Here is a 53,058-nt window from a genome sequence, read left to right on the forward strand (position 1 = left end):
TGGTTCAGGCCCGCGAGGCCGGGGTGCTCGACGAGCGCCAGCGCATGGCCGCCGAGATCCACGACACCCTCGCCCAGGGGCTGACGGGCATCATCACCCAGCTCCAGGCGGCCCGGCAGGGCGACGACTGGCGCCGGCACGTCGATCTCGCGGTACGGCTGGCCCGCGAGAGCCTGGCCGAGGCCCGGCGTTCCGTGCACGCGGTCGGACCCGGCCAGCTCGAGGCGGCCCCGCTGCCCGAGGCGCTCCAGGACCTCGTCGACCGGTGGCGCGAGCTCAACGAGGTGCGGGCCGAGTTCACCGTCACTGGTACGGTCCGTCCCATGCATCCCGAGGTCGAGGAGACGCTGCTGCGCACCGCCCAGGAGGCGCTGGCCAACGCGGCCAAGCACGCGCACGCCTCCCGGGTCGGCCTGACGTTGTCGTACATGGAGGACACGGTCACCTTGGACGTCCGCGACGACGGCATCGGCTTCGACCCCAAGCTCACGGCCTTCGGCCTGACCGCGATGCGCAAGCGGGTGAGCAGGCTGGCCGGCACGCTGGAGATCGAGTCCGAGACCGGCGCCGGCACCGCGATCTCGGCGAGCCTCCCGGCGGTGGCCCGTGGCTGAGACCCCGATCCGGCTGATGATCGCCGACGACCACCCGATCGTGCGCGACGGCCTGCGCGGCATGTTCGCCGGCGACCCGGGCTTCGAGGTGCTCGCCGAGGCCGGCGACGGCGCCCAGGCGGTCGAGCTGGCCCGGGCGCTGAACCCCGACGTGATCCTCATGGACCTGCGCATGCCCAGGATGGACGGCGTCGCCGCCATCAAGGAGCTGGCCAGGCTGAAGATCGCCGCCCGCGTGCTCGTCCTGACCACCTACGACACCGATCGGGACGTCATCCCCGCCATCGAGGCCGGGGCCACCGGCTACCTGCTCAAGGACACCGGCCGCGACGAGCTCGTCCATGCGGTCCGTACGGCGGCGCGGGGTGAGGCCGTGCTGTCCCCGTCGGTCGCCACCCGGCTCCTCGGCCAGGTGCGCACCCCGGCCGACCCGCTGAGCGCGCGTGAGCTGGAGATCCTCAAGCTCATCGCCGAGGGCGCCACCAACCGCGAGGCCGCGGCCCGCCTGTTCATCAGCGAGGCCACGGTCAAGACCCATGTGCTGCACATCTATGCCAAGCTCGGCGTCAACGACCGCGCCGCCGCCGTCGCCACGGCCTTCCGCCGCGGCCTACTCACCCTGGACACCTGAGCGCTCCAGGCGTTTCAGTACCGCCTCCAGGTCCCCGTATCCCCTGGCCAGCGCCCCGGCGTTGGCGATCACCGTGGTTCCGCAGGCCATTCTGGCGGCCAGGTACAGGGCGCAGGTCTCGCGGGCCCCGGCGCCGGTCACGCGGGCGGGCCGCCACCGGGTGGGGCCGCGGACGATGATGCAGCGCCGGTCCACGCAGATGCGCGCCCCCATGTTCCGTAGGCCCGTCACGTGGGGATTGCGGCCGGCCCCTTCGAGCACGGACCGCCCGGGCGCCTGCGCGGCCAGAAGGGTGAGCAACGGCAACAGATCCGCGGGGAACTCCGGGTAAGGCCCTGGCCGTACCCGGGCCGGGCGGGTCGGCGGCCCGCTGACCACCACCGAGGAACCGGTCTCCGTGAGCCCGACCCCGAAGGCGCGCAGCGCCTCCAGGCAGCCGGCCATCCGCCCGGCCACCTCCCGCTCCAGCTCCACCCAGCCGCCGGCGGCCGCGGCGGCGATGGCCAGCGTCCCGGCGTACATGCGATCGGACGGCACGTCGATCGGTCCCCGCGCGCCGGTCATCGGCCCTTCGACGACCAGGTCGTGGCCGTCCCGCCGGGCCCGGGCCCCGAGCTGGTTCAGAACGGTCAGCACGTCGTCCACCTCCGGCTCGGGCCCCGCCCGCCGGATGGTGGTGCGGCCCTCCAGCGTGGCGGCGAGCACGGCGGCCAGCGCGCTGACGGCGAACTCACCCGCGCCGACCTCCCCCGGCCGGGCCGGCCCGCCCGACAACGCCCACCCGGAGGCGGCGGGCCGCAGCATGAGCCCGAACCCGGCCAGCGCGGCGGCGTACGGCGTCAGGTCGAGACGGGGGCCGATCGTGCGCGGCCTGCCGTCCATGTCCTGGGCGAGGAGGCCGAGGGCGTAAACCGCGCCGCGCGGCCCGGAGGACAGCCGCCCCGGCAGGTGGCGCGGCCCGGGCAGCCGCTCACCGACGAGCAGGCCGTCGTCCGTGTCCCGCAGCCGCACGCCCAGGTAGCGCAGCACCTCGGCCAGGCCCCGCACGTCGGCCAGGCCCGGCAGCCCGCGCAGTTCGACCATGCCCGGCGCCAGCGCGGCGGCGAGCATGGCGGGCATCGCGGTGTTCCCGGACCCGGGCACGATGGCGCAGCCTCGGATCGGCTTGGCGGGACGGACTTCCAGGACTTCCAGCATCATGCCGAGGTGGTGATGACGGCGGTGGTGAACCGGTCGGCCACCTCGTCGATCTCGTCGTCCAGCGACCGGACGGTGAGCCCGAACCCGGCGCCCATGTAGCTGTCGGAAACGCCGACGGAGATGGCCACGGACCGCGACAGCAGCGCGTCGGTGAACGGCAGCGCGCCGACCCGGTAGTCCTGCGTCCGCGCGGGCCGCTGGAACGGGCAGGGCGCGACCTCGCCTGCCTGGATCGCGGTCAGCGCGGGCATGTGGCCGTAGTAGTGCCGCCCCGACTGCGCCATCGTGCCCGTGTCCAGCGCCTTGGCGACCGCCTGCGCGTGGGCGGGCTGGTCGAAGACGTAGACGAGGAGCGTGCCGCACTCCCCCGCGGGGTCGTGCAGCGTACGGCGGCGCACGCCGAACCCGGACAGGTCGGGGATGGCCATCAGGAGGCGGTGCTTGCGGTGCCGGCAGGCGGCCAGGACCTGGTCGAGCTTCTCCAACTGGGCGCAGGCCACGGCCCCGGCCAGCTCGGACATGCGCAGGTTGAGCCCGAACAGGACGTCGCCCTTGCCCCAATCGGTCCGGCCGGGGTACCAGCCCTGGTTCTGGAAGGAGTAGGCACGCCGGTAGAGGTGCTCGTCGGGCAGCAGGACGAAGCCGCCGTCGCCGCTGGTGATCACGGTGAACTGGCCGAGGGAGAACGCGCCGGCGTGGCCGTACGTGCCCACGTGGCGACCGCGGAAGGTGGCGCCGCAGGACTGCGCGACGTCCTCGACGAGCAGCAGGCGGTGCCGGTCGGCGAGCTTGCGCAGCGCTTCGAGGTCGCACGGCGCGCCGAGCATGTGCACGGCCATGATCGCGCGGGTGCGCGGCGTGATCCGCGCCTCGACGTCGGCCGGATCGAGGGTGAACGACTCGTCGACCTCGGCCAGGACCGGGACGGCGCCGGCGTGGACGATCGCCGCGATCGGCGCGATGAAGGTGTAGCCGGGCGCGATCACCTCGTCGCCGGGACCGACGCCCAGCGCGGCCAGCGCGGTGAGCAGCGCCGAGGTGCCGCTGTTGACGGCGACGCAGTACGGCGCGCCGAAGACGGATTCGCTGGCCAGCTCGAAGCGCCGCACGAACGAGGTGTACTGCGGCACGTCATGGGCGTGGCGGTTGAGCGCCCACGTACGCATGACGACATCGATGTTCTTGCGCTCTTCTGCGCCGAAGAAGGAGAACCCGGGACCTGCCATGACCGAAACCTCCCGTCGAGGGAAACGAGGACGTCGCGGAAAAGCCTTTCTGAGCGAAATTCAGCGCGCTGAGGAATCGCGCTCACAACGCGCTGAGCAGGGATCCGATAATTGAAAGAGCATCTATTGGGATACTGCCGTAGCGCCCCCTCACCCTACGGTGGCGCCCCCGGATGTCAATAGCCGAGTCAAGCAACCCTATTGGCGGGGGCGCCATTGTAGGGAGCCCGGAATTACAGGTCGGCGGCTTCGGCGCGCAGCTTCTCGCCCTTGGCGTACGCCTGCTGCTTCAGCTCCGCCTGGAAGGCCGCCATGCGCTCGCGCAGCGCGGGGTCGGCGGCGCCGAGGATGCGTACGGCCAGCAGTCCCGCGTTGCGGGCGCCGCCGATCGCCACCGTGGCCACCGGCACCCCGGCCGGCATCTGGACGATGGACAGCAGCGAGTCCATCCCGTCGAGGTATTTCAGGGGCACCGGGACGCCGATCACCGGCAGCGGCGTCACCGAGGCCAGCATGCCGGGCAGATGGGCCGCGCCGCCGGCGCCGGCGATGATGACCCGGATGCCGCGGGAGTCGGCCTGCCTGCCGTACTCGATCATCTCGGTCGGCATGCGGTGCGCGGAGACGACGTCGGCCTCGAAGGGCACCCCGAACTCCGCCACGGCCTCGGCGGCGAGCTTCATGACCGGCCAGTCGGAATCACTGCCCATCACGATGCCGATTTTCATGCTGCCTCCTCCGTCGGCATCATGAAAATCAAGATGCTGCGTGCAATGGTTCGCTCGCTCACGTGTACTCCCCGGTCGTGAGGTAGACGGCGGCGTGGCGGGCGCGGGCGCGGACCTCGTCCAGGTCCTTGCCCAGGGCGGTCACGTGGCCGATCTTGCGGCCGGGGCGGACTTCCTTGCCGTAGAAGTGCACCTTGACGCCGGGGTCGTGTGCCATGACGTGTTCGTAGCGCTTGAACAGGTCGGGGTCGTCGCCGCCGAGGAGGTTGACCATGACCACATAGGGGGCGGTCATCGTGGGGGCCCCGAGCGGCAGGTCCAGGACGGCGCGCAGATGCTGCTCGAACTGGGAGGTGCCGGCGCCCTCGATCGTCCAGTGGCCGCTGTTGTGGGGACGCATGGCCAGCTCGTTGACGATCAGGCCGCGATCCGTCTCGAACATCTCGACCGCCAGGAGACCGGTCACGCCCAGCTCGTGCGCGATCTTCAGGGCGATGCGCTGCGCCTGGGCGGCGTCCTCCGGGTCGAGCAGCGGCGCCGGGGCCAGCACCTCGACGCAGATGCCGTCCTGCTGAACGGTCTCCACGACGGGATAGCTGACGCCCTGCCCGTGCGGCGAGCGGGCCACCAGCACGGCCAGTTCCCGCTCGAACGGCACGAACGCCTCGGCCATCAGCGCGACCCCGCCGGCGAACGCCTCCTCGACCTGGGCGGCGTCGCGGCAGACCCAGACGCCGCGGCCGTCGTAGCCGCCCCGCACCGCCTTCAGCACCACCGGCCAGCCGTGCTCGGCCGCGAACCGCTCGACGTCGCCGGGGCCGGACACCCGCGCCCACGGCGGGCAGGGGGCGCCGATCTCGGTGAGACGCTGCCGCATGACCGCTTTGTCCTGGGCGTGCACGAGCGCGTCCGGCCCGGGATGTACGGCGTGGCCGTCGGCGATCAGTTCCCGGATGTGCTCGGTCGGCACGTGCTCATGATCGAAGGTGATCACATCGCAGCCCCGCGCGAACTCCCGCAGGTCGGCCAGCTTCCGGTAGTCGCCGAACCGCGTGTCGACGATCACCCGGGCGGCGCTCTCCTCGGCCGTGTTGGCCAGCACCCGCAGCTCGATGCCGAGCGCGATCGCCGGCGGCTGCGTCATTCTGGCCAGCTGACCGGCGCCGACCATGCCGACGACGGGGCCGATGGGAGGGTAAGAGCTGCTCACGGGCCCAGATCATACCGGTGCCCGCACATCGGCCAGGTCGCGGCGCAGGGCGAGCGTGCGCACCTGGTTGTCCTGCCGTACAGGCGTAGGTGGTGCGGGGTGGAGCTGGGCGGCCGTTCCGGGTAGCCGTGCAGGCACGGCCGCCCAGCGTCTTCTCCGCCCAGGTGGTGAGGGCGGCCACGGTTGCGGTGGCGTCGTCGATGCGCTGGGCGGTGGATGGAGGGGTGGACGGCGGGCCGCCGGGAGTCGCCCGGGTCGTGGCCGTCGCGCCGCAGCCGGCCGTCGTCGCCGACAGCACGGCTAGCAGGATGAGCACTCGACGCGACAAGGGCGGGCCCCCGAGGTCGTGGCCGTCTGGGGTCGCGGGGACGCCGCTCCGGCGGGGCGCCGCCTGCGATCTGTCTCGCAGACTAGTGCCCCGGAAAATGCCATGCCCGTGATAGACCGATTTTTCTAGACCCGTATTTTGTGCACGGTTGATGGCCGAGGTTGCGGGTAGGGGTTCAACTCCGGACCCTGACCGGTACCCTGGGTAAGGTCGTTGTCGGATTTGAGCAGTGGATCGGGAAGGGCCGAGGACGAGACGTGGAGTTTGTGAAGCGCCTCTACCAGCGGTTCGCCACCCTGGTTCACGAGCTGGCCAAGTTCGGCACCATCGGCGCTCTGGCTTTCGTCGTCGACTTCCTCGCCCTCAACCTGCTCCGGCAGGGCCTGGGCCCCCTCACCTCGCTGGTGGGGGCCACGATCATCTCCACGACCTTCGCCTACGCGGGCAACCGCTGGTGGACCTTCCGGCATCGCGAGCAGAGCGGCCTCGGCCGGGAGTACTTCCTGTTCTTCCTGTTCAACGGCATCGCCCTGTTGATCAGGCTGCTGGTCACCGGCTTCACCACCTACACCCTGGGCCTGCACGACCTGCTCAGCTTCAACATCGCCAACATCGTCGGCGTCGGCCTCGGCACCCTGTTCCGCTTCTGGTCCTACAAGCGCTGGGTGTTCCTGGAGGCGACCGAGCCCATTCCCGCCGAGCTGCCCGAGGTCGAGACCCGCCAGCGCTGAACCGGCTCAGGCGGGTCCGGTCACCACCCGGCTGCGGCGCTTCTCCTCGGCCGGGCGCAGGAACAACGAGAACACCGCGGGGCGGCGCCGTACCAGCTCCAGCCGGCCGCCGTCGGCGGCGGCCAGCGCGCGGGCGAGCGTGAGGCCGAGACCCGTGCCGCCGCCCCCGCTCACGTTGCGCTCGAACACCCGTCCGGCCAGGTCGTCGGCGATGCCGGGGCCCTCGTCGGCCACCTCGATGACCACGTAGTTGTCGCTGCGGCTGGTCGCGACCGTGACCGTGCCGCCGCCGTGGCGCAGGGAGTTCTCCAGCAGGGAGGCGACGACCTGGCCGAGGCCGCCGGTGGTGCCCAGCGCCTGCAGGCCGCGTTCGCCCTTGAGCAGCAGGTCGCGCCCGCTGCCGCGGAAGACCGGCGCCCACTCGGTGACCTGCTGGCCGAGCACGTCGTCCACGGTGATGGGCTCGGCCTGGGAGTGCCGCTGTCGGCGGGCGGCGGCCAGCAGTTCGTCGATGACCGCGGTGAGCCGCTCGGCCTGCACGATCGCCGCCTCGCCCTCCTCACGCACGACTTCCGGATGCTCGGCGGCGGCCACGATCTCCTCCAGGCGCATCGTCAGCCCGGTCAGGGGCGTGCGCAGCTGGTGGGAGGCATCCGTGGCGAACTCCCGCTCGCGGGTGAGCAGGTCGGAGATCCGGGTGGCGCTGCGGTCGAGGACCTCCGCCACCCGGTCGAGCTCGGGTATGCCGTAGCGGTGCTTGCTCGGCCGGGCGTCCCCGGAGCCCAGCCGTTCGGCGATCTTGGCCAGATCCTGCAGGGGGAGCGTCAACCGGCGGGACTGGACGATGGCCAGCCCCACGGCGACGGCCAGAGCCGCGACGGCCAGGGCGACGATGAGCAGCAGGCGTGCGCGCACGTCCTGCTCCACCTGGTCTCTGTCGCGGCTCACCCGGACGTAGATGCCGCTCTCTGATTGGGCGTCCTCCGTCATCTGGTGACCGGACGGCGGCGGTGTGCCGACGATGGTCGCCTTCGGAGGATTGCCCCGCTCATAGATTTGTATGTATCTGCTGGGATACTTCTGTTCCAGCTGCTGGGGGTCGAGTGGCGTGTCCTGGATGCGGGCGTATTCGACCTCACCCACCAGCCGCGTCGCCTCCGCCCTGAGCTCCTGAGCGGCTTCGTCGACGATCAGCCGGCTGACCACGATGCCCAGGGGTACCCCGAGCAGCAGGACCGCGATGACCGCGACGACCAGGGTGGAGGAGAGCAGGCGGCGGCGCATCGCCTACTCGCGTTCGAAGCGGAAGCCGACTCCCCGGACGGTGGTGATGTAGCGGGGCTTGGCGGCGTCGTCACCCAGCTTCCGGCGCAACCAGGAGATGTGCATGTCGAGCGTCTTGGTGGAGCCCCACCAGTTGGTGTCCCAGACCTCGCGCATGATCTGTTCCCTCGTGACCACCTTCCCGGCGTCACGCACCAGCACGCGCAGCAGGTCGAACTCCTTGGTGGTCAGGTGCAGTTCCTTGTCGCCCATCCAGGCGCGGCGGGAGTCGGCGTCGATGCGGACGCCCTGCACGACCGGGGTCTCGGAGGTGCCGCGGCGCAGCAGGGCACGGACCCGGGCCAGCAGCTCGGCCAGGCGGAACGGCTTGGTGACGTAGTCGTCGGCGCCGGCGTCGAGCCCGACGACGGTGTCGACCTCGTCGACGCGTGCGGTGAGGATGAGCACCGGGGTGCCGTGGCCCTCGGCCCGGATCCGGCGCGCAACCTCCAAGCCATCCATCTCGGGCAGGCCCAAGTCGAGAACAATCAGATCGATACCGCCCGACAGGGCCCTCTCCAGGGCCTGCGGGCCGTCGGGACTGACCTCGACCTGATAGCCCTCGCGGCGCAGTGCACGCGCGAGTGGCTCGGAGATCGAGGTGTCATCCTCGGCGAGAAGTACGCAGGTCATGAAGCGATCGTAGGACCTTAGGCGATCGTTTCCCGGGCACAGCGCGCGGTTTGACTCGTCGTTGACCTATCCATTGACCTGGACAAACACTGATATACGTTGCTTAATCCCGATTTACCCACCCGGCCAAACGGCCCCATCTCTCGCCCCCGGCCGCCAAGCCCAGCCGCTCCGGCGTGTCGCGGGCCCCGGACCGGACAACAAAACGCCCACCGGGGGTTCCGGCGGGCGTTTCATGGAGGTTGCCTAGTGGTCGGCCGAGGGTGGTTCGGCGTAACGGGCGAGGTACAACTGCTCACCCAGCGACTGGATCAGGGCGAGCTCGGTCTCCAGGTAGTCGATGTGGTGCTCCTCGTCGGCGAGGATGTCCTCGAAGAGGCGTGCGGAGGTCGTGTCGCCCTTCTCCCGCATGAGCTGGATCCCCGGCCGCAACCGCTTCACCACCGAAAGCTCGACATCGAGGTCGGCCTTGAGCTGCTCCTCCACCGTCTGCCCGATGTGCAGCGTCCCGAGCCGCTGGTAGTTGGGCAGGCCCTCCAGAAAGAGGATCCGGTCGGTGAGGCGCTCCGCGTGCCGCATCTCGTCGATCGACTCGGCGCGCGTGTGCTCGGCGAGCTTGGTGTAGCCCCAGTTCTCCTGCATCTTGGCGTGCAGAAAGTACTGGTTGATGGCGGTGAGCTCGGCGGTGAGCTGCTCGTTGAGCAACTCGATGATCTGCTTGTCGCCCTGCATGGACGGGCCCCTTGTGCTAAGCGGTCGTCAGTTCTTCAGACCGCTTCAGGATGGCACAGATCTTACGCACGCAAGAGGCACAGTCGCCACCGGCGCCGGTGGTGTCGCGGATCTGGCGGACGCTCCTGGCACCCTCGGCAATGCAGTCGTGCACCTCATTCTCGGTCACGGCACGACAAACACATACGTACATCGAGGGGAAGCCTCTCACAGATCACTAAGGTTAGGCACACCTAAAGTACCTCACTTTACTAAGGGTTGCCTACGTTAGGTATGCCACACCTTCCCTGGAAGGTACCCCTCAGTGACCTCGGGTGATCCACTCCTGCAGATGCGGAGCCTCGGCGCCGATCGTCGTGGACTCGCCGTGCCCGGTGTGCACGACCGTCTCCGCGGGAAGCGTCAGCAACCTGTCCCTGATCGACTCGATGATCGTGCCGAAGTCCGAGTGCGACCGGCCCGTCGCGCCGGGCCCGCCCTTGAACAGCGTGTCGCCGCCGAACAACGCCCCCAGCTCCGGCGCGTACAGGCAGACCGCGCCGGGCGCGTGCCCCGGGGTGTGGATCACCTGCAGCACAATGCCGCCGACCTCGATCTTCTCGCCGTCGCTCAACGGCTCGTACGGCACGGCCGGGCCGTACACCTGATCCCACAGAACCTGGTCGGCGGGATGCAGCCGGATCGGCGCGCCCAGGTCGGCGGCGGCGTTGATGTGGTCGTTGTGGGCATGCGTGCACACGATCGCCTTGAGCCGGCGCCCGCCCACCCGCTTCCTGATGGCCTCGGCCGAGTGCGCCGCGTCGATGACGATCACCTCGCGGGCGTCGCCGACCAGCCAGACGTTGTTGTCGACCTCCCAGGTGCCCCCGTCGAGGGAGAACGTGCCGGAGGTGATGACCTTGTCGATCACAGGACCACCACCGAGCGCAGCACCTCGCCGCGGTGCATCCTGGCGAAGGCCGCCTCCACCTGATCCAGCGCGATCTCCTCGGAGACGAACTTGTCCAGCGGCAGCCGGTTCTGCAGGAACAGGTCGATGAGCATCGGGAAGTCGCGGGAGGGCAGGCAGTCGCCGTACCAGGACGACTTCAGCGCGCCGCCGCGGCCGAAGACGTCGAGCAGCGGCAGCTCCAGCGTCATCTCCGGCGTCGGCACGCCGACCAGCACGACGGTGCCGGCCAGGTCGCGGGCGTAGAACGCCTGCTTGTAGGTCTCGGGGCGGCCGACGGCCTCGACCACGACGTCGGCGCCGTGGCCGCCGGTCAGCTCGCGGATGGCCTCGACGGGGTCGTGGGAGCGGGAGTTCACGGTGTGGGTGGCGCCGAAGCCGCGCGCCCACTCCAGCTTGCGGTCGTCCACGTCCACGGCGATGATGCGGGCCGCACCGGCCAGCGAGGAGCCCAGGATGGCCGCGTCGCCGACGCCGCCGCAGCCGATCACGGCCACGGAGTCGCCCCGGGTGACGCCGCCGGTGTTGATCGCGGCGCCGATGCCCGCCATCACGCCGCAGCCCAGCAGGCCCGCGACCGCGGCGGGCGCCTCGGCCGAGACCTTGGTGCACTGCCCGGCCGCCACCAGCGTCTTCTCCAGGAACGCGCCGATGCCGAGCGCCGGGGACAGCTCGGTGCCGTCGGCCAGCGTCATCTTCTGCTTGGCGTTGTGGGTGGCGAAGCAGTACCACGGCCGCCCGCGCAGGCAGGCCCGGCACTGGCCGCACACCGCGCGCCAGTTGAGGATCACGAAGTCGCCCGGCTCGACGGCCGTGACGCCCTCGCCGACGACCTCGACGGTCCCGGCCGCCTCGTGGCCGAGCAGGAACGGGAAGTCGTCGTTGATGCCGCCCTCCCGGTAGTGGAGGTCGGTGTGGCAGACGCCGCACGCCTGCACGTTCACGACCACCTCGCCGGGACCCGGGTCCGGCACGATCACGGTCTCGACGGAAACTTCCTGGCCCTTGCCCCTGGCGACGACGCCACTGACTTCGTACGGCATGCCGTCATCTTGCTTTCATCCGGAAGATCTTCGCAAGACGTACGGCTGCACCACGCCGAGGCCCCGTGCCGGGCGGCGGCGGATCCTGACCACCTCGACCGCGTTCTGCCCGGCCAGCTCGGCGGCCAGGCCCGCGTCCACGACGATGGTCCCGGGCCGGGCGATGGCGGTCAGGCGGGCGGCGAGATTGACGGTGGTGCCGAAGACGTCGCCCATCATCGGCAGCACGGGCCCGTAGGCCATGCCGATGCGGAGCTCCTCCGCCGCCACCAGCTCCAGCGCGACCTCGGCGGCGACGAGCGGCGTGGGCGCGGTGAACAGGACCTCGTCGCCGAGCGTCTTGACCAGCCGGGCGCCGCGCGCGGCCACCACGTCGGCCGCCCGCGCCTCGAAGCCCTCGACCAGGTCGGCCAGCTCCCGCTCGTCGAGGTCGCGGGCGCGGCGGGTGAAGGCGACCAGGTCGGCGAAGCCCACCGTGATGTTGACCCGGCTCATCACGGTCTCGTCGTGCACGTCGGCCAGCGCCAGCATCCGGGTGCCCGCGGCGGCGAGCTGGGCCCGCCACACGTGCACGAGCACGTGCTCGAAATCGGGTAGCAGGTGCTGCGCGGTCTCCAGGACGCGGGCCAGCTCGCGGTCGCTCGCCTCGGCGTCCTTGGGCAGCATCGCGCCCACCATGATCTCGGCCTGCCACTGCGCGAGCCTGGCGGTGGTACGGCCCAGCGCGCGGGTCATGCGCAGCACGGTCTGCTCGTCGAGCAGGCCGCTGTCGAGCATCGTGCGCACCCGGCCGAGGGCGGAGACGTCGGCGTCGCTGAAGGCCACCGCGTCGTCGGGCAGCGTGGCGAAGCCGAGCGCGCGCCAGATCCGCTCGGCCAGTTCCCGGGAGACGCCGGCCTTGGCCGCCACCTCCGCCCGCGTGTAACGGGCGGGCGTGCCGACCAGCAGCCGCTCGATCTCCTCCGCGGTGGGCCTTCCTGGGCTGTCCACGCCGGGCGGGCCTACTTGCCGTCGACGTCGCCGTCGGAGACGTCCTCGACGGCGCGGAACAGGTCGGCGCGGACGTCCTGGATCTGCGGGATGTCGCGCAGCGCGAGCTGCCCCTGCTCGCTGGCGGACTCGACGGTGAGCGTGCCGCAGCCCAGGATGCGCTCGGCGAACGACTGGTCGGAGCTGACCGAGTTCACCTTGGTCAGCGGGATCTCGTCCGTCGACTTGTTCAGCACGCCGGTGCTGATCGTGAAGCGGTGGGTGGTCAGGACGTAACCGGTGTTCTTCCACTGCAGATAGGGGACGAACGACCAGATCGTCAGCAGCACCACCGCGATGACGGCGATCGCGATCCTGCCGTAGGCGGCGTACTGCCAGTCACCAGGGACGAACCATATGGCGACCCCGGAGGCGACGACGATGAGCACCAATGCGGCGAAGGGCCCGATCAGCCGCTTCCAGTGCGGGTGAAAGGCCCGGATGCGGCGCTCGCCCTGCGTCAAATGGTGGTCTGGGAGGGTCATGCGGAAATCGTGCCACTCTATGGTGCCGGTCGCACGTGAACGACATCACCTGCGCTCAAGGTTTGTGGCCTGCCCTCGGCCTCGACTTGAAGGTGGCCGTTCTGGTCCACGCCGACGGCGCGGCCCTCCAGCACGCGCTCGCCGGGCAGTTCGATGCGGATGGCGCTGCCGATCGTGGCGCAGGACGCCTGGTAGGCGGCGCGCAGCCCGGCCGCGTCGGCGTCGCCGCCCTCCTCGCTCCATTCGCGGTAGTGGGTTTCGAGCTCGCGCAGGATGGCCCGCAGCAGCGGGTCGCGGTCGGTGCAGGCGGCCTCCTCGATCGCCAGCGAGGTGGCGGTCTCGACGGGCAGTTCGGCCGGCTGGAGCGAGACGTTGAGCCCCATGCCGATGACCACCGCGTCGTCCACCCGCTCGGCCAGGATCCCGGCCAGCTTGCGCTCGCCGACGAGCAGGTCGTTGGGCCACTTCAGGCGCACGTCCACCTCGGCCAGGCGGCGCACCGCCGCGGCGGCGGCCACCCCGAACAGCAGCGGCAGCCAGCCCTGGCGCACCAGCGGCACCGCCGGGCGCAGCAGCACCGAGAACGTCAGCCCGGAGCGCGGTGGCGCGTTCCACACCCGGCCCAGCCTTCCACGCCCGGCGTGCTGGGCCTCGGCCACGAGCACCGCGCCCTGCTCGGCGCCGCCCCGTGCCTCCTGGGCCAGGTCGGCGTTGGTGGAGCCGGTGCCGTCGACGACCGTGATGCCGGTCCACAGGCTGCCGGGCCGTACCAGAGCGCGGTTGAGCGCGCCCTGGGACAGAGGGGGACGTTCGAGGTCGGAGTAACGCGAGTCTGCCACGTGCACCATCTTCCTACGGCCTGGTCGTCGCGTCGGCAGTGAGGGGAGAATGGGGGGATGAGCAAGTTCCTTGACCCGCGCAATTGGGCTTCGTGGCGGCCGTTCGGCATCGGGCTGCGCAAGCCGAACAACTATCTGGAGTTGTGGAAGGCGTTCAAGTCGGTCAAGGGCAATCGGCGGTACGCGTGGCGCATTCTCAACCAGGGCACGTGCGACGGGTGCGCGCTGGGCACCCAGGGGATGCGCGACTGGACGATGGACGAGATCCACCTGTGCAACATCCGGCTGCGGCTGCTGCCGCTCAACACGATGCCGGCGCTGACGTACAAGGCGCTCAAGGACGTCTCCGGCCTGACCGGGAAGAAGAGCGCGGAGCTGCGTGAGCTGGGCCGCCTGCCGTACCCGATGATCAGGCGGGCGGGCGAGCCCGGTTTCACCCGCATCTCGTGGGACGAGGCGCTGGCCGTGGCGGCCGGGCACCTGCGCGCGGCGCGGTTCGGCGTCTACCTGACCAGCCGGGGCGTGCCCAACGAGAACTACTACGCCGCGCAGAAGGCGGTGCGCGCGATGGGCAGCAACAACGTGGACAACGCCGCGCGCATCTGCCACTCGCCCTCGACGGTGGCGCTGAAGCAGACGATCGGGGCGGCGGCCACGACCTGCTCCTACACCGACTGGATCGGCTCCGACCTGATCGTGTTCATCGGCTCGAACCCGTCGAACAACCAGCCGGTGGCGATGAAGTACCTCTACCACGCCAAGAAGGCCGGGACCCGGATCGCGATGGTCAACGCCTATCGCGAGCCGGGCATGGACAAGTACTGGGTGCCGTCGAACGCCGAGTCCGCGGTGTTCGGCACGAAGATCACCGACGAGTTCTTCGGCGTGAACGTGGGCGGTGACATCGGCTTCCTCAACGGCGTGCTCAAGCACCTCATCGAGAAGGGCTGGGTGGACGAGGACTTCGTGCGCTCCCGGACGAAGGGTTTCGACGAGGTACGGCGGGCGGTCGCGGAACAGTCGTGGGAGGCGCTGGAGGCGTTGTCGGGCGCCACGCGGCAGGAGATGCTGCGGCTGGCGGAGCTGCTCGGGCGGGCGCGCTCGGCGGTGCTGGTGTGGTCGATGGGCATCACGCAGCACAGCTACGGCGAGGACAACGTGCGGGCGATCGTCAACCTGGCGCTGGCCCGCGGGTTCGTGGGGCGCGACAACTGCGGGCTGATGCCGATCCGCGGGCACAGCGGGGTGCAGGGCGGGGCGGAGATGGGCGCGTATGCGACCGGGCTGCCCGGCGGTCTGCCGGTCACCCCCGCCAATGCCACGAAATTTACGGAGCTGTGGGGGTTCGAGGTGCCCGGCTCCCCCGGCCTGACCGCGACCGAGATGATCGACGCGGCGCACGCCGGCGAGCTGGACGTGCTGGTCTCCTCCGGCGGCAACTTCCTGGAGGTGCTGCCGGACCCCGCCTACTGCCGCGAGGCGCTGGCGCGGCTGAAGCTGCGGGTGCACATCGACATCGTGCTGTCCTCGCAGATGCTGGTGCCGAGCGCGGGTGACGTCCTGCTGCTGCCCGCGCAGACCCGCTACGAGATGGTGGGCGGGGTCACCGAGACCTCCACCGAGCGCCGGATCATCTTCTCGCCCGAGGTGGAGGGGCCGCGGATCGGCGAGGCGTGGCCGGAGTGGAAGATCTTCACGGAGCTGGCGTCACGGGTTCGGCCGGACATTTCCGGAAAAATCGGCTTTACGGGTACTCCGCAGATCCGTGCGGAGATCGAGCAGGCCGTCCCCTTCTATGAGGGCATCTCCGGCCTGAAGGCTTTCGGGGACAACGTCCAGTACGGCGGGCGGCACCTGTTCTCCGGCGGCAGGTTCCAGACCGAGGACGGCCTGGCCGCCTTCTCCCCGGTCTCGCTGCCCTCGCTGGAGCGCCCCGACGGGGCGTTCATGGTGGCCACGCGGCGGGGCAAGCAGTTCAACAGCATGGTTCACGAGCGGCGCGACGGCTTCAACGGCGCCATGCGCGAGGCGGTGCTCATGAGCGCCTACGACGCCGACCGGCTCGGCCTGCCCGACGGCGCCCCGGTGGAGCTCACCTCGCTCGGCGAGCGCCCGCGCACCTACCAGGGCAAGGTGCTGCGCGCGCCGCTCATGCCCGGCAACCTGCAGATCCACTGGCCGGAGGGCAACGTGCTGCTGGACGAGTCCCGCCGCTCGCCCGACGCCAAGATCCCCGACTACAACGCCCTCGTCACCGTGAAGCAGCTGTGACCGACCGCCCCGGCCCCACGACCCGCGCCCGGATTCGGGAAATTTCCGGATCTGTGGCCCGGGAGCGCCGCGACGACCTGGCCACCGAGGAACCCCTGGAGATCCGCCTGCGCTCCGGCCACGAGCGCAGAACGGCGGCCATCACCATGCGCACCCCCGGCCACGACTTCGAGCTGGCCGCCGGGTTCCTGCACGCCGAGGGCATCGCCGCGCCGGTGGACATCGCCGGAATCGGCTACTGCACCGACGAGGACGTGCTGCCCGAGGCCCGCTACAACGTGGTGACCGTACACCTGAAGGGCCCGATCCCCGACCTGCCCGCGCTGGACCGCCACTTCGTCACCTCCAGCGCGTGCGGCATCTGCGGCTCGGCCAGCCTGGACGCGCTGCGTCACCGCTGCTCCCCCGTCACCCCGCCCGAGCTCGGGCTCACCCAGGAGATCCTGTACGGCCTGCCGGACCGGCTGCGCGCCGCCCAGGGCGTCTTCGGCAAGACCGGCGGCCTGCACGCGGCCGGGCTGTTCACGGCCGGCGGCGAGCTGGTCGCGGTACGCGAGGACGTGGGCCGCCACAACGCCCTGGACAAGCTGGTCGGCTGGGCCGGGCTCCGCGGCGACCTGCCGCTGGCCGACCGGGTCCTCATGGTCAGCGGGCGGGCCAGCTACGAGATCATGCAGAAGGCGCTGGCGGCGGGCATCCCGGTGGTGTGCGCGGTCTCGGCGCCGTCGTCGCTGGCCGTGGACCTGGCCAGGGAGTTCGGCATGACGCTCGTGGGGTTCCTGCGCGGCGAGCGCTGCAACGTCTACGCGGGCCCGGAGCGCATCAAGCTCACCTGACGCCTCCTCGACCACGGTCGCCGGACTTTCCGCGCCCCAAATATGGAATAGAGCATTCCGTTCTGGTAGAGTTCTACTCAGAACGGAACGATCTGCTCCCCGGAGAGGAATCCGCACATGTCCGAGATCCGCCCCTACCGCATCGACGTCCCCCAGGCCGACCTGGACGACCTGAAGGACCGCCTGGCCCGGACCCGCTTCACCGAGGAGCTCCCCGACGCCGGCGAGGAGTACGGCGTGAGCGCCGGCCGGGTGCGCCGCATGGTCGAGCACATGCGTGACGCGTTCGACTGGCGCGCCCTGGAGGCCAGGCTCAACGCCTACCCGCAGTTCACCACCGAGATCGACGGCCAGAACGTGCACTTCTTCCACATCCGCTCCGCCAAGGAGAACGCGCTGCCGCTGATCCTGACCCACGGCTGGCCGGGCACCGCCCTGGAGTACGTCGAGGTGATCGAGCCGCTGTCGCGTGACTTCCACCTCGTCATCCCGTCCGTGCCCGGCTTCGGCTTCTCGGGCCCGACAAAGGAGCGCGGCTGGAACGCCGCCCGCGTCGCCGCCGCCTGGGCCGAGCTGATGAAGCGCCTGGGCTACGACCGCTACGGAGCGCTGGGCAACGACGGCAGCTCGATCGTCACGCCGTACATCGGCAGGCTCGACCCCGAGCACGCGGCGGCCCTGCACGTCACCCAGATCTTCTCCTTCCCCTCCGGCGACCCGGCCGAGTTCGAGGGGCTGAGCGAGGAGGACCTGGGGAGGGTCCGATTCCTGCAGTCGTTCTGGGAGACCATGGGCGCGTTCAACACGATGCAGTCCCAGGCGCCGCAGACCCTCGCCCACGGCCTGGCCGACTCCCCCGCGGGCCTGCTGGGCTGGATGGGGCAGCTCATGGGCGAGGAACTCGGCATCGACTGGGCGGTGAGCAACATCGCCGTCCACTGGCTGTACGGCACGGCCGCCTCCTCGGCCCGCTTCTACTACGAGAACGCCAAGCTGGAGGCGCCGGCCGAGCCGACGACCGTGCCGATCGGGCTGGCGAACTTCGCCAACGACTTCCAGTCGATCCGGCGCTTCGCCGAGCGGGATCACCGCAACATCACCCAGTGGACGTTCTACGACGTCGGCGGGCACTACGCCGCGCACGAGGTGCCCGAGGTGTTCGCCGAGGATGTACGGAATTTCTTCGCCGCGTACAACGCGGAATGAACCTTTCCGCATAGGGCCGTAGCGTCGTCGCTACGGCCCTTTCCCTTTGGGCCGTTTCCCACAAAAGATCTTGAACCCAGATGTGGAATGAAGTATTCCGTTCTGCTAGTGTTGGAACAGAACAAGCCGTTCCGATTCAGGAGGCAAACAATGACCGTCCTCGACACCCGACCGGTGGACACCGTAGCCGCCGCCCCCGAGCAGCCCGCGGTCTACAAGTGGCGCTGGGCGGCCCTGGGCGTGATCATGTCCGGCTCCGTCATGGAGCTGCTCGACGCCACCGTCACCCACATCGCCGGACCCACGATGCGCGCCGGCTTCGGCGCCGGCAACGCCTTCATCCAGTGGCTGGGCGCCGCCTACATCCTGGCCATGACCGCGGGCCTGCTGACCGGCGGACGGCTGGGCGACATCGTCGGCCGCAAGCGGATGTTCCTCATCGGGATGGCCGGTTTCACGGTCGGCTCGCTGCTCTGCGCCGTCTCCGTCAGCCCGGAGATGATCATCATGGCCCGGGTCGTCCAGGGGCTGTTCGGCGCGGCGATGATCCCCCAGGGCATGGGCCTGATGAAGGAGATGTTCCCGCCCAAGGAACTGGCCGGCGCCTTCGGGCTCATGGGCCCGGTCATGGGCCTGTCGGCCATCGGCGGCCCGATCCTGGCCGGCTGGCTGGTCAGCGCCGACCTGTTCGGCACCGGCTGGCGGATGATCTTCCTGATCAACCTGCCGATCGGCCTGGTCGCGATCGTCGCGGCGCTGAAGTTCCTGCCCAACACCCCGCCGATCGGCGGCGTCAAGCTCGACCTGCCCGGCGCCGCCCTCGCCTCCGCCGCCATCGTCCTGATGGTCTTCCCGCTGGTCCAGGGCCAGGAGCACGGCTGGCCGGCCTGGTCGTTCGCGCTGATGGCCGCCTCGGTCGCCACCCTCGTCGCCTTCGTCGCCTACGAGAAGCGCCGCGCCGCCCGCGGTGACGACCCGCTGGTCGCCCCCTCGCTGTTCCGCAAGCCCGCGTTCCTGTCCGGCATGGCCGTCGGCACCGTCTACTTCGCCGCCTTCGGCGGGGTCTTCATGGTCATCGGCCTCTACACCCAGCTCATGCTCCACTACGACCCGCTGAAGGCCGCGCTGACCGGCGTCCCCTCCTCCATCGGCATGATCGCGGGCATGGGCGTCGCCCAGGCCACCCAGCGCTACGGCCGCAAGGTCCTGCTGACCGGCGCCGTCATCATGGCGATCGCGGTGGTCGCCCTGCTGATCGTGGCCGAGCCGGGCGTCACCCCCTGGCAGCTCGCCCCCGCCCTGGTCTTCGTCGGCCTCGGCAGCGGCATGATCATGGGCCCGTACTTCAACATCGTGCTGGCCGCGGTGGACCCCCAGGAGACCGGCTCCGCCTCCGGCACCCTGACCGCTCTGCAGCAGGTGGGCAACGCGCTCGGCCTCGCCGTACTCGGGACGGTGTTCTTCGGCACCGGCAGCGCGGAGATCACCTTCGCGGTGGCGGCCGGGATGATCGTGGTGACCTTCCTGGTCGGCCTCATGCTCCCCAGGCAGGCGCGGCAGGACGCCGAGTACGCGCACTGACCCCGAAACCTCAGCGGAAAGGGCCCGGCACCCGCCGGGCCCTTTCCGCTTTGCAACTTTGGTTGGTGATCCCAGCGCCCTGGGACGGATGTGCGGCCCACGGCCGATCTCTAGCGTCGGACGCATGACCACCACGGCGCCGACGTTAAGGCGCATCCACGAGATCGACGCCGTTCGGGGCTTCGCGCTCGGCGGCATCCTGGTCGCCAACATCGGCTTCTACGCCGAGCCCGGTCTCTCGGCGGCCATCACCAGCATGGAGTTCGGCCGTGACCCGGTGAACCTGACCATCCAGACGCTGGTACTCACCAAGTTCTACGTCATCTTCTCGTTCATGTTCGGCTACTCCTTCACGATGCAGATGCGCTCGTGGGGCGAGAAGGTCAAGCCGCGGATGCTCCGCCGCTGCCTGGGGTTGTTCCTGCTCGGCGTGACCCAGGGCTTCCTTCTCTGGATCGGCGACATCCTCACCCTCTACGCCGCGCTCGGCCTGCTCCTGCTGGCCATGCGCAACATCAGGCCCAGAACCGCGGTGAAGATCGGCTGCTGGATCATCGGCGTCATGACGGTCCTCTGGCTCGTCCTGGCCTGGCTGACCACGCTCGACCCCACCGCCGGCGCGACGGCGGCGCCCGACCTCGCGGTCATCGCGCGGGCCGAGGAGCAGGTCACCGGCAGCCCGCTGAGCTTCCTGCAGTTCCAGGCTGCGACCTACCCGATGCTGGCGGCGTTCGTCTGGTTCGGCCAGGGCCCGATGGCGATGGCGCTGTTCCTGTTCGGCATGGCCGCGGGCAAGTCCCGCCTGCTGGAGGACCGCGAGCGCTGGGCGCACCTCGTGCCGCGCATCCTGGTCGTCGGGTACGGCGTGGGCCTGCCGGGAGCCGTCTTCTTCACCTGGGCCACCGGGCACGACGGCGCGCTGCAACTGGTCGGCACGGCGGTCAACAACATCCTGTCGCTGGCGCTGGCGGCCGCCTACGTCGTCACCCTGCTGGAGGTGGTCAAACGCCTGCCCGCGATCGGCCGGTCGCTGGCCTGGGCCGGCAAGGCCGCCGCGTCCAACTACATCGGGCAGTCGATCCTCATGTGCCTGGTCTTCACCGGGTACGGCCTGGGCCTCGGCGGCAAGCTGGCGCCCATCGCCGTGGTCGGCGTGGCCGCGGCCATCTACACGGTGCTCCTGCTGCTGAGCGCCTGGTGGATGCGCAACCACGCCCACGGCCCCATCGAATGGGGACTGCGCAGGTTCACCCAGTATTCTGCAAACCCGCAGCCACTCCGTTGACCGACAGCAGCAGCAACGTCGACAGCCGCTCGGCCTCCCGCTCCGACACCCCGCCCTTGCGCAGCGCGGCCAGCGCCCGCAACTGCAGGTGCGACAGGGCGTCCACGTAGGGGTCGCGCAGCTGTACGGCCCGCGAGAGCACCTTGCGGTTCTCCAGTAGCCGGGTGTGCCCGGTCACCTGCAGCACCAGCGAGCGGGTCAGGTCGTACTCGGCCAGCACCTGCCCGGCGAAGTCGTCCCGGCCGCCGAGCGCGAGATAGCGCTCGGCGATCGAGCGGTCGGTCTTGGCCAGCGACATCTCCGCGTTGTCGAGCATGGCGTTGAACAACGGCCACTCCTCGTAGGCCGCGCGCAGCTCGTCGATCGAGGCGACGGAGGCCAGGCCGGTGCCCAGGCCGTACCAGCCGGGCAGGTTCACCCGGGTCTGCGCCCAGGCGAAGACCCACGGGATGGCCCGCAGGTCGTCCAGCGACTTGGGGGCGCCGAGCCCGCGCCTGGCCGGGCGGGAGCCGAGCCGCAGGGAGCCGATCTCCTCCAGCGGGGAGACCAGGCCGAACCACTCGGGGAAGCCCGGCGCCTCGGTCAGCGCGCGGTAGGCCCGCTCGGAGGCGGAGGCCACCTGCTCGGCCAGCGCGCGGAACCGCTCGGCGGCCAGGGCGGTCCGGGTTCCGTTCGTGGGCGAGGAGGCCAGCAGCACGGCGTTGGCCACCTGCTCCATGTGCCTGCGGGCGATCGCCACGTGGCCGTACCTGGCGAAGATCACCTCGCCTTGCTCGGTCACCTTGAACCGCCCGGCCACCGACCCCGGAGCCTGGGCGAGCACCGCCCGGTTGGCTGGGCCGCCGCCGCGGCCGAGCGCGCCGCCGCGACCGTGGAACAGGCGCAGCTTCACGTCGTTCTCGCGGGCCCAGGCCGTGAGGCGTTCCTGCGTCTTGTAGAGCTTCAGCGTCGCCGCCGCCGGCCCGAGCTCCTTGGCCGAGTCGGAGTAGCCGAGCATGATCTCCATGCGCCGCCCGGTGCCGGCCAGCCGCACGCGCACCTGGGGGATCTCCAGCATGCCGGTCAGCACGCCGGGGGCGTTGTCGAGGTCTTCGCCGGACTCGAACAACGGCACCACGTCGAGCACCGGCGCCCGCCTGCCCAGCGCCGCCTCGGCCAGCTCGTACACCGCCGCCACGTCGTCGGCCGAGCGGGTGAACGACACGACGTACCTGGAGCAGGCGGTCACGCCGTACCGCTCCTGGATCCAGCCGATCACCCGGATCGTGGACAGCACCTCCTCGGTGCGCGCCGACAGCTCGCCACCGGCCCTGATCTCCTCCAGCGCCGCCGCGTGCACCTGCGAGTGCTGGCGCACCTCCAGCTCGGCCAGGTGGAAGCCGAACGTCTCCACCTGCCAGATGAGATGCTGCAGCTCGCCGTACGCCTGCCGGGCCGCGTGCCGGGCCAGCGACTGCTGGGCCAGCCTGAGGTCGGCCAGCAGTTCCTTCGGCGTGCGGTAGGCGAGGTCGAGGTCGCGCTGGTTGGTGGCGGCGATGCGGGCGGCCACGTACAGCAGCCACTGCCGGTGCGGCTCCTGCGGCGAGCGGGTGGCCAGCTCCGAGACCAGGTCGGGATGGGCGTCCTCGGCGGCGGAGAGCGCCGCGCGCAGCTCCCGCGACGGCGGGGCGAACTGCGCGTTGGCGGTGAGCGTGCGGGCGATGCGCGTGGTGGCCGTCTCCAGCGCGGTCAGCACGTGCTCGGCCTGGATGAGCACCGCCTCGCGGGTGACCTTGGCGGTCACGTTGGGGTTGCCGTCACGGTCGCCGCCGATCCAGCTTCCGTAGCGGATGAACGGCCGCGCCAGCGGCGCCCTGGTGCCGGCGCCCTCGCCGAGCGCGGTATCCAGCGAGCGGTAGACCTGCGGCACCACCCGGAACAACGTCTCGTCGAAGGCGGCCATCGCGGTGCGCACCTCGTCGAGGGGGTCAAGCTTGGTGTTGCGCAGCTGCGCCGTACGCCAGAGGAGGTCGATCTCCTCCAGCAGCCGCCGCAGGCTCTCCTCGCGCTCGGAGGCGCCGCGCCCGGGCGCCTTGTACTCGGCCAGCCGGGAGCTGACGCGCTGGATCGCGGTGACGACCGCCCGCCTGCGCGCCTCGGTCGGGTGCGCGGTCAGCACCGGGTGCAGCTCGAGGCCCTCGACGAGCTCCCGCACGCGCTCGGCGCCGAGCTCGTGTACGGCATGCGCCAGGGACTCCTTGAGCACCTCGCCCTCGGTGTCGCGCTCCCGGAGCGTCCTGATGCGGTAGTGCTCCTCGGCGAGGTTGGCCAGGTGGAAGTAACAGGTGAAGGCGCGGGCGATCTGCACCGCCCGGTCGATCTCCCACTCGGCGACCATCGCGGCGATCTCGTCGGCCGAGACCTCTCCCCTGCGCGCGGCGATCACGGCCTTGCGCAGCCGCTCGACGTCGGCAAGAAGATCCTTGCCGCCCTGCTCGGCGACCACGTCACCGAGCAGTCTGCCGAGCAGTTTCACGTCTCGGCGGAGCTCGTCCGGCATCTCGACGACAGCGGCGCTGCGGCGTTCAACTGCCTGGTCAGTCATGCTCCGAAGGGTACAGAGTGCCGGTGAACAGCTGGCGACCGGTCTCACTTATTGGACTAGACCACTGTTCACGTGGGCTTTGACACCGCGTCCAGCACCTCGGGCATGCGCGCGTGGCCCACGCGGGCGGCCAGCCGGGTGCCGAAGTACTCCACCGCCACGCCGTACGGCAGCGCCAGGACGCTCACCCACGGCAGGCCGAGCAGCACCGGCAGCACCAGCGGCAGGCCCAGCCCGACGATGCCGATCATCGCGCCGAACGAGGCGGCGAACGCCTGCCCGCCCTGGCCGGGGGCGGCGCCGGTGAAGGCGTTGAGGCGGTCGGGCACCGTGTACGGCAGGAGCACGCTGGTCATGGCGCCCACGCCTACGCCGATGCCGTACACGCCCCAGGAGGTCAGGGCGGCGGGCAGGATCGCCGACGGCACGCCGGTGAACAGGGCCACGGCCGTGACCATGAGCAGCAGCAGGGGCAGCGCGACCAGGGCGCCGGCCAGGTGGCGGCCGGTCAGGTCGATGCGCAGGCCGCGTTCGTCGCCGAAGGCCACCGCGTTCATCCACAGGGAGCGGCCGTCGATGCCGAAGGCGTTGCACGACTGCAGCGCCAGCATCATCGCGCCCAGGCAGGCCGGGCCGAGCACGGTGGGCAGGCTGCCCTGAAGGTTCTGGCCGGTCGTGGAGAAGGCGATCGCCCCGGTGACCACGATCGAGGCGAACCAGCCCACGCGGAAGCGCGGGTCGCGCCTGATGTACTTCAGCTCCTTGGTGACCACGGCCGCCAGCGGGCCGTCGGGCAGGAAGCGGTCGACGAGGCCGCTGGAGCGGCGGACCGAAGCCGCCTGGGTGGAGGCGTCGGTGGTCACCAGCGCCCGGCCGAGCGCCTTGATCCACAGCCAGCCGATCGCCACGACGATCACCGCCAGCACCAGGACCTCGGCGAGGGCGACCGGGCCGCCGTCGGCGATGGCGTGGGCGGCCAGGCCGGGCGGGGTCCATCGCAGCACCTCGGCCGAGCCGCGGATGAGCGCCAGCGGGTCGCCGAGCCCCTGGTTGGCGATGAGGTTGGGCAGCTGGAACAGCAGGATCGCGAAGATCGCCGCGACGGCCAGCGCGTCACGGCCCCGTCGCGAGCGCAGCGCGCCGGACAGCGCGGTGGTGACCAGGCGGGAGGTGACCAGGCACAGGGCGAACTGCAGGCAGACGGCGACGACGCCGATGAGCACGCCGCCGATCCCGCTCGCCACGCCGACCAGGGCGCCCGTGGTGACCACGAGGGTGGCGGCGGGCCACACGCCGGTGGCCGAGGCGGCGAACATGCCGACGGCGAGCTGGTGGGTGCGCAGCGGGAAGAGCGAGAGCCTGGCCGGGTCGAGCGTGTCGTCCAGGCCGAAGGCGAGCAGCGGGACGACGGCCCAGCCGATCCAGTACGCGGCGAAGGCGAGCACGGCCAGGTCGAGGGCGAGGTCCGGGGCGGCCAGCCGGAGCAGGCTCATGAGCAGGAAGCCCAGGCCGGCCACGGAGACGGCGGCGATGAGGGTGAAGACGAAGCCGAACTTGCGGGCCAGGTCGCCGCGCAGGTTGCCGGCGACCAGGCGCAGCTTGAGCCGCGCGAACAGGAGGGCGGTGCTCACCGCTCGCCTCCCGGCTGGGCGGTGCTGCCGGAGGCGCCGGAGCCGCCGGCTCCGCCGGCGCCGGCGGAGCCGTTGGCGCCGTTGGCGCCCAGCCAGCTCAGGCCGGCCTCGCCCGTGTGCCTGGGGCCGCCGACGAGGTCGAGGAAAGCCTGGTTGAGGCTGCGTTCCCCGCGTACCTCGGCCAGCGGGCCCTGGGCCACGATGTGCCCGGCGCTCATCACCGACACCCAGTCGCACAGCCGTTCGACCAGGTCCATCACGTGGCTGGAGAAGATGACGGTGGAGCCGGAGGCGGTGAAGCGGCGCAGCACGTCGGTCAGGGTGTCGGCGCTGACCGGGTCGACGCCCTCGAACGGCTCGTCCAGGAAGAGCACGGACGGGTTGTGCAGCAGCGCGGCGGCCAGGCCGATCTTCTTGCGCATGCCGGTGGAGTAGTCGACGACGAGCTTGTCGGCGGCCTGGCCCAGGTCCATGACCGCGAGCAGTTCCCCGGCGCGCTGCTCGACCTCGGCCGCGGGGATGCCGCGCAGGCGGCCGTTGTAGAGGAGCAGTTCACGCCCGGACAGCCGCTCGAACAGGCGCAGCCCTTCGGGCAGCACGCCCACCCTGGCCTTGACCTGGACCGGGTCGCGCCACACGTCGAGTCCGTCGATCGCGGCCCGGCCGCCGTCCGGCCGGAGCAGACCGGTGATCATGCTGAGGGTCGTGGTCTTGCCGGCGCCGTTCGGGCCGACCAGCCCGGCGAAACTCCCGGACGGGACGACGAGGTCGACGCCCGCGACCGCGATCTGCTGGCCGTACCTCTTGAAGAGCCCCTGCGTGCGAACCGCCTCCGTCATGGAACCAGCGTAGAAGGAGCGACTAACCTGCTGCGCATGAGTGCTGCTGAGGAATTGCCGGAACTGCCGGATATTCACACCACCGCCGGTAAGATCGCCGACCTTGAACGGCGGCTCGACGAGGCGGTGCACGCGGGGTCCGCGGCGGCGGTGGAGAAGCAGCACGCGAAGGGCAAGATGACCGCGCGCGAGCGGGTTCTGGCGCTTCTGGACGAGGACTCGTTCGTGGAGTTCGACGAGTTCGCGCGGCACCGCTCGACGATGTTCGGGCTGGAGGGCCGCCGGCCGTACTCCGACGGTGTGATCACGGGTTATGGCACGGTCGATGGCCGGCAGGTGTGCGTCTTCTCACAGGATGTGACGGTCTTCGGCGGCTCGCTGGGCGAGGTGTACGGCGAGAAGATCGTGAAAATTCTGGACATGGCGCTGAAGACCGGCTGCCCGATCATCGGCATCAACGAGGGCGGCGGCGCGCGGATCCAGGAGGGCGTGGTCGCGCTCGGCCTCTACGCCGAGATCTTCAAGCGCAACGTGCACGCCTCGGGCGTCATCCCGCAGATCTCCCTGATCATGGGCGCGGCGGCCGGCGGGCACGTGTACTCCCCGGCGCTGACGGACTTCATCGTCATGGTCGACCAGACCTCGCAGATGTTCATCACCGGCCCGGACGTCATCAAGACGGTCACCGGCGAGGAGGTCAGCTTCGAGGAGCTGGGCGGCGCCCACACGCACAACACGAAGTCCGGCGTGGCCCACTACCAGGCATCCGACGAGGACGACGCGCTCGAGTACGTCAAGGCGCTGCTGTCCTACCTGCCGTCCAACAACCTGGACGAGGCCCCGGTCTACGAGGCCGCCGCCGACCTGGACCCGGATCCGGAGCTCGACACGCTCATCCCCGACTCGGCCAACCAGCCCTACGACATGCACCGGGTCATCGAGCACGTGCTGGACGACGGGGAGTTCCTGGAGGTCCACGCCCAGTTCGCGCCGAACATCGTGGTCGGTTACGGCCGGGTGGACGGGCACCCGGTGGGCGTGGTGGCCAACCAGCCCATGCATTTCGCAGGTTGCTTGGATATTAATGCGTCCGAGAAGGCCGCTCGATTTATCCGAACATGCGATGCATTTAATATCCCGATCCTCACTTTTGTTGACGTCCCCGGATTCCTCCCCGGGACCGACCAGGAATGGAACGGCATCATCCGGCGCGGCGCCAAGCTCCTGTACGCCTACGCCGAGGCCACCGTCCCGCTCGTCACCGTCATCACCCGCAAGGCGTACGGCGGCGCCTACGACGTCATGGGCTCCAAGCACCTCGGCGCCGACATCAACCTCGCCTGGCCCACCGCGCAGATCGCGGTCATGGGCGCCCAGGGCGCGGTGAACATCCTCTACCGGCGCGAACTCGCCTCCGCCGCCGACCCCGACGCCGAGCGTGCCCGGCTCGTCATGGAATACGAGGACACGCTGGCCAATCCGTATATCGCCGCTGAACGGGGTTATGTCGATGCCGTAATTCGGCCCTCGGACACCCGTCCGCAAGTGGTCAAGGCGCTGCGGGCGCTTCGTAACAAGAGGGCCTCGCTGCCGCCGAAGAAGCATGGGAACATCCCGCTGTGAGGGAGCATCTGAGAGTCGTCCGCGGCGACGCCACACCCGAGGAGCTCGCGGCCCTGGTAGCGGTCCTGGCCGCCCGGCAGGCCGCCCCCGCCCCTGAGCCGCGCCGTCAGCGCGAATCCTGGCGTAACCCGGCCAGAGGCATGCGTACCCGGCTCGCGCCGGGGAAGTCGGCTTGGCGGATGAGCGCTCTACCCTAGAAGGATCCTTGGAAACGGGTGTCAACTTCCCCGGGAGTTGGGACTATCTAGAAAAGTAGGCGTATATAGTCAGCCGATCAACTAAGGCCGCGGCCTGGAGGACGACATGCCCATCCCAGACCTCACGCCGCATCCTGTGGCAGCGAAGTACGCCGTCCTGGTGGATGTCGGTTATCTGTATGCCGCCGCAGGTGAAGTGCTGCTTGGCGCGAAGGAGCGCAAGGAATATCGGGTGGCCGCGGATGAGCTCATCCAGAGTCTGCAGAAACATGCAGAAGCACGTATTTCTGGAGAACTCCTGCGGATCTATTGGTATGACGCCGCCCGTGACCGCGTGCCCACCGTCGATCAGCGGGTGATCGCACAGTTGCCCTGGGTGAAGGTACGACTGGGCAACCTGAACGCCCGTGGCCAGCAAAAAGGCGTGGACGCCCAGATCAGGAGCGACCTCGAGGCGCTGGCCCGGCATCACGCGGTGACCGACACGATCCTGCTGGCGGGCGATGAAGACATGGTGCCGGCCGTCGAGGCCGCGCAAGCCTACGGCGTACGGATCCATTTGTGGGGCGTCGAACCACCCTATGGAACAAACCAGGCCGAGCGTCTCGTGTGGGAGTCCGACACTGTTGAAGTCATTTCTGCGGATTTCCTGAGACCTTTCTTCAGCCGTGCCCCCCAGCCCGTCCCCGTCACGCCCCCGGCCACCGCGCCCTCGCCGGCCCAGGTCTTCGCCGGCCGCCCGGCCGCCCCGAAGCCGCAGGTCAAGCCCGGCCAGGTGGCCAAGCTCGGCCCCTCCAGGCCCCGCGTGGAGGACGTCGGCGAGCACGTGGCGCAGAAGTGGATCCTCACCCGCGGGCGCGACAACATCCGCGACCTGCTGCCGGGGCCGATCCTGCCGACGGTCATCGACACCGAGTTGCTCATCGAGGCGGAGAAGGAGCTCGGGCACTCGCTGCGGCCCTACCCGGAGGCCCGGGTGTGGCTGCGCGACGGGTTCTGGGCCCGGGTCTACCGGGAGTTCGACCTAGGGGTCGGCGTCTCCAGCAAGTAGCGCCTCGGCGACAGCCGTACGCGCGTAGAGGACATAGCGCCCGGTGCGGTGGGCGCTGCAGAGCCCGGCCCGGCGCAGCGCGGTGAGGTGCTGGCTCGCGCCGGGCTCCGACAGGCCGGTGCGGCCGGCCAGCTCACGGGTCGAGGCGGGCTGGTCGAGCGAGGCCAGCAGGCGGGCGCGGGTGCGGCCGAGCACGGCCGCCAGCGCCCGCGGCGGGTCGATCTCGCGGTGCTCCCACAGCGTGGCGATGCCGCGCGGCGGGTAGCGCAGCGTCGGCTGGTACGGCGGCGCGGTGATGGAGAAGATCCGCGGCCAGGCGAACACCGAGGGCACCAGCAGCAGGCCGCGGCCGTCGAGCGCGCGGGTGCCCTGGCAGAAGCGGTGGTCCAGCAGCAGGCGCTCGCCCTTCCAGCTCACGTTGCCGTCGAGGTCGGCCAGCATGCCCCGGACGCCGCCCCTGGCCAGCGCCTTGGCGCGATAAAGGAGGTCGCCCTCGCACAGGTTGCGGATGCGCGGCCAGTAGGGCTCGATCGCGGCCGACCAGTAGGCCCTGATCTCCTCGGCCAGCCGGGCCAGGCCGCGTGCGGGGTCGTCGTACAACGCCTGGATGCCGGGCGTGCGGCGGCCGTGGGTCCAGGTGTCGAGCTGGTCGCGCACGTCGGGCTCGCACGCCAGCAGACCGGCCAGTTCCAGGTCCAGGTCGGGCAGCGCGGTCGCGGGCGGCGGGCTGAGGAAGCAGACCAGCGAGATCGTGGGCATCGGGACGAGGTCGGCCAGCAGCCTCCAGTCCACGTCGGCCAGGCGGCGGCGCACCCGCTCGGCCCATGGGCGGTTGACGCCGCTCGGGTCCTTGAGCACGCGGACGCTGGCCACGACCTCCCAGAGCGGGGAGATCGCGAAGCGGGTGCCGGCCACGTCCTGGGCGGTGAAGGACAGTTCGAGGGGCATTCGATTCGCTCCTGCCTTAATCCATCGCGCTCCTGAGCGACATTTCATCATCGTACGAGGCATGACCGTTTTGCTGAGTGAGGCAGGATTTCGCAACCTCTACCTCGGCTCGGCCGTGAGCGCCTTCGGGGCCCAGGTCGGGTACGTCGCGCTGCCGCTGCTGGCCCTGGTGGAGCTGCACGCCGGGCCCGGGGAGGTGGGGCTGCTCAGCGCGCTGGCCACGATCTCCGTGCTGATCGTCGGGCTGCCCGCCGGGGCGTGGATCGACCGGATGCGCAAACGTCCCCTCATGATCGCGGCCGACCTGGGCCGGGCCGTACTGCTGGGGTCGGTGCCGCTGGCCGCGTGGCTGGGCGGGCTGACCATGGGGCACCTGTACGTCGTGGCCGCGCTGACCGGCGTCGGCACGCTCTTCTTCGACGTCGCCGCCCAGAGCTTCGTGCCGCGCCTGGTCGGCCGCGAGCGCCTGACCGAGGCGAACTCGCTGCTCGTCGGGACGAACGCGGCCATGGACATCTCCGGCCGCAGCTTCGCCGGGGTGCTCGTGGGCGCGGCGGGGGCGCCGGCGGCCGTGCTGCTGAACGCGGTGGGATACGCGTGGTCGGCGCTCTTCCTGCGCGGGGTGCCCGCTCTGGAGAGCGTCCGTGACACGCCGCCGCCCCGGATGGCCGGGCAGATCGCCGAAGGCGTGCGCTTCGTGCTCGGCCACGCCACGCTGCGCCCCATCGTGCTGCAGGGCGCGATGACGAACCTGGGCTTCCCGTTGTACGCGGTGCTGCTGCCGGTGCTGGTCGTCACCGAGCTCGGCTACCCGGAGTGGGTGCTCGGGCTCTACCTGGCCGTGGGCGGCGTCGGCACGCTGGCCGGCTCGGCCACCGCCCACCACGTCGGCGCCCGCCTCGGCAGGGGGCGGGCGGTGTGGATCGTTTCCCTGATCACCACGCCGGCCTCGCTCCTGGTGCCGCTGCTGGACGGCGGCGCCTGGATCTGGGTCTCGGCCGCCGCCTGGTTCGTGCTCACCTACCGCACCGGCCTCAACAACGTGCTGCTGGTCAGCTTCCGCCAGCGGGTCACGCCCGACGAGCTGCTCGGCCGGATGAACGCCACCATGCGCCTCGTCCTCATGGGCGCCGTCGGGATCGGCGGCCTGCTGGCGGCGCTGATCGGCGAGTTGTGGGGCGTGCGCGCCGCGTTGTGGACGGGCGCGCTGTTCATGTCCCTCAGCTGGGTGCCGATCGCCTTCTCGCCGCTGCGCGCCGAGCGCTGACTCACCAGCCGATCTCGTCGCAGCCCTTGTGGTCGGAGGGCTCCACCTGCAGCGTCGCGTGCGCCACGCCGTGCCGGGCGCGCAGCACGTCACGTGCCTGATCGAGTACGGCGTGGCTGCGCGCCTCGTCGGTCACCAGGTGCGCGGTGGCCACGTGCATGCCGGAGGTCAGCGTCCACAGGTGCAGGTCGTGCACGTCCTGGACACCATCGATGGCGGCCAGATCACCGGCCACCTCGTCGGCGCTGATGCCCTCGGGCACGTGCTGGCCGAGCACCGAGAACACCTGCCGGCCCAGGCCGACCGCGCGGATGGCGACGAAGGCGCCGATGGCCAGGGCGACGACGGTGTCCCAGATCGGCTGGCCGGTCTGGCTGACGAGCCAGCCGGCCACGATGACGCCGACCGAGCCGGCGGTGTCGGCCATGACCTCCAGGTAGGCGCCCTTGACGTTGAGGCTCTCGGCGGCGCCGCTGCGCAGCAGCACCAGTGCGATCACGTTGACCAGCAGGCCGAGGGCGCCGACGATCATCATGGGCCCGGTCGCGATCTCGGTCGTCTCGCCGATGCGCCCGATCGCCTCGACCACGACGTACACCGCGACGCCGAGCATGAGCACGACCGCGAGCAGCGAGGCGAACACCTCGGCCCGGTAGGAGCCGTAGCTGCGCCGTCCCGTGGTGTCGGGCCTGGCGGCGATGCGGGTGGCCACCAGCGCCGCGCCGAGCGTCACCACGTCGGCGGCCATGTGACCGGCGTCCGACAGCAGCGACAGCGAGCCGGTGATGAGTCCGAAGACCAGCTCGACCCCGAAGAAGGAGCCGATCAGCACGAAGGAGACGACCAGCCGCCAGCGGTGCTTGGCGCCCGCGTGACCGTGCCCGTGCCCCGCTCCCATCAGAGGCTCCCGTCGTGTTCGGGGTGACGCTCAGGGTGGATCGCCTGTGTGTGACCGGTGTGGGCGATCGCCAGATCCAGCAGCATGCGCACGTGCGCGTCCTCCAATCGGTAGTAGGCCATGCGGCCGGCGCGGCGGACCGCGACGACCCGGTGCGCGCGCAGGAGCCGCAGGGCGTGGGAGACGGCCGACTCGCTCTGGCCCGTCACCGCGGCAAGGTCGCACACGCACAGTTCGCCATCCAGGAGGGCGAGCAGCAGCTTGAGCCGGTTGGGATCGCCGAGCAGCCCGAAGATCTCCGCGGTGTCGCCGAGGTCTTCCTGACCCGGCATCCGGGAGCGCACGGACTCGACCCGGGGCGCGTCCACAACTCTCACGCTACAGCCATCGATCTGCACCTCTGAATAGCTATTCATATGTACAAGGTTAGCTGACATGGTCATCTTTCTGTCAATGCATACGTCCGAATTCGGCCAGTCACCAATCCCGAAGAGCACATACTGTCGATCGCATGGCACCCGTAGAGCTCGACTTCAACGCCTGCTACCGGGCGGTCTCCGCACGGGACGCCCGGTTCGACGGCCGCTTCTACACGGCCGTCAAGACCACGCGCATCTACTGCCGCCCGATCTGCCCCGCCCGCACGCCGGCCTCCCGCAACGTCCGCTTCTACCGGCACGCCGCCTCCGCCGAGGCCGCCGGCTTCCGCCCCTGCAAGCGCTGCCGCCCGGAGCTCTCCCCCGGCGACCCCGGCTGGGACCTGCGCGGCGACCTCATCGGCCGCGCCCTGCGCCTCATCGACGACGGGGCCGCCGACGACACCGGCATCGCCGGCCTGGCCCGGCGCCTGCACATCACCGAGCGGCACCTCCACCGGCTGTTCGTCGCCGAACTGGGCGTGGGCCCCTTGGCCGTGGCCAGGACCCGGCGGCTGCTCCTGGCCAAACAGTTGCTCACCGAAACGCCGCTGCCGGTGACCGAGGTCGCCTTCGCCGCCGGGTTCGGCAGCGTGCGGCAGTTCAACGCGACCATGCGGGAGACGTACGGCTTCACGCCCAGCGAACTGCGGGCCACCGCCGGGCCGTCAGGGGTCTCGGAGAGCGCCGCCGAACTCCGCCTGCGACTGCATCGGCGGGAGCCGTACGACGTGGAAGGCATGTACGCCTTCCTGGCCAGCCGCGCGATCCCCGGCCTGGAGACGGTGGACGGCCTGTCCTACACCCGCCTCGTGCCCGGCGGCACCCTGACGCTGACCCCCAGGCCGGGCGCCTTCAACCTGGACATCACCCTCGACGACACCCGCCAGCTGGCCCGCGTCGTGGCCCGCTGCCGCCGCCTCCTCGACCTCGACGCCGACCCCGCCGCCATCGCCGCCGCCCTGGGCACGACGTCCCTGGAGCCGCTGGTGCGGGCCCGGCCCGGCCTGCGGGTGCCCGGCACGTTCGACGGCTTCGAGCTGGCCATCCGCGCCGTGGTCGGCCAGCAGATCTCGGTAGCCGGCGCCCGCACGCTCCTGGGCCGCATCGTCACCAGGACCGGCCCGCTGTTCCCCAGCGCCGCCGTCCTGGCCGAGGCCGACCTGACCGGCCTGGGCTTCACCAACCGCCGCCTGGCCACGATGCGAGAGCTGGCGTCGCGGGTGGCCGAGGGCCAGATCGACCTGGACGGCGGCATGCAACCGTCCGAGGCGGTGGCCGAGTTGCTGAAGGTCCCCGGCATAGGCCCGTGGACCGCCTCCTACATCGCCCTGCGCGCCCTGCGCGACCCGGACGCCTGGCCCACGGGCGACCTGGTCCTGACCAAACGCATGGCCGCGCTGAACATCCCCTCTGACCACGTAGAACGCTGGCGCCCGTGGCGTGCCTACGCCGCCCTGCACCTCTGGAGCTCGTCATGATCGAAGCCGAAGTCCTGCCCACCCCCGCGGGCCCGCTGTCCCTCCTGGCCCACGACGGCGTCCTGGTCGCGGCCGGCTTCACCGCCGACCCCGCCGAGATGTTCGTCCGGCTCACGCCCGCCCTGCAGGCAGAGGGCCTGGAGGTCGTGGACTCTCTGGGCCCCATCACCCGGGCGACCCTCGCCTACTTCGCCGGCGACCTGACCGCCATCGACACCCTGCCCGTCTCCCAGCCCGGCACCCCCAAGCGCCGGGCCCTGCACAAGGCGCTGCGCGAGGTGCCGGCGGGGACGACCGTCACCTATGGGGAACTGGCCGAGCTGGCGGGGCTTTCCCGGGGTGCGGCCCGGGCTGCGGGATCTGCTTGTGCGCAGAACCTGATCGCGCCGTTTGTGCCGTGTCATCGGGTGGTTCCGGGCGGTGGAGGTTATGGGGGGTATTACTACGGCACGGCGGTGAAGGAGTGGCTGCTGGGGCACGAGTCGGCAAAGATCTAAACTCTCCGTCATCTGCTGTAAACAGTCAGTAATATTTCCTCAATCTCACCCTCGCCCCCGAGTTCGCGGGCGACCACGAAAGCAGCGAAAGCGTTCTGGAAGGAACTCATGACAGTGACTCAGAAGTTCAAGAGCCCGATCATGCAGCAGTTCCAGGAGGAGATGCTCGCCAAGGGCCGCGCTGAGGGTGAGGTCAGGGGCGAGGCGAAGGCCGTCGTCAGAGTCCTCCGGAACCGTGGCATCGAGGTGCCGGACGACGCCGAATCCCGGATCCTGAGCTGCACCGACATTGAGCAGATCGACTCCTGGCTGACCGGCGTCGCCACCGTCAGCCACGTCGACGAGCTCTTCGGCTGACCACGTAACGAGGGTCCGGTACGCGTTGCCGTACCGGACCCTTGGCATGTCGCTACGCCGCGACCAGCGCATGGCGGCGGGCCTGGAGCCCGGCGGCGCCCGCGATGGCCAGGCCCGCGAGGCCCAGGAGGGCGGCGGTCCAGGCTGGGGAGGTGTAGCCGAGGCCGGCGTCGATGGTGAGGCCGGCGGCGAAGGAGCCGATGGCGTTGCCCACGTTGAAGGCGCCGATGTTGGCGGCCGAGGCCAGGGTGGGGGCGCCGGCGGCGGCGTCGAGGACTCGGGTCTGCAGGGGTGGGACGGCGGCGAAGGCCGCCGCGCCGAACAGGGTGATCGTCACGATGAAGGCGACCTGGCTGGCGGACAGGAGGGCCACCAGGACGGCCAGGGCGGTCAGGGCGGCTACCGAGCCGTAGATCGCGGGCATCAGGGCGCGGTCGGCCAGGCGGCCGCCGATGAGGTTGCCGATGACCAGGCCGACGCCGAACAAGGCCATCACCATGGGTACGGCGGCTGGGCTGAAACCGCCCACTCCGGTCATGATGGGGGCGATGAAGGTGATGATGGCGAAGACGGGCGCGAAACCGAAGACGGTCATGGCCAGGGCCAGCCAGACGGCGCCCTTTTTGAAGGTGGCCAGTTCGGTGCGGAGGCTGACGGGCTCCGGCTTCTGGCTGGGGACCAACGCCATGACGCCGGCCAGGCCGATCACGCCGATGACGACGACGACCCAGAAGGTGGAACGCCAGCCGAACGCCTGGCCGATCCAGGTGCCGAGGGGGACGCCGGCCACGTTGGCCACGGTGAGGCCGGTGAACATCAGGGCGATGGCGCTGGCGCGCTTCTGCGGGGCGACCAGGCCGGCGGCGACCACGGAGCCGACGCCGAAGTAGGCGCCGTGCGCGAAGGCGGCCAGGAGGCGGCCGACCATGAGCACGCCGTACGACGGAGCGAGGGCGGAGAGGAGGTTGCCGGCGATGAAGAGCAGCATCAACGCCAGCAGCATGGTCTTGCGCGACAGCCGGCCGCCGAGCATGGTCAGAGGCGGGCCGCCGACGGCGACGCCGAGGGCGTATCCGGAGACGAGCAGGCCGGCGGCGGGAATGGTGACCCCGAAGTCGTGGGCGAGCTCGGGGAGCAGGCCGTTGATGATGAACTCCGTGGTTCCGATGCCGAAGGCGCTGATCGCGAGTGCGAACAAGGCGAGAGGCATAGAATATCCCCCATACGACGTTAGTAAGCGTGCACATTAATTGCACACGCCGACTATATGAGCACACAATGAGCTGGAGGGTCAAACCATGGCCATCGCCGACGACGCTGTGGAGGCTCGCGCCCAGGGCTGGCGTACCCTCGCCGCACTGCACGCCAGGATCGAGGAACGCCTGGAAAAGGCCCTGGAGAAGGAGCACGGGCTGAGCGTGAGCGAGTACACCGTGCTCGACGTGCTGGCCCGCCAGGACGGGTGGCACATGCGCATGCAGCAACTGGCCAGGGCGGTCGTCCTCAGCCAGAGCGCGACGACCCGGCTGGTCACCCGGCTGGAGAACCGCAACCTGCTGCGCCGCTACCTGTGCGAGGACGACCGCCGCGGCATCTACTCCGAGGTGACGCCGGCCGGGCGCGCGCTGCTCGAGCAGGCCGCGCCCACCCACGACGCGGTGCTCAAGGACGTCCTGGCCGAGGCGGAGCAGCTACCCGAACTGGCCCCGCTGGTCAGGGTGCTGGCCGATCGCGGCTAGGGCCGGACCGTGCTCTGGACCTCCCCCACCGGGACGTCGCGCTGCGCCTGCGCCTGGACCGGCGCGTACTGGAAGGGCACCACGTTGTCCTCCACCTCGACCGGCCACACGGTGGTCACGGTGAGCACGTACACCTTGCGGTCCTGGTCCACCGAGGCCCGCAGGTAGCGAACGCCGCAGGTGAACTCGCCACCCTTGACGTACGGCCGGCCGCCCGTGCCGCACTGCTGGCGCACCTCCGCCCGGCGGGCATCGGTACCAGAGTCGATCTTGATGTCCTCCAGCGTGGCCGTGACCGTGGCCGACATGACGCCCGGGATCGCGGCGGTCACCGAGCGGCGGGTCTCGCCGAGGTCGTCCAGCCAGACCCAGGTCGGCAGGTTGACGTAGCTCTTGGCGTCCGGGTTGAGCTTGATCGTGGGCTCCGGCACGGTCAGCGCGGCGCGGGCGATCTCGGCCAGCTCCGCCAGCGTGATGCCGGAGGGCGGGGTGGAGCCGGGCGGAACCCAGACGAACGGGTCCAGTCCGCCCCAGCAGGCGCGGCCCCGGTTGTCGGCCTCGTTGTAGGCGGGCGTCCACCACCGGCCCGGTTGCCCGATCTTGTCCTTGAACTGCTTGAGGAACTTCTCGAACTCCTCCTCGGTGCCGTTCGGGTTCGTGCGGAACCAGTACGCGCGCACGTCCTCCTGGGTCTTCAGCATCTCGCCCGCGTCGGGGCCGGGCTCGTACCAGCACGGGCGTTTGATCTGGTAGCCGTCGCTCTTGCCGCCCTTGGCCCCGTTGCCGGAGATGACGATCTTGGAGAAGGCCAGTTCGACGCCCGCCGTACGACCGTCCTGGAAGCCCTTGCCCGTCTTCCCGCCCGGACCCGGGTCGAGCAGCAGGACGCCGGCGGCCACTACCGAGAGCAGGCGTTTCATCGGTCACACCCTTCGTCGCTGTAGCGGAAGTCCTTGATGCGCCAGACGCCGTCGTCGCCGTGCCGGATCACCACGGCCTGGAGGTAGCTCTCGCGCGTCCACTCCGGCTGCCGGGCGTACGCCTGGCCGCTCTTGGAGACCAGGCGCAGGCCGGTCTCGTCCACGCAGGCGTTGATCTGGGCGCCTTTGCCCATGAGGGCGCTGACGGTCAGCGCGTAGATCTTCGCGGTGCCGCTCATCGATCGCCCGCGGAAGCCGTGCACCCAGTCGTAGGCGTCCTTGGCGGCCGGGCCCTCGACCCACGTCAGGTAGTCGTCGCCGCCGCCCACCACCGCTTTGCGCGAGTCGACGTAGTAGCGGGTGAACGCCTTCAGGATCGGATCGGGCGCGGCCGGCCATTCCACCTCGATCTTCATCTTCTCGCCGACCGCGATCGTCTCCGTGACCGGTGTGGGTACGGCAGGCGCCGCCGACGTGGCCGCGGCCGCCTCGCGGGGCGTGTAGACCCGCTCCGGCTGCGCCGCGCACCCGGCGGCCACCAGCACCAGCGCGACCAGCGCCGCCCTCATGCCGACGACTCCCTCACCACGTGGATCCGCCAGGACGGCAGCAGTTCGTCGATCAGCGCCTCGGTCTCCGGGGCCATGCCGCCGCCGTAGGGGTGTGAGGACGACCTCCTGGTCAGCCCGTCCACGACGGCGCGCAGCCGTACCTGGTCGCCGGTGGCGTGCGTGGCGCGCAGCAGGTCGCGCCAGAGGCCCTCGTCGTCGGCGGCCAGCAGCAGCCCGGCGCGGGCGGCGGCGACGGCGGCGTCCGCGTCCCCGTCGGCGAGGCGGATCTCGCACAGCTGGTGCGCGGCGTCGGCGACGTCGGCGGCCACGTCGTACTCCAGCTCGTCGGCGGCCAGCCACGCGTACCTGCCGGCGGGCCGCCCGCTCAGCAAGGGGCCCCTGACCAGGCCGAGCGCCCGGTCGAGGAGGACGGCCCTGGCGGCGGTGTCGCGGCGGGAGCGCCGGACGAGCTCGCGGAAGAGCACCCAGTCGGTCCGCACGCCGGGGCCGAGGCGCAGGCGGCCGGAGGCGTCGGTGAACAGGTGTTCCTTGCCCAGCCAGTCGGCGACCCTGGCGATGGTGGCATCCCTGACCATGATCTGCACGCCGCGTGGCCAGAGCACGCCGCCGAGCACGACCGGATGCACGCCGCCCGGGTGGGTGGCGAGGTAGATCAGCAGCTCGGTGGCGATCGCCATCCGGCCTTCCTCCAGGGGTTCGGCTCCGACGATCTCGATCGGGCCGAGCATGCGGATCTCGACGGCGGGGGCGCGCAGGTCGTCCAGGGGCTCGGATTCGGGTACGGCCTCGCCGTCCATCTGCTCCGCCGTACGGAACAGCTCGACCAGCGCCTTGTAGTGGCGGCGCGGCAGGAGTTGCGCGGTGACCTCGAAGCCGAGTTCGGCGATGCGCGCCCGGCCGTCCTCGGTGATCTCCAGGGTCCAGGTGGCGTGCGGCACGTCGCCGGCCACGACGTACCCGGCGGTGTCCTTGCGGGCCAGCAGCGCCAGGCGGCGGGCCTCCTCCTGCGTGGGGGCGACCGCGGAGAGCAGGAAGTGGGCGTCGCGCGGGCTGCCGTTGACGCGGCCGGTGAGCACCTGCTCGCGCGGGGCGGCGGTGGCCTCCAGCTCGGGCAGCACCTCGGCGAGGCTGCCCACGGCCTTGATCCGGTCGGGGGCGATCGCGGTCAGCTCCTCGCCGAACCCGACGAGCGTGACCCGCATCCGGTCGGACCAGCGGTTGGTGGCCAGCTCGACGGCGATCGCGCCGAGCGCCGCGGTCGTCTGCGGGCCGCGGATGTTGATCAGGCCCTGCGCCGCCTCGAGGTCGATCAGCACCCGTCCCGACTCGTCGGAGCCGAGGGAGACGAGCCCGGGGTACGGCGCGCCGCCGGGTTGTTCCTGCAGCAGGCGGCCTTCATGGGCGTGGAGCCGCCACACCTGGCCGCCGTCCTGGGCGGTCCAGGGCGTGGGCGGGTCGTTGTCCGGCGGGTGGATCCACAGGTCGAGGTTGGCGGCCGACAGGTGGGCGGCGTAGACGGTGGGCGGGGTGCGGCCCTGGGCGGCGAGTTCCGCGCCGAGCAGGCGCAGGCCGATGTCGAGAATGCGGGTGCCCGGCGCGTCCGCGCCGAACCTCAGCGCCACCTCGGCCTTGGCGGCGTCGTCACGCGGGCGGGCCACGCGATGGCCGAACGCGCGCCGCCACAGTTGCTGCCGCCGGCGCCTGCCCAGCGCCACCAGCAGGCCCGCCGCCGCGAGGGAGGCCCCCGCGAGGTAGTCCACCAGGTCGAGCCCGGGACCCTGTTGAACCGGATTTTTCGTGACTTCTGGGGCTACGTCCGGTTTGGTGTCGGCCGGGGGCTGCTGGTCGGTCTTCTTGCCCAGCGGCGCGTTCTCCTGCTTGGCCGTCGACTCCGTCTCGCCGGTCTCCATGCCGATCGGGGCGGCCCGTCCCGGGTGCTCGCGCAGGGTCTCCACCCGCCCCTGGCCGGCGGGCACGACGTGCACGTTGCGGGCGTCGTCCGGCATGTCCAGCACCCAGCCGGGCCGGATCAGGTCGGCCATCCGCAGCCGGGTCCCGTCAGGTTGCTCCTTGTTCTGGTTGAGCCGGTAGATCTCCGGATATCGCCGCCCGTCGCCCAGGCACTTCTCCGCGATCTCCCACAGGCTCTCGTGATGACGGCCGTGCGGCGGCTGCACCACATACACCTTCTTGGCCTTCTGCGTCACCTCCGTCTCCACGATCGGAGCCGCCATGGCGACCGTCGAGACCGGGGTGGCCACCGGCGGCGGCGCGCCCAGCCGGGCGACGGGAACCGCCACGGCCGTAGCCGTGAACAGCAGCAACACCGCCGAGACCAGCTTGTTGGCCAGCACCTGGGTGCCGCCGGACAACGGGACCCGGGCAGGCATGCCGACCCGCCGTACACCGGCGTAAACCTCCACGATCACGCAGACGAACAGCTGGAACCACGCCAGCCACACCATCAGGACCAGCAGCGCGACGATCGTGCTCGGCCCGACGCGGCTAGTCAGGACGTCGAGGTCGAGCAGCTCGGGCGCGATCGGCGGCCCGGCCAGCGTGAGCAGCGCGTACGGCACGCCGCCCACGAGCGCGACCAGCAGCACCAGCGCCCCGAGCCCGGCGACCACGTCACCGGCGGTCCGCCTGGCCGGAATGCGCGCGGGCGCCCGCCTGGGCCGCACCGGCTCTCGCGTCGGCATCGCCACTCCCTTCTCCGCCCAGCGTTGTCATGTACGGCCCGCCCGGGCCAGCGAGTGACCCGTTTCGGTCTGGATCATCTGGCGTCCGGCGCCGCGGTGGCCCTGCCCTCCATCTCCGATCCGGTGAACCCGAGCGCGCCGAGGAAGAAGGCGGACCAGCGGACCTTCACCGTGACGGTCACCTGCTCGCCACCGGACAGCTCGCACTCCCCGCGCGAGATCTCCTCGCCCTCGTGCGCGCCGACCACCTCGTCGGCCCGCGCGCACACCTCGCTCTGGCCGAGCAGCCTGGCCTTGCCGGTGGCGCGCAGGTGCTCGACGTCCACCTGGTCGGCCCCGGCCCGGGCCGCCTGCTCGGCGATGTCGGCCGCGCGCAGCCTGGCGTTGATCGCGGCGCCGCCGTCCACGAGCAGCCCGGCCAGCAGGAACACCACGACCGAGAAGAGCACGACGAACACCGACATCGAGCCGCGCTCGCCACCGCTCACTCGACCCTCCTGAACTGTTCCAGCGGCACCACCGCGGTGCCGGTGAGCCGCCTGGTGCCGCCGAAGCCGAGGAAGCCCAGGTCCAGCTCGCAGCTGACCTCGGCGCGGACCTGGCCGCCCTCCTCCCACTTGGAGCCCGACAGCGTGGCCTCGTGCGACTGGCACTTGCCCTTCAGCGCCTGACCGGCCGAGGCTTCGGCGGCGGCCTCGGCCTTGCTCTCGGTCCGCTGCACCGAGGCGGCGCGGGCGGCGTCCCTGGCCGCGCCGTTCACCTCGCCCTGACCCTCGACCAGGCGGCCCGCGCCGGCGAGGAACATCAGGAACAGCAGGAAGACCGGCGCGAGCATGACCGTCTCCACCGCCATCGAGCCGCGCTCAGCCCTGCGCATCGCAGTCCTCGCCTCCGTCGTCGGGGCGGAAGCACTCGACCGGCCCGCCGGAGGTCGCGGTCACCGTGAACGCCAGCTCGGGCAGAAGCGGGATCACCTGTACGGCGCTGCCGGTCACGCTGACCCAGCGCTCGTCCGGCTCCCTGGTCGAGGTGTCGGCCCGCGCCTCGCTCAGCAGGCGCGGCCCGATCGCGGCGACCACGGCCTCCGCCTTCGTCTTGGCCTCCTCCTCCCAGGAGGCGTCGGCGGGCGCGGCACGGGCCACCCGCGCGCCCTCCCTGGCCGCCGCCTCGGCTACCTGGCGGCCGTGGAACCAGAGCGCGATCTGAACGATGAGCAGGGCGGCCGCCAGGATGATCGGCATGAGGAAGGCCAGCTCGATGGCGGTGACCCCACGCTCACTCCTTGCCACCGCCACCGCCGAACGAGTTCTGGATCTCGGTCTGCCTCTGCTCGACCAGTGTTCTGATCAACGTCGCCAGGCCGAGGGCGACTCCGGCGATGATCGCGGTGATGATCACCCATTCGACGGCGGAGGCGCCGCGGGACGGCGCGGTGCGCGCGCGGTGGACGCGCACCCCGAGATAGGCGACCAGGTAGACGACCCAGGGATGATTGACCATCAGGCCCCCAACATCTTCATAGCGGCGGGAAAACTGAGAAAGATCACGAAGCCCGCGCAGAGCAGCAGCTGCGCAACGAGCATCGACTGGGAGCGCTCACCCGCCCGGCCCTCGATCTCGGCCAGCTCACGGCGGCGCAGGGTGGCGGCGCGGGCGGTGAGCGACGCGCGCACCTTCGCGCCGTCGTCGGCGACCAGGCCCAGAGCGGCCGACAGGTCGCGCAGCTCATCGACGTTGATCTCCTCGCCGAGCTGGCCGAGCGCCTGCCAAGGGGTGATGCCGACGATCCTGGCGCCGTTGAGCGCGTCCTTGATCCGCGACATCGCCCAGTTGGGCTGTTCGCCGCCGACCGAGACCGCCATGACCAGCGCCTCGGGCACGCCTCTGCCGCCGGCCAGGTTCATGGAGACCAGGTCGAGGAAGGCGCCGACGACGTGCCGGAAGTCGCGCCGCCTGGCCGCCGCGTCCCGCCGGATCTGCAGGTCGGGCAGGAAGAAGAAGACCACGGCCACGAGCAGGGCGGCCCAGAACGGGATGGCCGCCGACGAGCCCAGCTCCATCAGGACCAGCCAGCCGAGCAGGATCGGGAAGACCAGCAGCCCGGAGGCGGCCAGCAGCACCTTCGTGGCCAGGAAACCCTCGAACGAGCGCCCGACCAGCGCCAGGTCCGCCCGGATCGAGCGCGCCTCCCAGCCGCGGGCCAGGTAGAAGCGGGCCAGGCGGGTGCCCAGGCCCCGCCGGAAGGCGCTGACCTCCTCGTCGGGAAGCACGAGCTGCAACCGCGGCGCGCCGGCGTCCTCGCGCACCGCGTCCAGCGCCAGCAGCCGGGCCACCAGCCCGGGCCGCGCCGGGAACAAGGCCCGCATCAGCAAGAAGACGCCGAGCCCGAAGAAGCCTCCGGCCAGCACTCCCTCAACCATGCTGCTTCACCGCCTGAGGAACGGGCGCCGCGGCGCCGTGCGGAGCAAGGAGCCGGGTCGGCTTGTCGAACCTCGCCAGGCGCCGCATCCACGCGAACCCGGCGCCGAACAACCCCGCCACCACGACGAGCACCGCCTGCCCCAGCCACGAGCCGTATTCGGCCACATAGGTCGGGTTGAAGACGACCAGCAACGCGGCGAAGCCCAGCGCGGTGATCACCACGATCTGCACGCTGCGCCGGGTGGAACGGCGCTCGGCCTCGACCCGGCGGCGCATGTCCAGTTCCTCGCGGGCCGAGACGGCCAGCGCGCCCAGCACGTCGCGCAGGCCGGGCCCGCGCAGCCGGGCGTTGAGGATCAGCGCCGCCACCACCAGGTCGGCCGAGGGATCGTCCAGCTCGTCGGCGAACAACCGCAGCGCGTCCGGCAGCGCCATGCGCGTGTGCAGCCGGTCCACCAGCACGCGCAGATGCGGCCTGAGCATGGGCGCGGCCGCCCTGATCGACGACGGGATGGCCTGCTCCAGCCCGGCCGCGCCGGCGATCGTGTCACGCAGCGACTCGGTCCAGGCGGCCAGCCCTTCCAGGCGGTGCATCGCCGCACGCTCCTCGGAGGCGCCTCCTGACAGGCCGCGCCAGGCGAACACCAGCAGCACCGCCCCCACCGCGACCACCGGCCAGCCGGTCACCACCATGATCAGTACGGCGCTGACGGCCGCGATGGCGGTGCGGGTGGTCAGCATTTTGATCAGTTCGCGCCTGGGGCGGCTCGGCTGGGGCCGCATGCCGTACAGGGAAAGGAACAGCAGGAACAGGCCGCCGCCCGCGACGGCGCCGGCGAGGATCGTGAGCGGGTCGAGGTTGATCATCACCAGCCCCCCAGATCGGCCTGGACAGGAGCATGGGGTACGGCCCGGCCGTCGGGACCGGGCGCGAAGATCTCGCTGGACAGCACGCGGCCGTCGCAGCCGTTGACCTCGCGCACGCTGGAGACGTAGCGGCGCAGGGAGCCGCCGCGGTCGTAGTCGTTGCGCTTCTCGATGAACACGACGAAGTCGATGGCGCCGGCGATGAGCATGTGGGTGGCGTCGATCGGCAGGCGCTCGTTGGCCTGAAGGGCGTAGGTGGCGATGCGGTTGAAGACCTCCATGCTGGAGTTGGCGTGAATGGTCGACAGGGAGCCGTCGTTGCCCTGGGTCATCGCGTTGAGCATGGTGACGATCTCGTCGCCCAGGACCTCGCCGACGATGACGCGGCTGGGGTTCATGCGCAGGCTCCTGCGGACCAGCTCGGCCATGGTGATCTCGCCCTGGCCCTCGGAGTTGGGCAGGCGCTGCTCGAAGGCGACCACGTTCGGATGGAGCTCGGGGAACTGGTCGAGGCCCAGCTCCAGGGCGCGTTCGACGGTGATGAGGCGTTCGCCCGCCGGGATCTCGTTGGCCAGGGCGCGCAGCAGGGTCGTCTTTCCGGCGTTGGTGGACCCGGCGACCATGATGTTCTGGCGGGCGTTGACCGCCGCCTGGAGGAATCTCGCTATTTCCGGACTTAGCGTGCCGTTGCCTACCAAGTCGGGGAGGAAGACCTTGCCGAGGCGGCTGCGGCGGATCGACACGGCCGGCCGTATCGTCACGTCCATGACCGCCGACAGCCGGGAGCCGTCGGGCAGGCGCAGGTCGAGCTGGGGGTTGGCGGTGTCGAACGGGCGGCTGGACAGGCCCGAGTACGCCGCGAGGATCTGAATGAGCTCGATCAGCTCCTCGTCGGAGTCGGCGACCGCCTCGTGCATGGCCTCGCGGCCGTCGGCGTAGGAGACGAAGACCCTGTCGTGGCCGTTGATGTCGATGTTCTCGACCTCGGTGTCGTCCAGGAGCGGCTGCAGGCGGCCCACGCCGAACAGGGCGGCGTGGATGCCGGCCGCGAGCGCCTCCTCCTCTTCGAGGGTCGGCGGCGTGCGGCCCATGCCGATCTCGCTGCGCGCGTGCTCCTCCAGCACCTGCGAGATCAGCGCCCTGGCGAACTGGCGCTCGTCCTCGCCGGTCATCGGCGGCAGGCCGTTGGCCTGGTCCAGGCGGCGCTGGTGGGCCAGGCGGTCACCCACCTCCTGGCGGAAGCGCTTGACGAGGGAATGGTCGATCACTGGTAACTCACCAGCCGTCCCGCGAGGTCGCGTGCCGTACGAATGAGGAGAGAGCGGTCGAGACGGCCGCCCCACTGGCCGCGCAGCAGTTCGGCGCCCTTCGGATCGTCGGCCAGGCCGTGGACGAACTTCACGTGCTGCCCGACGATCCTGCGCACCTCGTCGATCGAGGCGCGGTAACGGCGCGGGTTGGCGATCACCACGACGCCCTGGGCCTTGGTGATGGACAGACGTTCGCGCAGGTGGGCCACGTGGTCGAGGCTGGGCCTGGTCAGCAGGACGGTGAGGGCGGCCTCGGCGATGAGGTCGTTGACGTGCGGGTAGGTGCCCAGGCGGCCGCAGTCGGCGATGACGTCCGCGCCCGGGATCCCGGCCAGCGAGCGCCCCAGCGGGCCCCACAGCCAGGTCAGGCCGCCCGCCTGCTCGCCGTGGGTCAGCCCGGCCAGCACGTCGAGCCCGCCGACGATCTTCTGGGTGTGCTCGTGGATCTGGGCCGGCTCAATCCCTCGGCGAGCGACCGCGCCCAGGCTGAGCAGCCCCTTGCCAGGGTTGAGCACACCTCCGTCGGCGCCCGGGAGCCGGTAGGCCAGGTCTCCTCCGGCGGGATCGCACTCGGCCAGCAGCACCGGCCGCGGCCACACGGCGGCCAGGGCCGTCGCGGCGGTGGTGACGCCCGGCGCGCCCTTGTCGGCCGCCAGTACGATCAGCGCCACGTCAGCGTGCCCCCGGGAGTTCGGCCACGGCGATCTCGCCGGTGGAGGCGTAGGAGACGACCTCGGCCGAGACGGAGGTGTCCACGATGACGGTCACCGCGCCCTCGTCCTTCTCGTCGACGAAGTGGACCAGCGCCGCCGGAGCCAGCACCCGCGGCCGCTCCGCGCCGCCCTTCCCCGGCACGTGAACCACCTGGACCCGATCGCCCCTGGCCAACCCTTGCGGCATTTGTCCGGGTTTCAGGGCCAATCCCACCTTCGCCTTTCCCGGGCCCAGCTCTTGGCTGGCTTTTATCCCCATTTCGTTGGTGAGCAAGGTGCCGGGGAGGATGGTCACGGTGGCGAAGGTCTGGACCACCTGATCGCGTTGCGCGTACGGAACGTAGTCAATGCCGGTGTCGGCGATCTGCACTTCCTGGAGGGCGGCCAGGGTGAATTGCTGACCGGCGCCGATCTGCTGGGTGACGCGGATGGCCGAAATGCGGTCGCCGCTGCGCATCACCAGCAAGGTCGTGGCCAGGGCGCCGCCCAGGATCAGAAGGACGGCCAGGGCGGCCAGGGCAGGCTTGCGCTCGCGCGGCGGCACGGGCAGCTTACGCTCGGCGGAGAGCGTGCCACTTGGCCCCGCCGAATTCACGGCGGGTTTCTCGCTGGTCCTCATGGGTGGGGGGCTCCCATATGCGAAATTTTGGAATTCACGCCATTATGTGCATCCACGTGCGGGAGTGGGGTGTGAATGCGGTGACCAATGCTCGTTTCGCAGGTGGGAGCCTGTCAACACCAATTGGCCAGACCGGTTGGGTTGGGTTGGTTGATGTGGACCGAAATTTCGTGATACTGAGCGCAGGAATCACTTGTGTCACAGGAGTCACATTGATCATTAGTCATGACTTCTGAACGGGTTCAGGGTGTGCGATCATTCGGGACATGGGCGGTCGTGTGCGGCTTCTCCTGGGACGGCCTGCTGTGCGGGCATTTGTGGAACGGGTGCGGGAGCGCGGGGTCGAACGGCTGACCACGACGCCGGCAGCCCGCCGGGTGGCCGGCCGGTTGCACCGGGCGGCCAGCGGACTGGCGGCGGTCACCGCGGAGGTGGACGCTTACGCGGGCCTCCTGGAGGAGAAGGCCGGCGAACTCCACGACCGGACCCGGCCCGGGAAGTCCCCCTGAACCACCTTGTAGGGCGTCTGCACTTCACGCCCCCACCGCACCTTCCACACCCTCACGCAACACTCCTGCACCACCCCACACCCCCGACCAGCGCGCCCCCACACCCCACCGTCCGGCACCACCACTCCCGGCCCCGGCACCACCCACGCACTTCCCGCAACCCGCCCGCCTGACCCCACCCCCTTGCCTGACCTCCTCCAGAAGCGGTTCTCCACAGAGTTGTCCACAGGAAGAGCCTCAAGTGCTGGCAAAATCTCCCGCCGTTTTCCACAGACGGCCGGTTATCCACAGGCAGGGCCGATCATGCCCGTGACGTCAATCCGCGGGCCTAACCTCACTTCTGGCGTTACGGTGACGCCGAGGTCCGACCCCCTGCGAGGAGACGGCGCATGCGGATCATGTTCACCGTGCTCGACGAGCACGGCGACCGTGACGTGGTGGTCGAGCTCGACGACAGCGTCACCGTAGCCCGCGTGGCCGAGGCGCTCGGCGACCCGGAGCCGCTGGCCAAGGTGGTCAAGCTGCCCAGGTCCCGGGCCCCCTATGGGATGTCGCCGGCACCGCCGTACCAAGGAAGGGGACGGCCGCGCATCCCCGAGCAGCGCGCCCCCGAGCGGGGTGACGGGCTCGGGCAGGAGGGGCCGACCCTGTGGCGCGAGGGGCGGCCGGTCGACTCGCGGGCGCTGGCCAAGGCGGTGCTGCGCGACGGTGACCGGATCACCCTGAGCCGCCGGCTGGCCCGCGCCACCGTGACCGAGGAGCCGGTGGGCGTGGCCGAGGTGCGGGTGGTGGGCGGTCCGGGGGCGGGGGCGGTGCATCGGCTGAGCCTGGGCGCCCATGTGATCGGTTCTGATGCGATGTGCGCGATAGCCGTACCCGATCCGGTGCTCGCGCCCGAGGCCGCGACGTTGCGCATCACGCCCGAGGCGATCACCGTCGAGCCGGTGCGGCGGGAGCGTCCTGCCGGGCCGCCGCGGCGCAAGATCAAGGGCAGGTACGCCGAGGAGCTCACCGAACTCGCCGAACGGGACGAACGCCGCGAAGCCGACCGCTGGGCCGAGGCTGAGCGTGCCCGGTACGGTGCCCCAGCCGCCGATCTCAGCGCCGCCTGGCCGGGCGGACCGCCCGAGCTGGACGGCAAGCCACTCGCCGACGCCGCCGACTGGCCCGAGCATGCCTTGCTGACCTGCGGTTCCTCGGTGTTCACGCTGACCGCGGTGGAGCCGCGGGACGCGCACCTGGCGCCGGCGGCCGACGGTGGCGTGGCCTACAACCGGCCGCCGCGGCTGCGCCGTCCCGAGCCGGAGCGCAGGTTCGAGCAGCCCGCCAAGCCGCACAAGACGGAGGGGCTGCGCCTGCAGTTGCTGGCCGCGTTCCTGCCCGCGGTGCTCGGGGTGGTGCTGGCGCTGGTGCTGCGCCAGTGGTATTTCCTGCTCATCGCGCTGATGACCCCGCTCATCATGATCGGCCAGTGGTGGAGCGACCGCCGTCACGGCAAGAAGCAGCACCGCCAGGCGCTGCGCGAGTACCAACAGCGCCTGGACGACTACGACCGCGCGGTCGAGCAGGCCCGCGCCGCCGACGAACGCGCCCGCCGCGCCGACGCCCCCGATCCCGCCGAAGTCCTGCTCACGGCGACGGGCCCGCGCAGACGCCTGTGGGAGCGCCGCATCCACGACCCCGACACGCTACGGCTGCGCGTCGGCCTGGCGGACCTGCCCGCGAACTTGGAACTCGTCGAGGAGAGCGGCGGGGCGATCGAGCCGCCGTTGTGCGCGTCCGTCCCGGTGGCTCTGGCGATGCGCCGCCTGGGCGTGGCCGGCGTCACCGGCCCGCGCGACACCGCCACCGCCCTGACCGGCTGGCTGATCGCCCAGGCGGCGACCCTGCACAGCCCGCGCGACCTGGCGGTGGTGGTGCTGTCCGCGCATGCCGACGGCGAGGCGCGCTGGAGCTGGGTGCGCTGGCTGCCCCACTGCGCGCCGCGCGGCGGCGAGGACTGCGTGAGCCTCGTCGGCACCGACCCCGACTCGGCCGCCCACCGCGTCGCCGAGCTGGCCGCCCTGATCGACGAACGCCAGAACACCGCGATCCCCGAACTCGGCAAGGTCCCCACCGGCTGGGACGACCTGGGCGGCCCGGAGCCCCCGGCGTACACGACCTATGACGAGCGCCCCTACGACGTGCTCGTCGTCCTCGACGGCGCCCAGGCGCTGCGCGGCCTGCCCGGTATGCCGCAGGTCCTGCGCCAGGGCCCCCGCGCGGGCGTCTACACCCTCGCCCTCGACGACGACCAGCGCCTGCTCCCCGAGGAGTGCGCGACGGTCGCCGCGTGCGGCGCCGATGGTCTGGTACGGCTGCGCGGAGGCGGCCTGGACGCCATCGGCACGGTCCTGACCGACCAGGTGTCCCCGACCTGGTGCGACCACCTGGCCAGGTCCCTGGCCCCGATCCGCGACGTGAGCAGGGACGACCCGTCCGGCGCGCTCCCCGAGTCGGTCCGCCTGCTCGACCTGATCGGCATGCGCGCCCCGGCCGCCCACGACGTCATGTCCGCCTGGCGCGACCCGGGCTCCACCCGGGCGGTGCTCGGCGTGGGCCCTGACGGCCCGTTCACGATCGACCTGCGCGTGGACGGCCCCCACGGGCTGGTCGCCGGCACCACCGGCGCGGGCAAGTCCGAGCTGCTGCAGTCGCTGATCTGCTCGCTGGCCGTGGCCAACCGTCCCGACCAGCTGTCGTTCGTGCTGATCGACTACAAGGGCGGGGCGGCGTTCAAGGAGTGCGCCCGGCTGCCGCACACGGTCGGCATGGTCAGCGACCTCGACGGCCACCTGACCCAGCGCGCCCTGGACTCCTTGGGCGCCGAGATCAGACGCCGCGAACGCCTTCTCCTGGAGGCCGGGGCCAAGGACCTTGACGATTACACCGAAGCCCGCGACGCCCAGCTCGCCTCGGCCGGAGGCCCTGGCATGGGCGGCCCTTCCCCAGCCACCGGCTCCGGCGCCGACGGGCGGCAGGCAGGCGGCAGCCCTCACGCCGGTGACGCGGCCGCGGGCTCCGGCCCACGAGGTGCTTCCGATCCCCGCCTTGCCCGGTCCTCGCCTGCCGCCGACCCCCGGATGGCCAGGCCGTACACCTCCTCGGTCCATCCGCCGGGCGGTGGCCGCCTTCCCCGGCTGCGTGCCCTGGCCGACCAGCACGACGCCATCGCCGGTCCTGGGGCCCCGGTGCTGCGGGCGGCCGGGCCGGAGCCTGCGTTGCCCGCCTTGCCCAGGCTGGTGTTGATCATCGATGAGTTCGCCGCTCTGGTGGCGGAGTTGCCGGACTTCGTCACCGGCCTCGTGGACATCGCCCGGCGTGGACGCTCGCTCGGCATCCACCTCATCCTGGCCACCCAGCGTCCGGCCGGGGTGGTGACGGCCGACATCCAGGCCAACACCTCGCTCCGGATCGCGCTCCGGGTCACCGAACCCAACGAGTCCGCCGACGTGATCGACATGCCGGACGCCGCCCACATTCCCAAGTCGGCGCCGGGGCGGTGTTACGTGAAGTCCGGGGCGGGGGCGGCGGTAGCCGTACAGACCGGGCGGGTGGGCGGCCGTGCCCGGGACGACGACAGCGGCCGCCGCACCGTCACGGTCGTCGACCTCGACTGGCACACCCTGGGCAAGCCCCTCCCCCGCCCCCCCGAACCCGCCGAAACCTCCCCTGTCACCGACCTCACCCTGCTGGCCGACGCCCTGACCGAGGCCGCCACACTGGCCGGCGTCCCTCATCAGCCCAGCCCGTGGCTCGATCCCCTTCCTGCGCAGCTCGTCCTTCCCCTGCCATCGCCGGGGTCCGGTGCGGGTTCACCTGCCGCCGGGGACGGTTCCGGCTCGGCCTCCAGCACCCTGACCGGCTCCGACGGCTTCGGGCCGGGCGAATCGGAGGACGGGACACACGGGCCGCAGAGTGGGACACGCGGGCCGGAAAGTGAGGCTCGGAGGACGGAAAGTAAGGCTCGGGGGTCGGAAAGTGAGGCTCGGGGGTCGGAAAGTGAGGCTCGGGGGGCGGAGAGTTGGGCAGGGGTTCGGGAGGTGGGGCCGCTGGAGTTCGGGACCACCGATCGGCCGTGGGCGCAGGATCGGCGGCCGTTCGTCCTGGATCTGGTGCACGGCGGGCACCTGCTGATCGCGGGAAGCGCCAGGAGCGGGCGGTCCACGGCGTTGCGTACCATCGCCGGGGCCATCGCGGCGCACACCTCTCCGGCCGACGTACACGTGCATGCCGTCGACTGCGGCTCGGGGACCCTGTTGCCGCTGGTCGCGATGCCGCACTGCGGGGCCGTGGTCACCCGCGACCAGCTGGACCGGGTCGAACGCCTCCTGGCCCGGCTGCGCGCTGAGGTGGGCCGGCGGCAGCAACTGCTGGCCGAGGCGGGGCATTCCTCCCTGGCCGAGTACCGCCGAGCCGGGCATCGCCTGCCCTGGATGGTCCTCATGCTGGACCGGTGGGAGGGCTATGTGGCCGCCTTCGAGGCGTACGACTACGGCCGCCTCACCGAAGCCGTCCTCCAGCTCCTGCGGGAGGGGCCCGCGGTGGGGTTGCGGGCCGTGGTCACCGGTGACCGTTCGAGCCTGCTGGGCCAGATCTCCACGGTGTTCGACGACCGCCTGATCCTGCGCCTGGCCGACCCCTCCGACTACGCCCTGGCCGGCCTGCCCGTCAAACACCTCCCGGCCGTCATGCCGCCCGGCCGCGCCGTGTCCACCGGCGAACACGGCATCGTCGAAACCCAGATCGCCCTCTTGGCCGACGACCCCTCCGGCCAGGCGCAGGTAGCCGCTCTGCAGTCGCTGTCGAGATCCGCGCCGAAGCTCACGTCCGTCCCAGAAGCCCTGCGGCCGCTGCGCGTGGACGCCCTGCCCATGCGCATCACCGCAGACCAGACCATGGCCTTGACTCCGTCGTACACCCCGCCGTCCCCGCTGTGGGCGTTGCTCGGCGCCGGCGGCGACGCCCTGGCTCCCCTGGGCATCGACCTCATGGCCCAGGGGCCGGCCGCGGTGGTAGCGGGCCCACCTCGTTCCGGACGCTCCTCGGCTCTGCTGACCGCCGCCCACTCCCTGATCTCCCGTGGCACCCCGGTCATCGCGATCGTCCCCCGCCGCAGCCCGCTGCGCGACCTGGAGGGCGCGCTGGCCATCCTCGACGGCAACGGCACCGGCCTCTCCGACCTCGTCGCCGGCCTTTCCCAGTACGTCGTCATCGTGGACGACGCCGAACTCATCAACCCCGACGCCCCTCTGGGCATGGCCCTGGACGACATCCTCCGCACCGGCCGGGACGGCGACCACGCCTTGATCATCGCCGGGGCGACCGGCGACCTGGCCACGTCGTACCGCGGTTTCATCGCCGAGGCTCGCAAAGCCAGGACCGGCTTACTGCTGTCCGTCCAGAGCCCCGCCGACGGCGACCTTTTCACGGTACGGCTACCGCGCGGCGCCGTAGGCGGCCCCCCGGGCCGCGGCCTCCTGGTAACCATGGGCACCACCATCCCCATCCAAACCGCCCTCCCTACCTGAGCTGCGCATCCGTGCCGGGATGACCGGGATGACCGGGATGACCGGGGTGACCGGGGTGACCGGGGTGACCGGGGTGACCGGGGTGACCGGGGGCGCTTTCATGGGCTGCACGCCTTCGGCTTCCTTGGCTGCACGCTTTCCGCTTCATGGGCTGAACGCTTCCGCTTCCTTGGCTGCACGCCTTCGGCTCCGGGCTTGGGCAACCTGGGCACACCCGAGCTGCATCGTCGGTCCAAACGGGGGTGATCTGGCGGCTCCGGGGGCTGAACTTCCTCCTTCGGGCGGGAGGGGGTGATCGGGCGCCTCGAGGGCGAAGGCCCATGGCGGGCGGGGCTGGAGTGGGCGGAGGTCTCGGGGTGAGCGGGTTGGGGGTCGGCGCCGGGGTGGACGGAGGCGCGAGGGAAGTGGCTGGCGGACCGGCGTGGGTGGGCGGACCGGCGTGGGTGG

At 71.1% G+C, this 53,058-nt stretch carries 51 protein-coding genes (1 of these 51 cut by a window edge); 18 read left to right on the plus strand and 33 right to left on the minus strand.

The features are described 5' to 3' along the window. Positions 1–614: the 3' portion of a sensor histidine kinase gene (locus FVE25_RS30555; protein WP_157250538.1), read on the plus strand. 538 nt of this gene lie to the left of the window's left edge; only the last 614 of its 1,152 coding nucleotides appear in the window; its start codon lies beyond the left edge, outside the window; its stop codon occupies positions 612–614. Beyond that, positions 607–1,245 (plus strand): response regulator, encoded by a 639-nt coding sequence (locus FVE25_RS30560; protein ID WP_157250539.1) that lies wholly within the window; start codon positions 607–609, stop codon positions 1,243–1,245. Before FVE25_RS30555 ends, FVE25_RS30560 begins: the two co-directional genes overlap by 8 nt. Here FVE25_RS30560 and FVE25_RS30565 read toward each other — a convergent pair. The 5 genes from FVE25_RS30565 to FVE25_RS56470 form a co-directional block, all read right to left on the minus strand. Then, the gene (locus FVE25_RS30565; protein ID WP_157250540.1) at positions 1,225–2,445 is read right to left on the minus strand and encodes a hypothetical protein; all 1,221 of its coding nucleotides are present in this window, start codon (positions 2,443–2,445) and stop codon (positions 1,225–1,227) included. The genes FVE25_RS30560 and FVE25_RS30565 overlap by 21 nt on opposite strands. Then, complete coding sequence (locus tag FVE25_RS30570; protein ID WP_157250541.1) at positions 2,442–3,671, minus strand: DegT/DnrJ/EryC1/StrS family aminotransferase; 1,230 nt, start codon at positions 3,669–3,671, stop codon at positions 2,442–2,444. The genes FVE25_RS30565 and FVE25_RS30570 overlap by 4 nt, the downstream gene beginning before the upstream one ends. A 233-nt stretch (positions 3,672–3,904) precedes the next feature. Continuing rightward, complete coding sequence (gene purE / locus FVE25_RS30575) at positions 3,905–4,399, minus strand: 5-(carboxyamino)imidazole ribonucleotide mutase (RefSeq protein ID WP_157250542.1); 495 nt, start codon at positions 4,397–4,399, stop codon at positions 3,905–3,907. 58 nt (positions 4,400–4,457) lie between these two features. Next, on the minus strand, positions 4,458–5,609 hold the full coding sequence (locus tag FVE25_RS30580) for a 5-(carboxyamino)imidazole ribonucleotide synthase (RefSeq protein WP_281367919.1): 1,152 nt from the start codon (positions 5,607–5,609) through the stop codon (positions 4,458–4,460). A gap of 9 nt (positions 5,610–5,618) precedes the next feature. Continuing rightward, a complete protein-coding gene (locus FVE25_RS56470; RefSeq protein ID WP_281367920.1) occupies positions 5,619–5,747 on the minus strand; it encodes a hypothetical protein in 129 nt (42 codons plus the stop codon). Between the two features lie 447 nt (positions 5,748–6,194). On the opposite strand from FVE25_RS56470, the gene FVE25_RS30585 reads away from it, so the two are divergent. Continuing rightward, on the plus strand, positions 6,195–6,668 hold the full coding sequence (locus FVE25_RS30585; RefSeq protein ID WP_157250543.1) for a GtrA family protein: 474 nt from the start codon (positions 6,195–6,197) through the stop codon (positions 6,666–6,668). A gap of 6 nt (positions 6,669–6,674) precedes the next feature. On the opposite strand, the gene FVE25_RS30590 is transcribed toward FVE25_RS30585, so the two are convergent. From FVE25_RS30590 to FVE25_RS30630, 9 genes are all read right to left on the minus strand, one after another. After that, positions 6,675–7,952: an ATP-binding protein gene (locus tag FVE25_RS30590; protein ID WP_157250544.1), complete on the minus strand. Its 1,278-nt coding sequence runs from the start codon at positions 7,950–7,952 to the stop codon at positions 6,675–6,677. A gap of 3 nt (positions 7,953–7,955) precedes the next feature. Continuing rightward, a complete protein-coding gene (locus FVE25_RS30595; RefSeq protein WP_012888073.1) occupies positions 7,956–8,624 on the minus strand; it encodes a response regulator transcription factor in 669 nt (222 codons plus the stop codon). Positions 8,625–8,870: 246 nt separating this feature from the next. Then, positions 8,871–9,356, minus strand: coding sequence for a bacterioferritin (gene bfr, locus FVE25_RS30600; protein WP_157250545.1), 486 nt, complete (start codon positions 9,354–9,356; stop codon positions 8,871–8,873). Positions 9,357–9,372: 16 nt separating this feature from the next. Beyond that, on the minus strand, positions 9,373–9,549 hold the full coding sequence (locus tag FVE25_RS30605; protein ID WP_157250625.1) for a (2Fe-2S)-binding protein: 177 nt from the start codon (positions 9,547–9,549) through the stop codon (positions 9,373–9,375). Positions 9,550–9,657: 108 nt separating this feature from the next. Further along, positions 9,658–10,266: an MBL fold metallo-hydrolase gene (locus FVE25_RS30610; RefSeq protein ID WP_157250546.1), complete on the minus strand. Its 609-nt coding sequence runs from the start codon at positions 10,264–10,266 to the stop codon at positions 9,658–9,660. Beyond that, positions 10,263–11,348, minus strand: a complete 1,086-nt coding sequence (locus tag FVE25_RS30615) for an S-(hydroxymethyl)mycothiol dehydrogenase (protein ID WP_157250547.1) — start codon at positions 11,346–11,348, stop codon at positions 10,263–10,265. Before FVE25_RS30615 ends, FVE25_RS30610 begins: the two co-directional genes overlap by 4 nt. A gap of 15 nt (positions 11,349–11,363) precedes the next feature. Further along, positions 11,364–12,338: an adenylate/guanylate cyclase domain-containing protein gene (locus tag FVE25_RS30620; protein WP_157250548.1), complete on the minus strand. Its 975-nt coding sequence runs from the start codon at positions 12,336–12,338 to the stop codon at positions 11,364–11,366. 11 nt (positions 12,339–12,349) lie between these two features. Beyond that, on the minus strand, positions 12,350–12,862 hold the full coding sequence (locus tag FVE25_RS30625) for a PH domain-containing protein (protein ID WP_157250549.1): 513 nt from the start codon (positions 12,860–12,862) through the stop codon (positions 12,350–12,352). Positions 12,863–12,879: 17 nt separating this feature from the next. After that, positions 12,880–13,710 (minus strand): biotin--[acetyl-CoA-carboxylase] ligase, encoded by an 831-nt coding sequence (locus FVE25_RS30630; RefSeq protein ID WP_157250550.1) that lies wholly within the window; start codon positions 13,708–13,710, stop codon positions 12,880–12,882. Between the two features lie 48 nt (positions 13,711–13,758). Here FVE25_RS30630 and FVE25_RS30635 point away from each other — a divergent pair, with 48 nt between their 5' ends. From FVE25_RS30635 to FVE25_RS30655, 5 genes are all read left to right on the plus strand, one after another. Then, complete coding sequence (locus tag FVE25_RS30635; protein WP_157250551.1) at positions 13,759–15,972, plus strand: FdhF/YdeP family oxidoreductase; 2,214 nt, start codon at positions 13,759–13,761, stop codon at positions 15,970–15,972. Beyond that, complete coding sequence (fdhD, locus tag FVE25_RS30640; protein ID WP_157250552.1) at positions 15,969–16,808, plus strand: formate dehydrogenase accessory sulfurtransferase FdhD; 840 nt, start codon at positions 15,969–15,971, stop codon at positions 16,806–16,808. The genes FVE25_RS30635 and fdhD overlap by 4 nt, the downstream gene beginning before the upstream one ends. A gap of 117 nt (positions 16,809–16,925) precedes the next feature. Beyond that, positions 16,926–18,014 (plus strand): epoxide hydrolase family protein, encoded by a 1,089-nt coding sequence (locus FVE25_RS30645; RefSeq protein ID WP_157250553.1) that lies wholly within the window; start codon positions 16,926–16,928, stop codon positions 18,012–18,014. Positions 18,015–18,164: 150 nt separating this feature from the next. Further along, complete coding sequence (locus tag FVE25_RS30650; RefSeq protein ID WP_157250554.1) at positions 18,165–19,595, plus strand: MFS transporter; 1,431 nt, start codon at positions 18,165–18,167, stop codon at positions 19,593–19,595. Positions 19,596–19,719: 124 nt separating this feature from the next. Beyond that, positions 19,720–20,880 carry a DUF418 domain-containing protein gene (locus tag FVE25_RS30655; protein ID WP_157250555.1) on the plus strand — a complete coding sequence of 387 codons (1,161 nt, stop codon included), beginning with the start codon at positions 19,720–19,722 and terminating at the stop codon, positions 20,878–20,880. Here the strand turns inward: FVE25_RS30655 and FVE25_RS30660 are convergent. The 3 genes from FVE25_RS30660 to FVE25_RS30670 form a co-directional block, all read right to left on the minus strand. Beyond that, complete coding sequence (locus tag FVE25_RS30660; RefSeq protein ID WP_157250556.1) at positions 20,843–23,464, minus strand: phosphoenolpyruvate carboxylase; 2,622 nt, start codon at positions 23,462–23,464, stop codon at positions 20,843–20,845. The genes FVE25_RS30655 and FVE25_RS30660 overlap by 38 nt on opposite strands. Positions 23,465–23,532: 68 nt before the next feature. Then, positions 23,533–25,095 carry a hypothetical protein gene (locus FVE25_RS30665; RefSeq protein WP_157250557.1) on the minus strand — a complete coding sequence of 521 codons (1,563 nt, stop codon included), beginning with the start codon at positions 25,093–25,095 and terminating at the stop codon, positions 23,533–23,535. Continuing rightward, positions 25,092–25,934, minus strand: a complete 843-nt coding sequence (locus tag FVE25_RS30670) for an ABC transporter ATP-binding protein (protein WP_157250558.1) — start codon at positions 25,932–25,934, stop codon at positions 25,092–25,094. The genes FVE25_RS30665 and FVE25_RS30670 overlap by 4 nt, the downstream gene beginning before the upstream one ends. A 36-nt stretch (positions 25,935–25,970) precedes the next feature. On the opposite strand from FVE25_RS30670, the gene FVE25_RS30675 reads away from it, so the two are divergent. The 3 genes from FVE25_RS30675 (at position 25,971) to FVE25_RS30685 (ending at position 28,805) form a co-directional block, all read left to right on the plus strand. Beyond that, a complete protein-coding gene (locus FVE25_RS30675; RefSeq protein WP_157250559.1) occupies positions 25,971–27,557 on the plus strand; it encodes an acyl-CoA carboxylase subunit beta in 1,587 nt (528 codons plus the stop codon). Beyond that, positions 27,554–27,754, plus strand: a complete 201-nt coding sequence (locus FVE25_RS30680; protein ID WP_157250560.1) for an acyl-CoA carboxylase subunit epsilon — start codon at positions 27,554–27,556, stop codon at positions 27,752–27,754. The genes FVE25_RS30675 and FVE25_RS30680 overlap by 4 nt, the downstream gene beginning before the upstream one ends. Before the next feature lie 106 nt (positions 27,755–27,860). Beyond that, complete coding sequence (locus FVE25_RS30685; protein ID WP_157250561.1) at positions 27,861–28,805, plus strand: NYN domain-containing protein; 945 nt, start codon at positions 27,861–27,863, stop codon at positions 28,803–28,805. On the opposite strand, the gene FVE25_RS30690 is transcribed toward FVE25_RS30685, so the two are convergent. Continuing rightward, a complete protein-coding gene (locus FVE25_RS30690) occupies positions 28,779–29,753 on the minus strand; it encodes an ArsR/SmtB family transcription factor (protein ID WP_157250562.1) in 975 nt (324 codons plus the stop codon). The genes FVE25_RS30685 and FVE25_RS30690 overlap by 27 nt on opposite strands. Before the next feature lie 61 nt (positions 29,754–29,814). On the opposite strand from FVE25_RS30690, the gene FVE25_RS30695 reads away from it, so the two are divergent. Beyond that, positions 29,815–31,020 (plus strand): MFS transporter, encoded by a 1,206-nt coding sequence (locus tag FVE25_RS30695; RefSeq protein WP_157250563.1) that lies wholly within the window; start codon positions 29,815–29,817, stop codon positions 31,018–31,020. Between the two features lies 1 nt (position 31,021). Here FVE25_RS30695 and FVE25_RS30700 read toward each other — a convergent pair whose 3' ends face one another. Together FVE25_RS30700 and FVE25_RS30705 are read right to left on the minus strand one after the other, a co-directional pair. After that, complete coding sequence (locus FVE25_RS30700; RefSeq protein WP_157250564.1) at positions 31,022–31,918, minus strand: cation diffusion facilitator family transporter; 897 nt, start codon at positions 31,916–31,918, stop codon at positions 31,022–31,024. Beyond that, entirely contained in the window at positions 31,918–32,286 is a 369-nt protein-coding gene (locus FVE25_RS30705; RefSeq protein WP_281367921.1) for an ArsR/SmtB family transcription factor, read from the minus strand. The genes FVE25_RS30700 and FVE25_RS30705 overlap by 1 nt, the downstream gene beginning before the upstream one ends. Before the next feature lie 143 nt (positions 32,287–32,429). On the opposite strand from FVE25_RS30705, the gene FVE25_RS30710 reads away from it, so the two are divergent. From FVE25_RS30710 to FVE25_RS30720, 3 genes are all read left to right on the plus strand, one after another. After that, positions 32,430–33,815, plus strand: a complete 1,386-nt coding sequence (locus FVE25_RS30710; RefSeq protein WP_157250566.1) for a DNA-3-methyladenine glycosylase 2 family protein — start codon at positions 32,430–32,432, stop codon at positions 33,813–33,815. Then, positions 33,812–34,312, plus strand: coding sequence for a methylated-DNA--[protein]-cysteine S-methyltransferase (locus FVE25_RS30715; RefSeq protein WP_157250567.1), 501 nt, complete (start codon positions 33,812–33,814; stop codon positions 34,310–34,312). The genes FVE25_RS30710 and FVE25_RS30715 overlap by 4 nt, the downstream gene beginning before the upstream one ends. 108 nt (positions 34,313–34,420) lie before the next feature. Continuing rightward, entirely contained in the window at positions 34,421–34,669 is a 249-nt protein-coding gene (locus tag FVE25_RS30720) for a hypothetical protein (protein WP_157250568.1), read from the plus strand. A gap of 52 nt (positions 34,670–34,721) precedes the next feature. Here FVE25_RS30720 and FVE25_RS30725 read toward each other — a convergent pair whose 3' ends face one another. Further along, a complete protein-coding gene (locus FVE25_RS30725) occupies positions 34,722–35,879 on the minus strand; it encodes an MFS transporter (RefSeq protein ID WP_157250569.1) in 1,158 nt (385 codons plus the stop codon). Positions 35,880–35,967: 88 nt separating this feature from the next. Between FVE25_RS30725 and FVE25_RS30730 the strand changes: the two genes are divergently transcribed. Then, positions 35,968–36,408: a MarR family winged helix-turn-helix transcriptional regulator gene (locus tag FVE25_RS30730; protein WP_157250570.1), complete on the plus strand. Its 441-nt coding sequence runs from the start codon at positions 35,968–35,970 to the stop codon at positions 36,406–36,408. Here the strand turns inward: FVE25_RS30730 and FVE25_RS30735 are convergent. From FVE25_RS30735 to FVE25_RS30790, 12 genes are all read right to left on the minus strand, one after another. Continuing rightward, entirely contained in the window at positions 36,405–37,328 is a 924-nt protein-coding gene (locus FVE25_RS30735) for a hypothetical protein (protein WP_157250571.1), read from the minus strand. The two genes, FVE25_RS30730 and FVE25_RS30735, sit on opposite strands and share 4 nt — an antisense overlap. Continuing rightward, a complete protein-coding gene (locus tag FVE25_RS30740) occupies positions 37,325–37,897 on the minus strand; it encodes a hypothetical protein (protein WP_157250572.1) in 573 nt (190 codons plus the stop codon). Before FVE25_RS30740 ends, FVE25_RS30735 begins: the two co-directional genes overlap by 4 nt. Then, positions 37,894–40,602, minus strand: coding sequence for a BTAD domain-containing putative transcriptional regulator (locus tag FVE25_RS30745; RefSeq protein ID WP_181019761.1), 2,709 nt, complete (start codon positions 40,600–40,602; stop codon positions 37,894–37,896). Before FVE25_RS30745 ends, FVE25_RS30740 begins: the two co-directional genes overlap by 4 nt. Before the next feature lie 74 nt (positions 40,603–40,676). Beyond that, complete coding sequence (locus tag FVE25_RS30750) at positions 40,677–41,090, minus strand: pilus assembly protein TadG-related protein (RefSeq protein WP_246267678.1); 414 nt, start codon at positions 41,088–41,090, stop codon at positions 40,677–40,679. Beyond that, on the minus strand, positions 41,087–41,479 hold the full coding sequence (locus tag FVE25_RS30755) for a TadE/TadG family type IV pilus assembly protein (protein WP_157250573.1): 393 nt from the start codon (positions 41,477–41,479) through the stop codon (positions 41,087–41,089). Before FVE25_RS30755 ends, FVE25_RS30750 begins: the two co-directional genes overlap by 4 nt. Continuing rightward, positions 41,466–41,891, minus strand: a complete 426-nt coding sequence (locus FVE25_RS30760) for a TadE/TadG family type IV pilus assembly protein (RefSeq protein ID WP_246267679.1) — start codon at positions 41,889–41,891, stop codon at positions 41,466–41,468. The genes FVE25_RS30755 and FVE25_RS30760 overlap by 14 nt, the downstream gene beginning before the upstream one ends. Further along, positions 41,878–42,102, minus strand: coding sequence for a hypothetical protein (locus FVE25_RS30765; RefSeq protein ID WP_157250575.1), 225 nt, complete (start codon positions 42,100–42,102; stop codon positions 41,878–41,880). Before FVE25_RS30765 ends, FVE25_RS30760 begins: the two co-directional genes overlap by 14 nt. Further along, positions 42,102–43,022, minus strand: a complete 921-nt coding sequence (locus tag FVE25_RS30770; RefSeq protein WP_157250576.1) for a type II secretion system protein — start codon at positions 43,020–43,022, stop codon at positions 42,102–42,104. The genes FVE25_RS30765 and FVE25_RS30770 overlap by 1 nt, the downstream gene beginning before the upstream one ends. Next, positions 43,015–43,890, minus strand: a complete 876-nt coding sequence (locus tag FVE25_RS30775; protein ID WP_157250577.1) for a type II secretion system F family protein — start codon at positions 43,888–43,890, stop codon at positions 43,015–43,017. Before FVE25_RS30775 ends, FVE25_RS30770 begins: the two co-directional genes overlap by 8 nt. After that, positions 43,890–45,158: a TadA family conjugal transfer-associated ATPase gene (locus FVE25_RS30780; protein WP_246267681.1), complete on the minus strand. Its 1,269-nt coding sequence runs from the start codon at positions 45,156–45,158 to the stop codon at positions 43,890–43,892. The genes FVE25_RS30775 and FVE25_RS30780 overlap by 1 nt, the downstream gene beginning before the upstream one ends. After that, positions 45,155–45,871, minus strand: coding sequence for a CpaE/TadZ family protein (locus tag FVE25_RS30785; RefSeq protein WP_157250578.1), 717 nt, complete (start codon positions 45,869–45,871; stop codon positions 45,155–45,157). The genes FVE25_RS30780 and FVE25_RS30785 overlap by 4 nt, the downstream gene beginning before the upstream one ends. Before the next feature lies 1 nt (position 45,872). Continuing rightward, positions 45,873–46,532, minus strand: a complete 660-nt coding sequence (locus FVE25_RS30790) for a hypothetical protein (RefSeq protein ID WP_157250579.1) — start codon at positions 46,530–46,532, stop codon at positions 45,873–45,875. 305 nt (positions 46,533–46,837) lie between these two features. Here FVE25_RS30790 and FVE25_RS30795 point away from each other — a divergent pair, with 305 nt between their 5' ends. Together FVE25_RS30795 and FVE25_RS55520 are read left to right on the plus strand one after the other, a co-directional pair. After that, entirely contained in the window at positions 46,838–47,041 is a 204-nt protein-coding gene (locus FVE25_RS30795) for a hypothetical protein (protein WP_157250580.1), read from the plus strand. Positions 47,042–47,430: 389 nt separating this feature from the next. Then, the gene (locus FVE25_RS55520; RefSeq protein ID WP_246267683.1) at positions 47,431–52,611 is read left to right on the plus strand and encodes an FtsK/SpoIIIE domain-containing protein; all 5,181 of its coding nucleotides are present in this window, start codon (positions 47,431–47,433) and stop codon (positions 52,609–52,611) included. The last annotated feature ends 447 nt before the right edge of the window (positions 52,612–53,058 follow it).

This window comes from Nonomuraea typhae (assembly GCF_009760925.1).
GTDB classification, from domain to species: Bacteria; Actinomycetota; Actinomycetes; order Streptosporangiales; family Streptosporangiaceae; genus Nonomuraea; species Nonomuraea typhae.

What these genes read in the sequence shown, in the direction of transcription:
- FVE25_RS30565 (WP_157250540.1), bottom strand. Translation starts at nt 2,445, where the DNA reads ATGATGCTGGAAGTCCTGGAAGTCCGTCCCGCCAAGCCGATCCGAGGC.
- FVE25_RS30570 (WP_157250541.1), bottom strand. Translation starts at nt 3,671, where the DNA reads ATGGCAGGTCCCGGGTTCTCCTTCTTCGGCGCAGAAGAGCGCAAGAAC.
- purE (WP_157250542.1), bottom strand. Translation starts at nt 4,399, where the DNA reads ATGAAAATCGGCATCGTGATGGGCAGTGATTCCGACTGGCCGGTCATG.
- FVE25_RS30590 (WP_157250544.1), bottom strand. Translation starts at nt 7,952, where the DNA reads ATGCGCCGCCGCCTGCTCTCCTCCACCCTGGTCGTCGCGGTCATCGCG.
- FVE25_RS30595 (WP_012888073.1), bottom strand. Translation starts at nt 8,624, where the DNA reads ATGACCTGCGTACTTCTCGCCGAGGATGACACCTCGATCTCCGAGCCA.
- bfr (WP_157250545.1), bottom strand. Translation starts at nt 9,356, where the DNA reads ATGCAGGGCGACAAGCAGATCATCGAGTTGCTCAACGAGCAGCTCACC.
- FVE25_RS30605 (WP_157250625.1), bottom strand. Translation starts at nt 9,549, where the DNA reads ATGTACGTATGTGTTTGTCGTGCCGTGACCGAGAATGAGGTGCACGAC.
- FVE25_RS30615 (WP_157250547.1), bottom strand. Translation starts at nt 11,348, where the DNA reads ATGCCGTACGAAGTCAGTGGCGTCGTCGCCAGGGGCAAGGGCCAGGAA.
- FVE25_RS30625 (WP_157250549.1), bottom strand. Translation starts at nt 12,862, where the DNA reads ATGACCCTCCCAGACCACCATTTGACGCAGGGCGAGCGCCGCATCCGG.
- FVE25_RS30630 (WP_157250550.1), bottom strand. Translation starts at nt 13,710, where the DNA reads ATGGTGCACGTGGCAGACTCGCGTTACTCCGACCTCGAACGTCCCCCT.
- FVE25_RS30635 (WP_157250551.1), top strand. Translation starts at nt 13,759, where the DNA reads ATGAGCAAGTTCCTTGACCCGCGCAATTGGGCTTCGTGGCGGCCGTTC.
- FVE25_RS30645 (WP_157250553.1), top strand. Translation starts at nt 16,926, where the DNA reads ATGTCCGAGATCCGCCCCTACCGCATCGACGTCCCCCAGGCCGACCTG.
- FVE25_RS30650 (WP_157250554.1), top strand. Translation starts at nt 18,165, where the DNA reads ATGACCGTCCTCGACACCCGACCGGTGGACACCGTAGCCGCCGCCCCC.
- FVE25_RS30655 (WP_157250555.1), top strand. Translation starts at nt 19,720, where the DNA reads ATGACCACCACGGCGCCGACGTTAAGGCGCATCCACGAGATCGACGCC.
- FVE25_RS30660 (WP_157250556.1), bottom strand. Translation starts at nt 23,464, where the DNA reads ATGACTGACCAGGCAGTTGAACGCCGCAGCGCCGCTGTCGTCGAGATG.
- FVE25_RS30670 (WP_157250558.1), bottom strand. Translation starts at nt 25,934, where the DNA reads ATGACGGAGGCGGTTCGCACGCAGGGGCTCTTCAAGAGGTACGGCCAG.
- FVE25_RS30675 (WP_157250559.1), top strand. Translation starts at nt 25,971, where the DNA reads ATGAGTGCTGCTGAGGAATTGCCGGAACTGCCGGATATTCACACCACC.
- FVE25_RS30685 (WP_157250561.1), top strand. Translation starts at nt 27,861, where the DNA reads ATGCCCATCCCAGACCTCACGCCGCATCCTGTGGCAGCGAAGTACGCC.
- FVE25_RS30690 (WP_157250562.1), bottom strand. Translation starts at nt 29,753, where the DNA reads ATGCCCCTCGAACTGTCCTTCACCGCCCAGGACGTGGCCGGCACCCGC.
- FVE25_RS30695 (WP_157250563.1), top strand. Translation starts at nt 29,815, where the DNA reads ATGACCGTTTTGCTGAGTGAGGCAGGATTTCGCAACCTCTACCTCGGC.
- FVE25_RS30700 (WP_157250564.1), bottom strand. Translation starts at nt 31,918, where the DNA reads ATGGGAGCGGGGCACGGGCACGGTCACGCGGGCGCCAAGCACCGCTGG.
- FVE25_RS30710 (WP_157250566.1), top strand. Translation starts at nt 32,430, where the DNA reads ATGGCACCCGTAGAGCTCGACTTCAACGCCTGCTACCGGGCGGTCTCC.
- FVE25_RS30715 (WP_157250567.1), top strand. Translation starts at nt 33,812, where the DNA reads ATGATCGAAGCCGAAGTCCTGCCCACCCCCGCGGGCCCGCTGTCCCTC.
- FVE25_RS30720 (WP_157250568.1), top strand. Translation starts at nt 34,421, where the DNA reads ATGACAGTGACTCAGAAGTTCAAGAGCCCGATCATGCAGCAGTTCCAG.
- FVE25_RS30725 (WP_157250569.1), bottom strand. Translation starts at nt 35,879, where the DNA reads ATGCCTCTCGCCTTGTTCGCACTCGCGATCAGCGCCTTCGGCATCGGA.
- FVE25_RS30730 (WP_157250570.1), top strand. Translation starts at nt 35,968, where the DNA reads ATGGCCATCGCCGACGACGCTGTGGAGGCTCGCGCCCAGGGCTGGCGT.
- FVE25_RS30735 (WP_157250571.1), bottom strand. Translation starts at nt 37,328, where the DNA reads ATGAAACGCCTGCTCTCGGTAGTGGCCGCCGGCGTCCTGCTGCTCGAC.
- FVE25_RS30740 (WP_157250572.1), bottom strand. Translation starts at nt 37,897, where the DNA reads ATGAGGGCGGCGCTGGTCGCGCTGGTGCTGGTGGCCGCCGGGTGCGCG.
- FVE25_RS30745 (WP_181019761.1), bottom strand. Translation starts at nt 40,602, where the DNA reads ATGCCGACGCGAGAGCCGGTGCGGCCCAGGCGGGCGCCCGCGCGCATT.
- FVE25_RS30755 (WP_157250573.1), bottom strand. Translation starts at nt 41,479, where the DNA reads ATGCGCAGGGCTGAGCGCGGCTCGATGGCGGTGGAGACGGTCATGCTC.
- FVE25_RS30765 (WP_157250575.1), bottom strand. Translation starts at nt 42,102, where the DNA reads ATGGTCAATCATCCCTGGGTCGTCTACCTGGTCGCCTATCTCGGGGTG.
- FVE25_RS30770 (WP_157250576.1), bottom strand. Translation starts at nt 43,022, where the DNA reads ATGGTTGAGGGAGTGCTGGCCGGAGGCTTCTTCGGGCTCGGCGTCTTC.
- FVE25_RS30775 (WP_157250577.1), bottom strand. Translation starts at nt 43,890, where the DNA reads ATGATCAACCTCGACCCGCTCACGATCCTCGCCGGCGCCGTCGCGGGC.
- FVE25_RS30790 (WP_157250579.1), bottom strand. Translation starts at nt 46,532, where the DNA reads ATGAGGACCAGCGAGAAACCCGCCGTGAATTCGGCGGGGCCAAGTGGC.
- FVE25_RS55520 (WP_246267683.1), top strand. Translation starts at nt 47,431, where the DNA reads ATGCGGATCATGTTCACCGTGCTCGACGAGCACGGCGACCGTGACGTG.